A 57671-nucleotide genomic window follows, 5' to 3' on the forward strand; every position below is an offset into this window, starting at 1 on the left:
CGGACGATATTTATGAAGCCGCGAAGACGGTGTGTGAGGGAGCGCTCTGATGGCCATCAACATCACCATGCCCGCGCTGAGCCCGACGATGGAAGAGGGCACGCTGGCCAAATGGCTCGTCAAGGAAGGCGATGAGATCAAGTCCGGCATGGTCATTGCCGAGATCGAGACCGACAAGGCGACGATGGAAGTCGAGGCCGTGGACGAGGGCAAGGTCGCGAAAATCCTCGTCGCGGAAGGCTCCGAGGGCGTGAAGGTCAACGCCGTCATCGCCGTGCTCGCCGAAGAGGGCGAGGATGTGGCCTCGGTGAAGGCGCCCGCGGCGGGCGCTGCGCCGAAGGCGGAAGCGGCGCCGGAGCCAAAGCCATCTGCGCCTCCACCGCCTTCCGCTCCAAATCCTGCCACGCCGGCGAAAGCCAGGACCCCGTCTGGCGTGGCTGTTCTGGATGCCGGCGTTCGCCGGGATGACAAGAATGTGGGTGCACGGATCAAGGCCTCGCCGCTCGCCCGGCGCATCGCGGCCAGCAAGGGCATTGATCTCAAGGCCCTCAAGGGCTCTGGCCCGCATGGGCGGATTATCCGGCGCGATGTGGAGAGCGCGAAGCCGGGCGCGGCGACTGGCGCGCCGGCGGGCGGAGCATCTGCGCCGCTCACAGCGGACGGGCTGATCCTCCCTCAGGTGCTGGACGACCGCGTCTATGCTCCGGATACGTACGAATTGAAGCCACTGGACGGCATGCGCAAGACGGTGGCGAAACGGCTGACGCAGAGCTTCATGCAGGTGCCGCACTTCCCGCTGAATGTGGATATCCAGCTTGATAACCTGCTGGCGAGCCGCGCGGCGATCAATGCAGCGGCGCCGAAGGATGTGAAGATCTCGGTCAATGACCTGCTGATCAAGGCGGCTGCACTGGCCCTCATTGACGAGCCGGACTGTAATGCATCGTACACGGACAAAGGCATCGCCTATCACAAGCACGCCAACATCTCTGTTGCTGTTGCGATTGATGGCGGGCTGATCACGCCGGTGATCTTCAAGGCGGAAGCCAAGGGCCTCGCCGAGATCTCCGAGGAGATGAAGGATCTGGCGACGCGCGCGCGGGAGCGCAAGCTGAAGCCGCAGGAATATATGGGCGGCACGTTCTCGATCTCGAACCTTGGCATGTTCGGCATCAAATCCTTTGCCTCGATCATCAACCCGCCCGAAGGCATGATCCTCTCGGTCGGCGCCGGCGACAAGCGCGCGGTGGTGGACGAGAAGGGGAATGTCGTGGCCCGGACGGTCATGAGCGTCACGCTGACCTGCGATCACCGCGTAATCGGCGGGGCAGAAGGCGCGAAATGGCTCGCGGCGTTCAAGCGTTACGTTGAAACGCCCGAGGCGATGCTGCTTTAGCTGGTGAAATGGTAGGGTAGCTCATCCTGAGCGAAGTCGAAGGATGCGCGGGCGGCCCATGGTTCGACTTCGCTCACCATGAGCCGTCAGGCCAAGGAGAATTCAAATGTCCACCCAATACGATCTCATCGTCATCGGTTCCGGCCCCGGCGGCTATGTGGCGGCGATCCGGGCGAGCCAGCTTGGCATGAAGACGGCGATTGTCGAGCGCGAGAGCCTTGGCGGCATCTGTCTCAACTGGGGCTGCATTCCGACGAAGGCGCTGCTGCGTTCGGCTGAAGTGCTGCACCTGGCGAAGCATGCGAAATCCTTCGGGCTGAAAATCGAGAACCCGTCCTTTGATCTTGAGGCGGTGGTGAAGCGCTCGCGCGGGGTCGCGTCGCAGCTTTCGGGCGGCGTGAAATTCCTGATGAAGAAGAACAAGATCGACGTGATCGAAGGCACCGCGCGGCTGGAGAAGGGCTCGCCGGCGCCGAAGGTGATCGTGAAGGGCAAGGATGGCAAGGATACGCCGTACACGGCCAAACACGTGATGCTGGCGACCGGCGCGCGGGCGCGGGATATTCCGCAGGCGGGCCTGAAAGCCGACGGCAAGCTGATTTGGACCTACCGCGAAGCGATGACGCCGGATGTGATGCCCAAACGCTTGCTGGTGATCGGCTCCGGCGCCATCGGGATCGAGTTTGCGAGCTTCTACAATGAACTTGGCAGCGAAGTGACCGTGGCCGAAGTGATGGAGCGTATCCTGCCGGTGGAGGACGCGGAAATTTCCGCCTTCGCCGAGAAGGATTTCAAGAAGCAGGGCATGAACATCCTGACGGGCGCGAAGGTGGAGAATCTCAAGCCCGGCAAGGAGAGTGTGACGGCGGACATCACGGCGAAGGATGGCAAGAAGGAGACGAAGGAGTTCGACCGCGTCATCCTGGCTGTCGGCATTGTCGGGAATGTGGAGAATCTCGGGCTCGAAGCGCTCGGCGTGAAGGTCGAGAAGACGCATGTGGTGGTCGATGGGTTCGGCCGGACGGGCGTACCCGGACTATATGCGATTGGCGACCTGACCGGGCCGCCCTGGCTGGCGCACAAGGCAAGCCATGAGGGCGTTGTCTGTGTTGAGGGCATTGCCGGCAAGAACCATGCGGAGCCGTTTGATGCGTCCAATATTCCGGGCTGCACCTATTCGCATCCGCAGGTGGCGAGTGTCGGCCTGACAGAAGCTGCAGCGAGGGCGAAGGGGCATGACATCAAGGTTGGCCGTTTCCCCTTCATCGGCAATGGCAAGGCGATTGCGCTGGGTGCGGAGAACGGCCTTGTAAAGACGATCTTTGACAAGAAGACCGGCGAGCTTCTGGGGGCGCACATGATCGGCGCGGAAGTGACCGAGCTGATCCAGGGCTATGTCATCGCGCGGCAGGGCGAACTGACGGAAGCCGACCTGATCCACACGATCTTCCCGCATCCGACGCTGTCAGAGACGATGCATGAGGCGGTGTTGGATGCCGAGGGGCGTGTGATTCACGTTTAGGCGCGTGTCATCCCGGAAGCGGCGCAGCCGCTGTCCGGGACCTCATTTGAGTTGCAATCCGTCTAAAGAAGGTCCCGGATCGCCGCGTTGCGGCGTCCGGGATGACACCACTCTATCAGAAACTGACCCGGAGGCCGGCGCGGTAGTTGCGGCCTGGAAGCGGGACAGTGTCCTTCAGGACGGAAGTGGCGAGGCGCACATCCTCATCCGCCAGGTTGCGCACTTCGGCGAAGAGTTGCGTGCCTTCGCGGCCGATGCCGAATTCGGAAAGGTTCACCGCGCCGCGCAGGTTCACGAGGGTGTAGCCGCTGGTGCCAAGCTGGCCTTCGCCGAAGCGGGACTGGCTGTCCGCCCACTGAACATTCGCGCGGGCCTCGAACAGGCGCCAGCTGGCTTCCACGCCGCCATTGATCGTGAGCGGAGGAATGTAGGGCAGGCTGTTGCCGTTATCGAGCCGGGCATAGACATAGTCGAGGCTGGCGGTCAGCTTCCAGTCTGCGCCGAGGATACCTTGATCGAGGTAATACTCGCCATAGATCTCGCCGCCGCGCAGCATGGCGTCTTCCTGGGTGAAGAGGAAGACCGGCAGGCCATCCTCCACCATGACCAGTTCGCCGTCTTCCTCGATGGCGCCGGGCACCAGATAAATGAAGCCGTCGAATTTGGTGCGGAAGACGTTCACACCAAAGCTTGCCTTGTCGCCGCGCCAGCGGAGCGTGCCTTCAATGTTGAAGCCCTTCTCCTTGTCGAGCCCGGTATCGCCGACTTCGAACTGCTGGGTCGCGAGGTGGGGTCCGAAGGCGAAGAGCTCGCTCTCATTCGGGCCGCGCTCGGTATAGGCGAGCTGGGCGCCAGCGAACCAGCCATTGCCGAAATGCTGGTGCACGCCGGCAGACGCGCTGACGAGGTCGAAGGAAACCTTTCCGCTTTCCGAATTGGTGTGTTCGAGCTGCTCATAGCGCAGGCCGCCCTCAACGCCGAAGCCGCCATCCCATTCGCGCGTTTCATAGAGGAACACGGCCCAGGATTTTGTATCGGTCGGGGTGAGGAAGGCTTCGGCGCCGGACGCATCGAGGCTCCTGTCGAGAAACTGGAACCCGGCGGCGCCTTCAAAGCCTGCGATCGCGTGGTCCAGCTCGACGCGGCCTTCCCACCCCGTGGTCTCGAAGATGGAGGCGGCATCGCCCGGCTCCTCGAACTCGGTGTGTTTGTAGTCGGAGTAGGAGAGCGTTGCGGTGAGGGCCTTCAGCACCGGGCCGTCGAAGCGGATGCCGCCGCGGAAGTCGTAGCGGGTCTGCTCCAGGTCGATGAAGGGGTTTTCGTCTTCATCGTCGTGATCATGGTCATGATCGTCATCATCATGATCATGGCCTTCGTGCCCGTGCGAATGGCCGGGCAGGCCGTAGGTGGAGGTCTGGCGGCGGACGGCGATGCCGGCAAAGGCGCGCTCGCCAACCCATGAAATGCCGCCGCCTAAGGTTTCCGTTTTCAGGAAGGAGTTCGTCAGCGTGCCCCGCATTTCATCGTCATGATCATCGTCGTGATCATCATGGTCGTCATGATCGTGCTCCATCGCCTCGCGGAAGCGCAGCTGGCGGGAGTCGGCGAAGCCGGGGATGTCATAGTCGCCGAAATCGCGCGTCGAGGCGGAAAGGGCGAAGACCAGCGGGCCGGCCGCGAAGGCGGCGCGAGCGCCGAATTCGCTGCCATCATTGACGCTGTTATAGGCGCCGTAGGCGTCGCCGCTGACCGGGCGGTCCGGCAGGCTTTCGGCGATCAGGCCGTCGATAACGTTGACGACGCCGCCGATGGCCTGGCCGCCATAGGCGAGGGCAGCAGGGCCGCGCAGAATCTCGATCTTCTCCGCATCGATGCCGTCTGCGGTGACCTGGTGGTCGGGGCTTGCGGCGGAGACGTCAATGACGCCGAGGCCGTTGGTGAGCACCTGCACACGCTCCAGACCAAGGCCGCGCAGGACCGGGCGGCTGGCGCCCTGACCGAAATAGGTGGAGGAGACGCCGGGTTCTGCTGACAGCGTGTCGCCGAGCGTGCTGGCGAGGCGGCTCAGGATTTCGGCGCGGTCCAACGCGGTGGCATTGCCGATGAGTTCATCGCTGGAGCGTTCCGGGCCCGGCGCGGTAACGATGATCGGGGCTTCGACGCGGCGGGTGTCTTCTTCCTGGGCGATGGCAAGGCCCGCAAGGAGGGGGCCAGTCAGGGCGGAGGCAAGGAGTTTCGACTTCATGGGAGGCTCGCTTCGTAATGTAATAATGTTGCAATAGCGAGGCGCGTGAAGGATGGCAACCCGGCGCGGGGTGGAAAGGTCAGGAGTGTTGCAAATGCGCCGCGATCAGGCGGCGCTGCCGTCCACGCGCAGCAGCGAGCCGGTTGTAAAGCTGGAGGCGGGGCTGGCGAGGTAAAGCGCGGCGGTGACGATTTCCTCCGGATAGCCGGGGCGGCCGAGAGCGTTGTCGGCGCTCTGGCGCATTTCCTCCGGCCAGGCCTTGGCGATGTCGGTCAGGAAGGGGCCGGGGCAGATCGTGTTGACGCGGACCTTGGGCGCATACTCATGCGCGAGCGACAGGCTCATCGCATTGATGGCGGCCTTGGCGGACCCATAGGGCACGACATGCGGCAGGGGCACGAGGCTGCCCGAGGAGGAGATGTTGATGATCGAGCCGCCCTCGCCATCGGCCATGCGCTTTGCAACCTGGCTGGCGAGGCGGAAGGGGCCCTTGAAGTTGAGGTTCAGGACAGAGTCGAAGAGGTTTTCGGTCACTTCATGGCTGGCTATGCGCGGGCCGGAACCGGCATTGTTGACGAGGATGTCGACGCGGCCGAAGGCCTGGTAGCTCGCCTCGATCAGGGCGTCGATATCGTCCCAGCGCCCGCAATGGGCCGCGACAGCTAGCGCGCGGCGGCCCATGGCGCGGACTTCGTCTGCGGCGGCTTCGCAGGCGTCGATCTTGCGGCTGGCGATGATGACGTCGGCGCCGTTCTCCGCGAAGGCGCGCACCATCTGGAGGCCGAGGCCGCGGCTGCCGCCGGTGACGAGGGCGACCTTGCCGGTGAGATCGAACAGGTTGCGGGCCATGGTTTCCTCCGGTTTTTCCTTGTCTGGCCGGAGCATGTTTCAGGCCCCGGCGCGCTTCAACCGGGAATCGGGCGCGGTGCCGCGAGGTGAGGCGTCAGGCGAGGAGGCCGGCAGCGGCGTAAAGCACGGTTGCGGCGGCGCCGGCGAGCAGGGCGTAGGGCAACTGCGTGCGGACATGGTCGAGATGGTCGCAGCCGGAGGCGAGGGAGGCGATGATCGTGGTGTCGGAGATGGGCGAGCAATGGTCGCCGAAGACGCCGCCGCCCATCACAGCCGCGAGCGCGAGGGGCAGCGGAATGCCGGCGCCGACGGCGAGCGGGATCGCGACGGGGACGAGGATGCCGTAGGTGCCCCAGCTGGTGCCGGTGGTGAAGGAGGTGAGGCAGGCCGTGAGGAAGAGGACCGCCGGAAGCAGCCAGGGCATCGGCAGGTTCGAGGCAAGGCCGGACAGGAACACGCCGGTGCCGAGGGCGCGCAGGCTGTCGCCGAGGGCAAGGGCGAGGAAGATGACGGTGACGGCGGGCAGCAGCTTGCCCATGCCGTCAAAGCCGGTCTCGACGAGCTTGCCGCGCAGGGCAGGCACGCGGGCGGCGAACAGGAAGGCGGCGGCGGTTGCCAGGATCACCGACCAGAGGATGGCGCGGGAGCCGGACCCGCGCAGGATGTTGCCATCGCCGGTCCACCACATGAAGCCGATGGCGCCGCCGACGAGAATGAACATCGGGACGAGGAACGCGGCTAGGCTGCCGCCGGTTTCGGTGGCTGCCTCATCCTCGCGGGGCGCCGGGGCGGCGCGCGCGGCGTCATCGAAGGCGCGCATGGGGCCGAAGGTGCGCCCGGTGAGAATGGTGGCGGCGACGAGGGCGAGGGTCAGCAGGGCGTAGAAATTGAGGCTGATGGAGCCGAGCATGACGCCGAGCGGGGCCTCCACGCCATTGGCGGCGAGGAGGCCGAGAATGAACGCGCCCCAGCCATTCAGCAAGATCAGCACACTGACGGGCGCGCAGGTGGAATCGATGATATAGGCAAGGCGCGCGCGGCTGAGGCCGAGCCGGTCGAACAATGGCTTGCCGAGGAGGCCGGTGGCAAGCAGGCTGACATTCGTTTCGATGAACAGGACGACGCCGGAGGCCGCCGTGACACCGCTGGCGCGCTTTGGCCCGGCAGCGGTACCGGAGGTCGTCAGCCAGCGGACCATCGCCCGGAAACCGCCCGCGCGTTCGAGATAGGCGATCAGCGCGCCGATGATCAGGCAGAAGAGGAGGATTCGCGTATTGCCGGCATCGGTGAAGACGCCGGCGGCGCGGTCCACGCTGGCGAGGGCGCCGAGCGCGGGATTGAAGCCGGCGGCGAGCGTTTCGGCGAGCAGGATGGCGAAGCCGAGCGCCCAGTAAACGTTCCGTGTCCAGATCGCAATGGCGATCGCGGCGAGCGGCGGAAGGACGCTCAGCCAGTCCATCTATTTGAGGACATCCGGGGATGTGACGCTGGCCGTGCGCGCCGCTTCGGCGGCTTCCATCAGGCGCAGCATGTTGCCGGCCCAGATCTTTTTGATTTCGTCCTCGGAGTATCCTGCCTCGAGCAGGCCTTCGGTGATGCGGGGCAGGTAGGTCACATCCTTCATGCCATCGACACCGCCGCCGCCATCCCAGTCTGCGCCGATGCCGACATGGTCCGGCCCCACAAGGTCCAGCATGTAGAAGAGGTGTTCCATGAATTTCTCGAAGGTGGAGCGCGGGGGCGGGAAGTCGCGGTTGATGGCGCGCATCGCATCGCGGTAGGCGGTGAGGGTGGCTTCGTCCATGGCGGAGGTGTCCGAGCCATAGGTGGCCTGGAGTTCGGCGATGGCGGCCTGCCGCTCGGGGCTCGGCGTCAGGAGTTCGAGATACGCGCCAAAGGCGTTGACCTGGATCACCCCGCCATCGGCGGCGATGTCGAGGAGGAGATCGTCCGGCAGGTTGCGCGGATGGTTGTAGACGCCCTGCGGCCCGGAATGGGAGAGGATGATCGGGGTTGTGGAGAGGGCGAGCATGTCGCGCACGACATCATCGGAGGCGTGCGAGCCATCGAGGATCATGCCGAGGCGGTTGGCTTCGCGCACGAGGGCTTCCCCGAGCGGGCTGAGGCCGCCAAAGACGGGCGAGACATCGGTGGCACTGTCCGCAAACTGATTATTCCGGAAATGGACGGGCGCAACCATGCGCAGGCCGCCGGCATAGAAGGTTTCCAGCATCGAGATGTCCGTCCCCAGAGGATAGGAGTTCTCCATGCTCTGGAACACGATTTTCCGTCCCTCCGAATGAAGGCGTTCTGCATCGGCTGCTGTGAAGGCGAGGCCAACATGCTCGTGATAGCGCGCGGCAAGTTCACGGATCGACATCTGGCGCAGCAGCGCCATATTGCGCGCAGAGACATAGGAGGCCTCATCCAGCGGGCCCTGCGGCGTATAGATCACCCAGAAGCCACCATCGAGGCCTCCTTCGATCATGCGGGGCAGGTCGACATGCGTGCCATCGACATCGAAATCTCCGCGCACGGAGAAATTGTAGCGGTCAGTGTGGAAATAGGCCGGCGTATCAAGATGGCTGTCGAGCACCATGATGGAATGGTGGAAGGCTTCGGCGGGGGTGCGGTCCGGAGCGCCGGATGCGGCGGGGGAGCCTGTCTCGTCCGCGCCTGTGCAGGCTGCAAGCGCCAGCAGAATCGCAATTCCCAATGCCCGGATCATCTCCGCCCTCCCGTTGCCCGTTCCGCCCGCGATCTTGACCGGGCGGGGCATCAGGTCAACCGCCGAAACGGCGAGGCACTGCCAGAAATGAAAAGGGCGGCTCCGAAGAGCCGCCCTGATCGGAAATGCATCAACCGTGCCTGGATCAGAAGGCTTTCGACACCTGCACGAAGCCTGCGCGGCCGCGCAGGTCGTATTGCGTGCCGAAGATCGGCGAGATGCCGACCCGGGACGAACCGGCGCCCGACGAGATTGCCGGCGGTTCTTCGCCGAAGATGTTGCTCACGCCGAGAATGACCTGCCAGTCATCCGACCGGTAGCGCACCGAGGCACCGTGATAGATGGTCGTCTCGGCATAACGCTTCCGCCAGGTGTTCGGGCGGCCGTTATAGGTGAACGGGTTCGGACCGGTCAGGAACTTCTCGTTTGAAGACCGCGAGATCGCGTTCGAGAACCAGGAATAGGTCCAGTCGCCGCGGCGGAACTGGATATTCGAGTTGCCGACAAAGTTCGGGTCGCCGATCGTGCTGTTGAAGTCATCCGTGACGAAGCCGTCCAGGCCGCCGAAGACGTTGAGCCTGTCCTCGAATGTCCAGGTGCTCTGGAAGTCGACAGTCAGGCGGCCGATGTCGAACTCGTGCTCATAACGCGCCGTTGCATCGAGACCCCGGGTGCTCTGGCTGTTGATGTTTACATAGTTATTCTGGATGTCGATCAGCGTCAGGAACTGGCTGCTGTTCGGGTCGCGGTTGCGGCGGATCAGGTCGCAGAACTGGTTCGGGAACGTTTCCCGGCCATAGCAAGCGGCCAGAATATTCGACGCACCAAGCACGGCGATCTGGTCGTTCACTTCGATCTCGAAATAGTCGAGTGCGAGAGACAGGTTCACCGAAGAAGGGGTGAACACGAGGCCAGCCGTGAAGGACTCTGACGTTTCCGGCTCAAGGGTCGCGCCGCCGCCACGAATGACGGTGAGACTCGGGGCAGAGGTGTTGAAGTCTGCGGGGATTCCATCTGCTGCACAGTTGGCCCGAAGATTGTCGTTGGTGCTGAGACCCCAGTCACGGCACGGGTCGATGTTCTGAGCTGAGAAACCGGTCTGGTTGGCAAGGAAGCGTTCGAACAGCGCGGGGGCGCGGAACGACGTGCCGAAGGTCGACCGGGCCCGCAGCAACGGGTTGATCTGCCAGTTCAGGCCGAGCTTGTACACATAGTCAGAACCGAAGGCTTCATAGTCGAAATAGCGGATCGAGCCGTTGAAGGTCAGGTCCTCAAAGAAGGGCTGGCCACGGACGATCGGCACTTCGAGTTCTGCGAACGTCTCCCATACCTTGTCGCTGCCCTTGGTTTGCTGAGCAGAGGCGAGGCCCCAAGATTCGCCCGTCCGGCTGAGTTCGCCGGGAAGGTCGTCGATCGAGACTTCGCGGTATTGGACCCCGACAGCTGCGCCGATATTGCCGGCAGGAACTGCAAACAGCTCACCAGTCATCAGGGCATTGAACAGCTTCTGGTCGAAGACCGTCTTGCCTTTGTCCTGCGAGAAGAGGAAGTCAAACTCCTGGGGCGTGAACTGGCCACGGATGAAGTTCGGGGTCAGGTAATTGACCACGAAGCACGACTCGCCGGTCGAGATACGGGTACAGGTGAGGTTGCCGTTCGCGTCGCGCGAATGGAACACGTCGCCACCCGGCTGGAACTCATCCTCAATATTATTGTTATTGAGCGTCAGGATGTCATAGGTGCCGTCCGAACGCGAATAGCTGGCATGGACATCAAAGTCCCAGCCGGACAGGAAACTCGCATTTGGCCCGAAGTTTCCGCCATAGCCCACCACCCCGTGGTAGTAGTCAACGTTCACATCCGTGTTGAACGGAACGAGAGCGACAGGGGTGAATTCATTGGCAAAGATATTCGGGGCTATTTGGATTGCCGGGCCACCCGGTGCTGCCACCACTGGACCAAAGCCTGCTGCGAACGGGTGATCTGCGAAGATGGTCGGGAAGAACTGGCGATAGCTGCGCTGCTGCGTTTCACGGCGATTGTACAGAAGCTCGCCATAGGCCTGGCCATTTCCGATATCAAGCGCGGCAGTCGAGTAGAGGCTGAAGCGCTGCACCTGGGGAAGGATGTCCCGTTCGCGTGTCCGCGGGTCGTTGACGTCCTGCTCCCGGAAGCCCGTAAGGTCGCCCAGGACAGAGCGGCCGAGGAACTGGTTATCGTTGCCAATGAGGCGGAAGCCGCTGACGAGTTGGGAGCCGGGCTTTCCTGCGGCATTCGGATCTTCGACCAGGATGTGGTTGGCAAAGACGCCCGCACGGAAGTTCGGGCCGAACGCATCAAGGCGATTGCCGACGGGGTTGTTACACCGCGGATTGCCAATGTCGCTCGGACGAGAAGGCGTCAGAGCCGTGATGTCGACCCGCTCGTTCGAGTTCAGGTCGAACATGTAATCGGGGCTGCAGGCGGTGTAGCTGCGGTCGCCATACCGCATCCGCTCGTTCCGGTCGTACGAGGCCGAGAAATTGATGTTGCCGCGGTCGAAGTTGAATCCGAAGGCACCGTCGATGCTGAACGCTTCGGCGCCGCCTTCGAACGGGGCGTTGGCACGGATGGTGATTTCCGGCTTGTCGATCGCGCCGCGAGTGATGACGTTGATCACACCGGCAACGGCGTCAGAGCCGTAGATCGACGACGCGCCATCTTTCAGAATCTCGTAACGCTGGACAGCCGATTGCGGGATAACGTTCAGGTCGACGGCGCCGACCGAGCCTTGCACACCGGCCGGGCCGAGGCGGCGGCCGTTGAAGACAACCAGCGTCCGCTGGGCGCCAAGGCCGCGCAGCGACACAGTGTTCACGCCGGGGCCGCCCTCGACAACAAAGCCGCCAAACTGGGAGTTGATCTGAGTCGAACCGGCAGCAACCGAGGCGCCCTGAAGGACGTCTGCCGTATCAATCAGGCCTTCAAGGCTGGCGATTTCTGCCGTGATGACCTGGATTGGCGCAGCGGAAGTAAACTCGTCGCGGCGCAGCAGCGAACCCGTCACAACCACGCGTTCCTGCCGGGCTTCGCCCTCCACAGGCGCGCGCACCGGCGTGCCGACCGCTTCATCTTCTTCCTCGGTGACGGTCGTCTCCTCGGTATCGGCGGTCTGGGCGTAGGCGAGACCAGTGGCCGACAGCGCGCCGATGGCGACACTGCAGAATACGGCCCGGCGGAAATTCCGAAGCTTCATAATGTACTCCCCTGTGAGAATAGTCGGCAGCGTGCACTGACCACGCCACATGAACTGGGAGTAATGCATCTGAGAGAGGCCGAGACAAGTAAACTATGACGATTTTGATGCGTCATTGTGGCCGATGCGCCAAAATTGTTGCAAAAGAGGCACAATTGCGCGCTATGCAGGGTTTTCTGGTTGAATATGCCCCGGCCTGCAGCCTCATCACACAGGTTTTACCGCAATCGTGACAGCAACATGTGTTGATTTGCAGACCGAGGCTTGATTCCGCAGTCGCCTCTGCGACACAAAACACTATGGTTAGCCCGATCAGAGACGGCGAGAGCCTGAGGGGAAAGTTCATGAAGTTGAAAACACTGGTATCAGCCTGCTGTGCGCTTGTTCTTGGCGCGGCGGCTCCCGCGCTGGCGGAGCCGCTGAAAGTCGATGATTATGCACGCTATCCGCTGGTTTCCGGCATCTCGATGTCGCTCGAAGGCGACATGCTGGTCGGCCTCGTTGCCGACACCACGCGGGACGGCCGGGAACAGGCTGCTGCAATGTGGGATCTGAGCGGCGAGATCGACACAACACGCCCGCTCGTGGCCACCCGGATCACGCCTCATAATGGCCGCATGCGGTTTTTCGGCACTGTTGCCCTGAAACAAGGCCGGTCGCTCTGGTTTGCCCGGCAGGAATGGACCGGGCGCCTCGGCGGTTGCGGCGAAGGCCGGGTGACCGGTGCCACCCGCACCTTCGTGACCAAGGTCTATATGGGCGACCGCACGCTCAAGATCGACGACATGCCCGGTGGCAGCCGCGAGCGCGTCTCCGAGGAGACCCGCCGCTGCCTCGAAATGAACAACACCACCGGCCTCGTCTCGATCATGGCATCGGACCCGGAAAACATCATCATCAACCGGCTGTCGCTGCGCGATGGTGAGCGTTACTTCAAGCACAACCTGCGCACTGGCCGCGAGGAACTGCTGTTCACCGATTCCGGCTCCGTCCGCGTTGACCGGGTAGACCCGGTCACCGGCATGCCCATCAGCAAGACCGAGCTTGATCCGGCCGGCGGCGAGTATCGATTCTATGTCCACCTGATCGATCAGCGCACTGGCCAGTTCGTCCGGCAGGATCCGCTGACAAACCGGGCTGCTGACCGGTTCCAGGTCAGCGTCCTCAAGCGCGAGGAAGACGGCCGCTATTTCATCCTGACCGACAAGTTCAGCGACAAGGCAGCGATCTATCTCTATGATCCCGCTTCGCAGAGCTTTGAGTCCGAGCCGGTGTTCGCGCACCCGGAATTCAATGCAACGGGCCTCGTGACCTCGACGCGGACACGTGATTTCGGCGAGATCGTCGGCTTCCGCTACGCCGCTGCGCAGGAAATGGTCTACTGGATCGACGGCGAGCTGAGTTCCATCCAGCAAGGCCTGGCAGCCGCGTACCCCGGCCAGAACGTGTCGATCAACAGCTACAACAACGATATGACCCGGGTCCTGTTCACCGTGTCGAGCTCGACCATGCCGCCGGCCTACTTCCTGCTTGTGGACAAGTCGCGTGTGGCCGTGATCGGCGCATCTCGTCCCTGGATCCGCCCCGAGACGCTGCGTGAGACCGAGCTCGTCTATTATGACGCCCGCGACGGACTGAGCATTCCGGCCCTCATCACCAAGCCCCGTTCGCTCGAGCCGGGCCAGAAGGCTCGCGGCGCCGTGATCGTTCCGCATGGCGGGCCCTGGGCGCGCGACTATGCCAACTGGGACCCCACCGGCTGGACACAGTTCCTTGCCTCACGCGGCTTCATCGTGCTGCAGCCGCAATACCGTGGCAGCACCGGCTGGGGCCGGGAACTCTGGCTCGCAGGCGATGGCGAATGGGGCCAGAAGATGCAGGACGACAAGGATGACGGCGCCGCCTGGCTCGTGGAGCAGGGCCTGGTCGATGCCGACAAGATTGCGATCTTCGGCTACTCCTATGGCGGCTTTGCCGCGATGGCAGCCGTGGTACGTCCTGACAGCCCCTACCAGTGCGCCATTGCCGGCGCGGGCGTGTCGAACCTGACCCGGATCGGCAATAACTGGAGCGACAACCGCCTTCAGCGGGCGTTCCAGGGCCATACCGTGAAGGGCATGGATCCGGCGCGCAACACCGAGAAGGCCAACATCCCGATCCTCGTTTATCACGGCGACCGGGATGTGCGTGTGCCGCTGTTCCATGGCGTGGATTTCTACAACGCCGTGCGGGCGCACCAGCCGCAATCGGAGCTGCTCGTCGTGGCGGACATGCCCCACAGCATGCCCTGGTATCCCGAGCACCACACGGTCACGCTGAATGCGGTTGACCGCTTCCTGTCGACCACCTGCGGGCTCTGATCCCCGACGGGCAGACACTGAAGACCCGAACAAAAAGGGCGGCCCGCAAGGCCGCCCTTTCCTGTGTCCGGTTCAGGATCTGCCTGCCTCAGCCGCCGAACACGCGGGCGAAGATCGTGTCGACGTGTTTGAAGTGGTAGTCGAGGTCGAACAGGGCGTCGATTTCGCCGGCGCTGAGGCGGGCGGTGACGTCTGCGTCGGTTTTCAGGAGGTCCGCCAGCGGGCCTTCCTTCTTCCAGGTGCGCATCGCATTGCGCTGGACGAGGCGGTAGGCGTCCTCGCGGCTGACGCCCTTGTCCACGAGGGCGAGGAGAACGCGCTGGGAATTGTGCAGGCCGCCCATGGAGTTGATCGTGGCGAGCATGTTCTCAGGATAGACGACAAGGTTCTCGATCACGCCGGCCATCCGGTGCAGCGCGAAGTCGAGGTGCACGGTCGCGTCCGGCCCGATGCCGCGCTCGACCGAGGAGTGGGAGATGTCGCGCTCATGCCAGAGGGCGACATTCTCCAGCGCGGGCACCACGGCTGAGCGCACGAGGCGGGCGAGGCCGGTGAGGTTTTCCGTCAGCACCGGATTGCGTTTGTGCGGCATGGCGGAGGAGCCCTTCTGGCCGGCGGAGAAATACTCCTCGGCTTCCAGAACTTCCGTGCGCTGAAGATGGCGCACCTCGGTGGCAAGGCGCTCGATGGACGAGGCGATCACGCCGAGCACGGCGAAATACATCGCATGGCGGTCGCGCGGGATGACCTGCGTCGAGACCGGCTCGATCGCGAGGCCGAGCCTTGAGGCGACATGTTCCTCGATGCGCGGGTCGATATTGGCGAAGGTGCCGACCGCGCCGGAGATGGCGCAGGTCGCGACCTCTTCCCGTGCGATCAGCAGCCGCTGGCGGGCGCGCTGGAACTCGGCATGGAAGGTCGCGAGCTTGACGCCGAAGGTCGTCGGCTCGGCATGGATGCCATGGCTGCGTCCGATGGTGGGGGTGTAGCGGAATTCCTGCGCGCGCTTTTCCAGCGCGGCGAGCACACGGTCGATGCCGGTGAGGAGCAGGTCTGCGGCGCGCACGAGCTGAACATTGAGGCAGGTGTCGAGGACGTCCGAGGAGGTCATGCCCATGTGCAGGAAGCGGGCTTCCTCGCCGACATGTTCGGCCACATTGGTCAGAAAGGCGATGACATCATGCTTCACCTCGCGCTCGATCTCGTCGATCCGGTCGGGGTCGAACTGCGCGCGGGCCCGGACGGCGGCGGTGGTGCCCGCCGGGATCTGCCCCAGCGATTCCATCGCTTCGGCGGCGAGGGTCTCGATTTCCAGCCAGATGCCGAAGCGGGTTTCGGGCGACCAGATCGCAGCCATCTCGGCGCGGGTGTAACGGGGGATCATGCGGGGCCTCTTGGGTGTCAGTTCGGGCGTGAAGGTTCTGGCTGCCCTCTAGGCCGAACGGAGAGATTTCGCCACCCCCTGCGGCAAGCGGTTCGCGGCGATGCCGGTTGGCGTTAGGGTGGGTGAAGTGATTCCCCGGCGGAGAGACTATGGGCGAGCCTGCACGCAAGGACCTGGCCTGGCCGATGAGCGAGGCGCGCTCTGCCGGCGGGCGGCGCTGGCAGCTGGCCGAGCTGGACGACACTCTGGTGCGCCGTCTGTTGCCGTCGGTGCAGGGCGCGGACCTGCTGGCGAAGCTGCTGGCCGGCCGGGGCGTGACGCCGGAAACGGCCGGCAGCTATTTGCAGCCGACGCTGCGCGAGCTGTTCCCGGATCCGAGCGTTTTCGCCGATATGGACCGGGCAGCAGGGCTCGTGCTCGATGCGATCCTCGCGGGCAAGCGCGTCTGCGTGTTCGCGGACTATGACGTGGATGGCGGCACATCCTCCGCCATTCTCGCCCGCTATTTCCGGGGCTGGGGGCAGGAGATCGGGCTTTATGTGCCCGACCGGCTGGAGGAAGGTTACGGCCCCTCGCCGGAGGCGTTCCGCTGGCTGAAGGCGCAGGGCTATGACCTTGTGATCACGGTGGATTGCGGCGCGGCGGCCGTGCCGGCGCTGGCCGAGGCCGAGGCCATCGGCCTGCCTGTGGTTGTGATCGACCATCACCTGATGTCCGGCCATGTCCCGAAGGCGGCGGCCCTCGTCAATCCGAACCGGCCGGACTGCGCCTCCGGGCAGGGCCATCTGGCAGCGGCGGGGGTCGTGTTCGTGTTCGCCGCTGCGCTGAACCGGCTCGCCCGGGAGCGCAGCGTGGCGCCGGCAGGCGGCCTGCCGGACATCCTGCAATACCTGGACCTCTGCGCGTTGGGCACGTTGTGCGATATGGCGCCGCTGACGGGGGTGAACCGCGCCTTCGTCCGGCAGGGGCTGACTATTCTGGCGCGCGGGGGCAATGCGGGCCTGCGCGCGCTCGCCGATGTCAGCGGCATCGGCAATCCCGACAGCGTCTATCACGCGACCTTCATGCTGGGGCCGAGGCTGAATGCCGGCGGACGGCTGGGCGATCCGTGGCTCGCGGCGAAGCTGCTGGCGACCGACGACCGGGCCGAGGCGATTGACCTCGCCGAGCGGCTGCATGCGCTCAATGATGAGCGCCGCGCGGTGGAGGCAGCGATCCAGGAGGAAGCGGTTGCGCAGGCCGAGCGCGCGCTGGCGATGGATGCGTCGCGCGGCGTGATCGTGGCGGCGGGCGAGGGCTGGCATCCGGGCGTCATCGGCATCGTGGCCGGGCGGCTCAAGGAGCGGTTCCACCTGCCCAGCATCGTCATCGGCTGGGGCGAGGGGCTTGGCCCGGTTGCGAAAGGTTCAGGCCGGTCGGTGCCGGGGGTCAATCTGGGCGACGCGATTGCGCAGGCGGCGCGGGAGGGGATGATTCTCTCCGGCGGCGGACATGCGATGGCGGGCGGGCTCAGCCTGGAGCCGGGGCAGGTCGAGAGCTTTGATCGCTGGATGGTGGATCATATGTCCGCCTTCCGCAGTGAGCAGATTGCCGCGCGCGACCTGCACATTGACGCGCTGCTCTCGCCCGGCAGCGTGACGGTGGAGCTTGCCGATACGCTCGCCTCGCTCGGCCCCTTCGGGACGGGCGCGCCGGAGCCGGTCTTTGCGCTGACGGATGTGTCGGCCACGGGGCTGCGCCGGATCGGGGCCAATCACCTGCGCTTCGTGGCGGAGAACCAGACCGGACGCGTCGAATGCATCGCCTGGCGCGCGGCAGATACGCCGGTTGGAGACCTGCTGCGGCAGGGCCGGCGCGTCGGGCTGGCCGGGCGGCTGAAGGCGGAAACCTGGAACAACCGGCGCCGGGTGCAGCTTGAAATCATTGATGCGGCCGAGTTGTGAGCAAACTGCAGGTGATTGCCGGAAACGGCTTGCAGCCACCCAGCCAAGCCGCTATATCGCCGGTTCTCAAACCGGTGCGGTCCCTTCGTCTATCGGTTAGGACGTCAGGTTTTCAACCTGAAAAGAGGGGTTCGATTCCCCTAGGGACTGCCACCTGATTTCCGGGTTTTCATTACATTTATGTCAGGCATGTGCCGGGCCGCTATGATTCGCGGCTGACATCGCGTGACAAGCGCGCAAAGCCGCATTAACTTTCCCCTCTGGGGAATTTGGGTTGATGACAAAGACAGCGGCCATAACCGACTCTCAGGAGCCTGTCGCCGAACCGCGTGTGCGGGTGACCGGGCGTGTGAAGTGGTTCGACAGCACCAAGGGCTATGGATTCGTCGTGGCCGAGTCGGCCTCCGATGGCGGCCTGCATGGCGATGTCATGCTGCATATCTCCAGCCTGCGCGATTTCGGCGAGACCTACGCGGATGAGGGCGCCCGGATCGTGTGCGACGCCGTGCTGAAAACCCGCGGCTGGCAGACGGTGAACATCATCGAGATGGACCGGCCCCGCGCGGTGCTCGCCCAGGAAAAAGGCCTGCGCCCCAGCTATGAGACGGTCACCGTCAAATGGTTCAACCGCGCCAAGGGCTATGGCTTTGTTGTCCGCGATGAAGACCCCGCCGATATCTTCGTCCATGCCGTCGCGCTGAGGCGGGCGGGGTATGAGGAAATCGAGCCCGGAACCCGCATCGAGGTGACCATCGAGAGCGGGGCAAAGGGCCAGCATGTCGGCCAGGTGCGCACCCGGCGCTGACGCCGCAGGAGGGCGCTTGCCGCCGCCCGGCAGCCCCGGTAAACCAGCGGCATGATCCGCAGCATCCTGACTTTTACCGCCGCCCTTTTCTGTCTTGCAGGCGCCGCCTTCGCGCAGCGCGCCGTGACCCCGCTTGAAGTGCGTTCGGGCGAAACCTCCCACCGCTTCACGGTCGAGGTGGCGGACACGCCCGACGCCGTCCAGCAGGGCCTGATGTTCCGCGAGGAGCTCGCCCCGGATGCCGGGATGCTGTTCGATTTCGGCGTGACCCGGCCGGCAAGCATGTGGATGAAGAACACGCTGATCCCGCTCGACATGCTGTTCATCAAGGAGGACGGGCAGGTCGTGGCCATCGCGCGCAATGCGCAGCCGCATTCGCTGCGCTCGATCTCGCCGGGGGTGCCGGTGCGGGGCGTGCTGGAAATCCCCGGCGGGCGCGCGCAGGAGCTGGGCATTCAGCCGGGCGACCGGATCATCCATCCCGTCTTCGGCAATACCGGTGGCTGATGCTGCCCCGGCGCACCGCGCGCCCCCGGAAGGCTTCGCGCTGACCCCGTCGCGCGGCAAGTTCACGCTGCACAATGGGCCGACTTACCGCGCCACCGCAGATGGTGACCCTCGCACCGGCATGTGGGTGCTCGACCGGCACTGCAACGGCATGGGTTTCCTGCACGGCGGAATGCTGTCGGCCTTTGCAGACAGCGGCCTTGCCTGGGCTGTCTGGTCGGCGACGAACCGGATGTCGGTGACGATCAAGCTGACGCTGGAATTCATGGAGATCGCCCGCGAGGGCGACTGGATCGAATCGCACGCAGCCGTCACCTCGGTCGATGGCGAGTTCGTTCAGGTGTCTGCACGGATCGTGCGGCCAAATGGCGGGCTGATTGCGCTGGCGACGGCGACCTTCCGGACGGTGCGCCGGAAGGCCTGAGCCGTTTCAGGCGCCGAGGCCGAGTTCCTTAAGCGCAAAGGCGCGGATTGATTTGTAATCGGCCTTGCCATTGGGCGCGCGGCCAAGATCGTCCTTGAACAGGATGCGCTTGGGCGCCTTGTACCGGGCGATGCGGCTCTGCACGAAGGCGCGCAGCTCATCCTCTGATGCGCCGCCGCCGAGGGACACAACGGCTGTGACTGCCTGGCCCCATTTGTCATCCGGCACGCCGACGACGAGCGCGTCGCGCACCGAGGCGTGGGCCTTGAGCGCTTCCTCGACCTCCTCGGGATAGACTTTCTCGCCGGCCGTGTTGATGCAGTTGGAGCCGCGCCCGAGGAGCGTGATCGTGCCATCGGCCTCGACCATGCACCAGTCTCCGGGAATGGCGTAGCGCATACCGTTGATCGTCTTGTAGGTCTTCGCGGTTTTCTCCGGGTCCTTGTAATAGCCGAGCGGCACCGCGCCGCCGCGCGCGATAAAGCCGGGCTCGCCGCTGCCGGGCAGCACTTCGCGGTCATCCTCGGTGAAGACCTTGCAGCTCGGGCCGATCTCGAATTTGGAGGTCTGCGTGCCGCCCTCGGCGGTGGTGATGGAGGTGCCGAAGCCGACGGCTTCGGACGCGCCGAAACTGTCAGTCAGTGCAGTTTGCGGGATGTGGCGGAGCAGGCCCTGCTTGACCTCCGCGCTCCACATGACGCCGGAGGAGACGATGTTCAGCACGCTGGAGAGGTTCCAGCGGCCGGGGTTTTCATCGAGCGCCTGCAGCATCGGCTTGGCAAAGGCGTCGCCCACGATGGCCATGGAGGTGACGCCGTTTGCGTGCACGGTATCCCACAGGTTCACGGGGCTGAACTTCGCCTTCTCGGTCAGTGTCACCACGGCGCCGCCATTGAGCATCGCGCCCATTGCTGTGAACCAGCCGGTACCATGCATCAGCGGGCAGGCGGGCACCTGGCGGGAGAAGCGCCCGACGGTGAGCGCGTTCTGGACGTGCGCGTCGAGGTTCTCCGGCACCGGGCCGCCAAGCCGGCGCACGCCCTCCATGCTGGCCTCGCGCCAGATATTGTGCGTCCACATCACGCCCTTGGGCATACCGGTCGTGCCGCCGGTGTAGAGGAGGAACGGGTCATCGCCGGAGCGCTTGCCCTTGATGGGCGAGCCGTCGCCAGTGCTGGCGAGGGCTTCATAATCCTGCGCGAAGGGAGCGATGCCGCCGCCGCCGATCTGCACCCAGGCGACGACGCGCGGCAGGCGGGCGCGCACGCGCTCGACCTCGGCGCTGAACTCGGCATCGAAGAAGACGATCGTGGAGTCCGAATTGTCGATGATGTAGACGAGCTCGTCATCGAGATAGCGATAGTTGACGTTGACGGGAGAGAGGCTCGCTTTGAAGCAGGCGGCCATCGCCTCCATGTATTCCGGCTGGTTGCGCATGTAGAAGCCGGCCTTGTCGCCGCGCCGGGCGCCAAGGGCGATGAACGCGCGGGCGAGCCGGTTGGTGCGGGCAGTGAACTCCGGCCAGAATATTTTGCGGTCGCCATGGATCAGGGCGGGATCTTCAGGGCCTAGGGCGGCGCCCACGGCATCCAGCATGTCGCCGAAATTCCAGTCCATCCGTTTCCTCCGCATCAGTTTTGTTTTTTGCGGATGCTACGGAGGCGTCTGTGGGCCTGCAATGATGACCCGACGAAAACGGCCCCCCGGATCGCTCCGGGGGGCCGCCAGTAGAGTTCGCGTCTGAGCGAAGGGCGGGACTTAGAAGTCCATGCCGCCCATGCCGCCCATGCCGCCGGGCATACCGCCGCCGCCGCCCGAATCTTTCTTCGGCGCTTCGGCAATGCCGGCTTCCGTCGTGATCAGCAGGCTGGCCACCGAAGCGGCGTTCTGCAGGGCCGAGCGGACAACCTTGGCCGGGTCGATGACGCCCATGGCGACGAGGTCGCCATACTCTTCGGTCTGGGCGTTGAAGCCGTAGCTGCGCGACTTGTTGGACAGGATCGTGTTGACCACGACCGAGCCTTCCACGCCGGCATTCTCGGCGATCTGGCGGATCGGGGCTTCGAGCGCCTTGCGCACGATGTCGATGCCGGCCTTCTCGTCGTCATTGGCGCCGACCACATCGATGTTCTTGGAAGCGCGCAGCAGGGCCACGCCGCCGCCGGGAACGATGCCTTCTTCGACGGCCGCGCGGGTCGCGTTGAGGGCGTCGTCGACGCGGTCTTTCTTCTCTTTCACTTCGACTTCGGTTGCGCCGCCGACCTTGATGACGGCCACGCCGCCGGCCAGTTTCGCGAGGCGCTCCTGGAGCTTCTCGCGGTCATAGTCGGACGAGGTGTCGTCGATCTGCTTGCGGATCTGGCCGACGCGGGCTTCGATGTCTTTCTTCTTGCCAGCGCCGTCGACGATGGTCGTGTTGTCCTTGTCGATCGAGACGCGCTTGGCCTTGCCGAGCATGTCCATCGAGACGTTCTCGAGCTTGATGCCGAGGTCTTCGGAGATGACCTGGCCGCCGGTCAGGACAGCGATGTCCTGCAGCATGGCCTTGCGGCGATCGCCGAAGCCCGGAGCCTTGACGGCAGCGATCTTCAGGCCGCCACGCAGCTTGTTGACGACGAGGGTGGCGAGGGCTTCGCCATCGACGTCTTCAGCGATGATCAGCAGCGGCTTCTGCGACTGGACCACGGCTTCGAGGATCGGCAGCATCGGCTGCAGGCTCGACAGCTTGGACTCGTGCAGGAGGATCAGCGGATCGTCCAGCTCGACGGTCATCTTGTCGGCATTGGTGATGAAGTAGGGGCTGATATAGCCGCGGTCGAACTGCATGCCTTCGACGACATCGAGCTCGGTTTCGAGGGCCTTGGCTTCCTCGACCGTGATGACGCCTTCATTGCCGACTTTCGCCATCGCTTCAGCGATCATGCGGCCGATTTCGGTCTCGCCATTGGCGGAGATGGTGCCGACCTGGGCGATCTCTTCGTTCGTTTTCACCTTCTTGGAGTGGTGAGCGAGGTCGGAGATGACTTCGGCAACGGCCTTGTCGATGCCGCGCTTCAGGTCCATCGGGTTCATGCCGGCGGCCACGCGCTTCATGCCTTCGCGGACGATGGCCTGGGCGAGGACGGTGGCGGTGGTGGTGCCGTCGCCGGCGGTGTCGTTGGCCTTAGAAGCCACTTCACGCACCATCTGGGCGCCCATATTCTCGAGCTTGTCCTCGAGTTCGATTTCCTTCGCGACGGTCACGCCGTCTTTCGTGGTGCGCGGGGCGCCGAAGGATTTCTCGATCACCACGTTACGGCCTTTCGGGCCGAGCGTGACTTTCACAGCGTTGGAAAGGATGTCGACGCCGCGGAGCATTTTCTCGCGGGCTTCGGCGCCGAAAACAACATGTTTAGCAGCCATTGGAGTTACCTCTTGAAGTCGTCTGGGGGTTGGAAAAGCGTTTCAGGGCAGGGACTTACTTGTCCAGGACGCCCATGATGTCGCTTTCCTTCATGATCAGCAGGTCTTCACCGTCGATCTTAACTTCCGTGCCGGACCATTTGCCGAACAGGACGCGGTCGCCTTTCTTGACGTCGAGCGGGATGCGCTCATTGTCGTCGCCGATGGCGCCATTGCCGACAGCAACCACGATCCCTTCCTGCGGCTTTTCCTTGGCCGTATCGGGGATGATGATGCCGCCTTTGGATTTTTCTTCTTCCTTGACGCGGCGCACGACCACGCGGTCATGCAGGGGGCGAAGTTTCATTTTAACTGCCTCTTCGATCATTGCTTCCTCGGGTCTGAAATGGACATGGGATCGCCAGCGCGGCGCTCCGGGTCGCTGTTAGCACTCACCCGAGCCGACTGCTAACGACGCACCGGAAATAGGTCTTCGGCGCGCTGGCGTCAACCGGGGCAATGAAACCTTCATACTGATCGGAAATCTGGCAGCACTCGCGGCTGCATGATGCTAGATCATTGAAACTATTGCATATTCACATTTGCTTCATCACGATGGCCTCACCATCAGGCCCATCTGATGGACCGAAAGGAGACGTGCATGGCCACAGACAGCGATTTCATTCACCGGCTCAATGGCGGAGGCCTCCTGACCACCGAGATTCTGTACTACCTGCCCGATCACCGGGGCATCCTGCAAAGCTTTGTCTGGCAGACGATGGATACAGCGCCGCGCTTCCCGCGCCTGCACGCATTCCTGGATCACTGGCGCCGGGAAATCGAGGCGATGATCCATTCCATCCACATCGCCCATGCGGACTGGGTGGGGCCTGCGCAGCTGCGCCATGTGGATGGGCGATGGTCGCTGAACTGACCGGTGTAGTTAATGTCCGATTGCCACCGGCTGGGTAATCCAAGCGGCCGTGCAAGCGTGAAGTAAAAGCTCCTCCTGTAGGCTTTTCTTGAGTTTGGCAGGAGCGGGCCATGAAATTCTTGCGCCAGGATGTTTGGAGCGCGGTAAGCTTTTTCATGCTGGTGGCATGCACTGCGCTGTCGCTGTCGTTCACCGTGTCGCTGTTTTTCTACAAGATGGGCCTGCCGACAGATGCGGGCACCTATGTGCGGCTGAACCTGTTCATTTCCGCCTGTATTGCCGTGCCGACCGCGATCATTGCCTCGCTGCATGACTTTCACATGCGTCTGTACCAGCGCCGGCTGGAGGAGATGGCCTGGACCGATTCGCTGACCGGCCTCCTGAACCGCCGCTTCTTCATTCATGCCGCCGAGGAGGAGCGTTCGCGCATGCGGCGCACGCGCTTGACGGCTGCCGTTGTGCTGATCGATCTCGACCACTTCAAGGAGGTGAACGACCTCTACGGCCATTCGGGCGGGGATACCGTGCTGAAACAGGTTGCCGCGATTGCCCATTCGGAGCTGCGCGGTCCGTTCGACCGGCTGGGCCGCTGGGGCGGCGAGGAGTTCATCGTGCTCCTCAGCGGCGTGACCGAGGAACATGCGGTAATCGTCTGCGACCGGCTGCGGGCCCGGATCGAGGAAACGCCGATCGATGTGGGTGACCGCGAGGTCTCCCTGACTGCCAGTTTCGGGGTCTGCATGCTGGAAGCGCCAATCACGCTGGAGGCAGCCATCGAAGGGGCAGACCATGCGCTTTACGAAGCCAAGCGCGATGGCCGCAACCGGGTCCGGGTGGCCGCTGCCGGTCTGCCGTCTCCCAATGGTATTCCGGAGGCTGCCAGCACCTCCTTCGTCGACCGCCGCCTTGCAAAACTGCGGCGCGACATGATGCGGAAGGTGGCCGAGCCGGCCCGCCGCGCCGCCGGGGGCGGGCGCTAAACGCGCCTCTCCTGCGGCTTGCCGCAAGCCGGGTTTCCTGATTGGACAGGTCGATTGCCGCCACGTTCCGGAGACCTGCCATGCCGACGCCGCCCCGCACTGGTCCGCTGAGGGACCTTCGCGTCATCGAACTCGGCCAGCTGATCGCCGGGCCGTTCTGCGGCCAGATATTCGCCGATTTCGGTGCGGACGTGATCAAGGTCGAGCCGCCGGGACAGGGTGATCCCTTGCGCGACTGGGGCCGGGAGGGCTTTCCGCTCTGGTGGTCAGTCGTTGCGCGCGGTAAGCGCTGCATCACGGCGAACCTGCGCGAAGCTGAGGGACAGGAGCTTGTCCGCAGGCTCGTGGCCGAAGCCGATTTCCTGCTGGAGAATTTCCGCCCCGGCACGCTGGAGAAATGGGGGCTCGGTTATGAGGACCTTCGCAGGATCAACCCGCGCCTGATCATGATCCGCGTCTCAGGCTATGGCCAGACGGGGCCTTATTCCGGGCGCGCTGGCTATGCCTCGGTCGGCGAGGCGATGGGCGGGCTTCGCTATGTGATGGGCGAGGCAGACCGTCTGCCCTCCCGCGCGGGCATCTCGCTGGGCGACAGCCTCGCCGGCATGTTCGCCGCGCTCGGCGCGCTGGCGGCTTTGCATCACCGCGAGAAAACCGGCGAGGGGCAGGTGGTGGACGCGACGATTTACGAATCCGTTCTGGGCGTGATGGAAGGCCTCGTGCCAGAGTACCAGTTCGAGGGATACATCCGGGAACGGACGGGTTCCTACCTTCCGGGCATCGCGCCATCCAATATTTATCAGGGAACGGATGGCATGGTAATCATCGCCGCCAACCAGGACACGGTCTTCGCGCGCCTGTGCGAGGCCATCGGCCAGCCCTGGCTGAAAGACCATCCCGACTATAAGACGCACACCGCGCGCGGCCGCAACCAGCATGAACTGGACGCCATCATCCAGGCGTGGGCGGCGCCCCGCAGCATCGACGAGATCGAGCGCGTCATGACGGAGCAGGGCGTGCCCATCGGCAAGGTCTACCGCGCACCGGAGATGCTGGCCGACCCGCACTATGAGGCGCGCGAGAGCCTTGTCGAGGTGCCGAGCCAGCGCTGGCCCGGCATCCGGCAGCAGGGCGTGTTTCCGAAGCTCTCAGCCACACCGGGGCGCCCGCGATGGGCAGGCCCGGAGGCCATCGGTCAGCATACGGAAGAGGTGTTGACGGAGCTTCTGGATCTCACGCCGCAGCAGGTTCAGAAGCTGCGCGCCAGCGGCATCGTCTGAGCGCGCTCAAAACCGTCAGACGTCGAACAGGCGCACCTGTCCGCCCTCGAACGAAACGGCGAGCTTGCCGGAGAGCAGCGCGACCGCCTTTTTCCCGAACATCTCATACCGCCAGCCCGTCATCGCCGCGATGTCCTCGCTCGTCTCGCCGCGGGCGATCCGGTCGATATCGGCAGAGTTGGCGATCAGGCGGGGGACGACATTGTTCTCGTCCGAGACATGTTTCAGGAGCACCTTGAGCAGGTCCGGCGCGCCGGGCGGGATCTGCGCGTTCTGGGCCGGGCGGCCGAGGTCCGGGGCGTAGGTGTCCGGACTATCGAGTGCGGCGCGGATCGCCTCGACGAGGCCCTGACCATATTTCGAGCGGATGAAGCCCGAGGGCACCGCGCGCAGCTGGTTGAAATCATCCTCCGTGCGCGGCTTCTGGGCGGCGATCTCCTGGATGGCGTCATCCTTCAGGATCCGGCGGCGGGGCTTGTCGAGTTCCTGCGCCGTGCGCTCGCGCCAGGCGGCGACAGAGACGACGATGGCGGCATAGTCCTTCTTCGGCATGCGCAGCTTCAGGCGCTGCCAGGCGTTCATCGGGTCGGTGTCATAGGTGGCGGGGTCTTCAAGCTCCGACATCTCCTCTCGCACCCAGGTCAGGCGGCCGGTCTTGTCGAGTTCGTCGCGCATCCGCTGATAGGCGTCGCGCAGATGGGTCACATCGCCGAGGGCGTAGACCAGCTGCTTCTGGCTCAGCGGGCGGCGCATCCAGTCGGTAAACTGGCTGGACTTGTCGATATGCTTTCGCAGCACCCGCTGGACGAGATTGTCATAGGAGATCGAATCGCCAAATCCGAGCGCCATCGCGGCGACCTGAGTGTCGAACACCGGCCCCGGCGGGTGGCCGATCAGCCGGTTGAATATCTCGATATCCTGCCGCGCGGCATGGAACACCTTGGTCTGGCGGTCCGATGCGATCAGGTCGAGGAAGGGCTTGATGTCGAGATCCTCGGCCCTCGGGTCGATCAGGCCCTCAATGCCGGGGGCAGAGGCCTGGATCAGGCAGAGTTCCGGCCAATAGGTCGTCTCCCTGTGGAATTCGGTATCCACGCAGACGAATTCTGCTTCGGACAGGCGGCCGACGAGGTCTTCGAGGGCGGACTGCTCTGTAATGGGAGTCAGGGTGTTGTCAGTCATTGCCGGAGCGCTTATCGCACCCGCTTGACAAAGGCGAGGGGGTCTGTGCCCTACGCGCCTTCTTTCTGTTTGGCCGACACCCGGAGTAGCGCCCCATGCACGCCTATCGCACCCATACTTGCGGAGAGCTGCGCCCGTCGCATGTCGGCGAGACCGTGAAACTGTCGGGCTGGCTGCACCGCCGGCGCGACCATGGCGGGGTCATGTTCATCGACCTGCGCGACCATTACGGCCTGACCCAGATCGTCTTCAATCCGGGCAGCCCCGGCTTTGCCACCGTTGAGCGCCTGCGGGCTGAAAGCGTGCTGACGGTGGAAGGCAAGGTCGTCGCCCGCGACAAGGACCTTATCAACGCCAATCTCGCCACCGGCGAGATCGAGGTGGTCGGCGGGGCGGTGTCGGTCCAGTCCGAAGCCGCCGAGCTGCCCCTGCCGGTGTTCGGCGACCAGCCTTACCCCGAAGAGGTCCGCCTCAAGCACCGCTATCTGGACCTGCGCCGGGAGCAGCTGCACAAGAACATGATCCTGCGCAGCCAGGTCATCTCCAGCCTGCGCCGCCGGATGACCGAGCAGGGCTTCACAGAATACCAGACCCCGATCCTCACCGCTTCCAGCCCCGAAGGCGCGCGCGACTTCCTGGTGCCGAGCCGGCTGCATCCGGGTGAATTCTACGCCCTTCCGCAGGCGCCGCAGCAGTTCAAGCAGCTGCTGATGGTCTCCGGCTTCGACCGCTACTTCCAGATCGCCCCCTGTTTCCGCGATGAGGACGCCCGCGCCGACCGCTCGCCCGGCGAGTTCTACCAGCTCGATATCGAGATGAGCTTTGTGACGCAGGAAGACGTGTTCGGCGCCATCGAGCCGGTCATGCGCGGCGTGTTCGAGGAGTTTGCCGGCTGGGAAGGCAAGGGCCGCACCGTGCCGGCCGGACCCTTCCCGCATATTCCCTATGCCGAGGCGATGCTGAAATACGGCGTCGACAAGCCGGACCTTCGCAACCCCATCCTCTGCTCGGACGTCTCCGACATCATGATGCGGGAAGATGTGACCCTCGCCGTGTTCAAGAAGATCGTCGGCGGCGGCGGCATCGTCCGGGCTATTCCGGCGCCGAATTCCGGCGAGCAGCCGCGCAGCTTCTTCGACAAGATGGACGCCTGGGCGAAGAAGGACATGCAGGCCCCCGGCCTCGGCTATATGCGCTTCGTGGAAGAGAACGGCCAGCTGGCCGCCACCGGCCCCATCGCGAAATTCTTCGAGCCTGCGGCCCTTGCCGCGCTGGCTGAGCGCGCGGGCGTGAAGGCCGGTGACGCGCTGTTCTTCTCCGCCGGCGACAAGACCGCCGCGGTGAAGCTGCAGGGCCAGGCCCGTATCCGCATCGGCGAGGAGCTCGGCCTGATCGAGCCGGGCGTGTTCCGCTTCTGCTGGATTGTCGACTTCCCGATGTATGAGTGGGACGAGGACAACAAGAAGGTCGATTTCAGCCACAACCCCTTCTCCATGCCGCAGGGCGGGATGGAGGCGCTGCTCGCCGCCGATACGGCGGAGAAACAGCTCGCGCTGAAGGCCTATCAGTATGACATCGTCTGCAACGGCGTGGAGCTGTCCTCCGGCGCGATCCGGAACCACAAGCCTGAGGTGATGCTGAAGGCGTTCGAGATTGCCGGATATGGCCCGGAAGTGGTCGAGGCGAAGTTCGGCGGGATGCTGAACGCCTTCCGCTATGGCGCCCCGCCGCATGGCGGCATTGCGCCGGGCGTGGACCGGATCGTCATGCTGCTGGCCGAGACCGACAGCCTGCGCGACGTGATCCTGTTCCCGATGAACCAGCAGGCCCGCGACCTGCTGATGGGCGCGCCGAGCCCCGTGGACGAGCGCCAGCTGAAAGAGCTGAACATCCGCCTCGCCCCGGTGGTGAAGGCCGGGGGCTGATCAGGCGCAGCGCAGACAAGACGAAGCCGCCGGGACGGAAGTCGCGGCGGCTTTTGCATTCCGGATTGTGCGCCGAAGCGCGCTCAGTCCTCGCTGCTCATCACTTCGACAGCGGGATTGGAGCAGAGCGGCAGGCTGAAAGAGGCCGGCAGGAAGGTGCCGAGCGAGGCGCAGGCGCCTTCGAAGTTGGCTTCCGACAGGCCGGTCACGAGCGTCAGGTTCGCGCCCGGAAAGCGGGCATCGCGGAAGGACGCGCCGGTGACGTTCGCGCCGCTGAGGCGGGCATCGGTGAGGTTGGCACCATCAAAGATCGCGCCGCGCAGGTTCGCCCTTTCCAGGTTTGCTGCCGTAAGGTTGGCACCGGACAGCACCGTCTGGTCCAGTTCTGCATTGAACAGTTCAGCACCCTGCAGGTTGGCCCCGACGAGCTTTGCATTGCTGAGATTGACGCGGTGCATCAGCGCTCGCTGCAGGTCCGCGCCGGAGGCCTGCACGTCCTGCATCCGGGCGCCGATCAGCACCGAATCGGAGAGGCGCGCGGCGGTGAGGTCTGCATGGCGCATGTCCGCGCCCGTCGCGCTGATCCGCTCCATATTCACGCGGGCGGCCTGAATGCGCGGCATCGCGGCATTGTCGAAGCGCGCGCCGGAATAGTCCGCGCCATTGACGGTCCATCCGGTGAGATTGCCTCTCGTGAGATCACAGTCTGCGCAGCTGCCCGCAAAGCTCGGCGACCAGGCAATGGTCGCGCCTTTGGCCTGCGGTTGCTGCTGCAACTGGAATTGCGCTTCGGCCGGTGCTGCCAGGAAGGCGACCGCGACACCCGCGAAAGAAATCAGACGCATTTGTGGCGTGAACATGGGAGTCCAAATACGCGCTCTTGGGAAAAGCCTAAACTGAACAAACTGTAAGAACTGTAATACCGGGTAAACTGTGGCCGGTTTGCAATAACCATTACCGCACGGGAAAGGTTAAAATTCGCCTCGGGGGCGAGTCAGGCGGCGCGGGATTCGCGGCCTTGCGTTACCGGCTGAGCCGCACGCCTTCTCCGCAGGTGTCGCAGACGATCTCTCCGCCGGGGCCGGCCTGTGCGAGGGTAAAGCTGCCACAGGACGGGCAAGGGTCGGCGAGGTAGGTTTCCGCCTGCGCGGTTTCCGGCTCTGCCTGCGATTCGGTTTCGTCCGGATCGGGGCTGCGGCGCTTGCCGAGGATCACGATATTGTCCGGCAGCTGGCCGCGCGAGAAGCCGCGCGAGATCAGCTGCGCCGCTTCGCTGGTAAAGGCGGCGGCCGCCGGGCGGGTTGCATCGCCGGCGCCGCGGCCAAGCCCGTCATGGGTGACATCGGCTTCGGCGAGGTCTTCCCGGCCCAGATAGGACACGGCCAGTTCCCGGAAGATGTAGTCGAGGATCGAGGTCGCGCGCGTGATCCGGTCATTGCCCGTCACCTCGCCCGCCGGCTCGAACCGGGTGAAGACGAAGGCATCGACATACTCCTCCAGCGGTACGCCATATTGCAGGCCGAGCGAGACGGAGATCGCGAAATTGTTCATCAGGCTGCGGAAAGCCGCGCCTTCCTTGTGCATGTCGATGAAGATCTCGCCGAGGCTGCCATCATCGAACTCGCCGGTGTGCAGATAGACTTTGTGGCCGCCGACTGTGGCTTTCTGGATATAGCCCTTGCGCCGGTCCGGCAGGCGGATGCGGCGGACGGGACCGGCGGGCGCATCGGCGAGAGCCGGCAGGTCCGGAAGCTCATCGGCTGCTTCGGCAATCTCGTCTGCGAGCGACAGAATCTGCTGCATGCGCTCGCGCACATCGTCAGACGGCGGTGTCCGGTGGCCGCTGAGCAGCACGGACAGGCCCGCCGCCATCGCGGCTTCCGCCATGCCGAGGCCCTCGCTCGCCGGCACACGCAGCATCGCGGTTCCGGACAGGGCGCGGGCGGCGGCGGCGGTGAAGCGGATTTCTGCATCCATCGCGACGCTGAGCGGCAGGCCGGCGGCGCCGAGGCCCTTGCCGGCAATGTCCTCCACCGCGCCGTCGATTGCGGCTTCCGCAGCGGCGATGTCCTTCTTCGAGAAGCCGACCGCCGAGAGCAGCGCCCGGCCATCGGAATCGAAGCGCTCCGGCGGCAGGCGCAGGTCGCTCGCAATGATCTCATCCCCCAGCACCCAGCGGGAGAAGGCGGCGTTCAGTGGCAGGCCGTCGCCAATCGCGCGCGAGACACGTTCCAGCGCAAGATCGCTGAAGCCCCGGTCGCGCAGGCGCGTGCGTCCCAGGGCAGCGTCGAGGTCCTGTTCACCGGCCCGGGCGAGGCGGTCCAGCAGGGCGGGCAGGTGTTCCGGCGCGCAGCGGGCGAGGCCCAGCCGGGCGGCGCGCGACAGGCTCGGCGCCTCCTCGCCATAGGCCAGCACCGTGCGCACGGGCGCAGCGCCCTCGCTCTCGCACTCCGGCAGGATCGCGGCGAGATCGGATACCGGCAGGATGACAACCTGTGCGGCCCGGCGGCTGGTGGCCTTGACCGGCTCAAGCCCGAGGATGCGCGCCTGCGCTGCGGGGAAGGCAGAGCCCGTCACCGCTGAGCGCACGAGCGCGGTCAGAGCAGCGCCAGCTACCACGCCGGCTTCGGAGGCATAGTCGAACCCCAGCGACATGACGGCGGCGCCGAGGCCGGCAATAATGACATATCCGTCGCCGACCGACCGGCCTGCCGCTTCGGCGGAGACGGTCAGATAGTCGGCTTCCAGCCCGGCGGGGCCGATGGCGCGGGCGAGGTCGATGATCCGGCAGCGCGTCGCGGCCTCGGGCAGCGCCTCGCGGGTCAGGTGGATTTCGGCGCCTTCATCCAGGGCGGCCTGCAGCGCATGGGCCAGCGGGCCATCAAGATGGCCGGTCTCGAACACGCTGGGGCGGGGCGACGGCGTGCTGACAGCCGCCGCGCGCAGGGCAGCCGCCGTGCGCTGGATGCCGCCCGGCTGGCGCAGCGCTTCTTCCAGCACATCCTGCGGCAGTCCGGCAGCGATGGCTTCGGCAAGCTCTGCATTCTTCGGCGCATCGCCGAGGCGTTCCAGCATCTCGGCGGTGGCGAGCTGGGACACCCCGAGGAGATTGGCGGCTGACCAGGCTGCGCGCACTTGCTCAAGGCCCGCTGGCGTCAGGGCCAGCGGTGTCCGCCCGGCGGGGCGTGCCACATCGCGCATCCGTACTTCGCGGGAGATCAGCCCGTCGCCTTCGGCTGCTTCGAGGATCTCTGCCTGGGAACCGGCCGCCATGGATCGCCCTCCTGCCCGAATCAATGGCAATGAGGGTGCCGCCTCGGGCCCGGAGGCGCAACCGGTTTTGCGGGTCCCACAACCCCGCAGGTTGCCTGCCTGCCGGGTCTGGTTTAATCGCCCGCAGACCGCCATATTGCGGCCATCAAACCCGGTCAGGAACAGCACCCATGCTGAAGCAGATTTTCACCTGGTGGAGCGGTCATACCGTCGGCACGATGTTCGACGTGAAGCGCCGGTCGGCATTCGTCGGCACCGACGAGTACGGCAACCGCTATTTCGAGGAGCGCAAGCCATCCATCGAAGGGCGCCGCCGCCGCTATGTGGTCTATCAGGGCCTCGCCGAGCCATCGAAAGTGCCGGCAGACTGGCATGGCTGGCTGCACTACACGCTGGAAGCCCCGCCGACGAAGCTGCCTCTGGAGCGGCGCGACTGGGAAACCGACCATACGCCCAACATGACCGGCACACCGTTTGCCGTGCGGCCGAAGGGCGCCCTGTCCGGCAACCGCCAGCGGCAGAAATCTGATTCCGACTACGAGGCCTGGAATCCGGATGCGTGAATCGCACCTCGAAACAGCGATTGGCGCAGTCGTCGTGGCTGTCGCGGTATTTTTTCTGTGGTTTGCGCTGGCCCGCGGCGGGGACAGCCAGCCGGTGCGCGGCCAGTATGAAGTGACCGCCCGGTTCAACAATGTCGGCGGCCTGCCGCGGGGGGCGGATGTCCGGATTGCAGGTGTGAAGGCCGGCGTTGTGCGCACCATTGATGGCGACCCGGAGCGGTTCGAAGCGGTCGTGCGCCTGTCGCTGGACCCTAAATGGTCGCTGCCGGATGATTCCGATGCGCGGATCGTCACCGATGGCCTGCTCGGCGGCGCCTATGTCGCGATTGAACCCGGCGGCAGCTTTGACGACATCGCCAAGGATGGCTCGGGCGAGATCCGGTTCACACGCGGCAGCGTCGACCTTCTGACGCTGTTTGCATCTTTCGCGACAGGCGGTGGCGGTTCAGGCGGAAGCTCAACGCCCGCGACAACCGCCGATGAAGATGATTTTGTGGATCCGTTCGGAGACTGACGCATGACCCGTTTTGCCCGCCTGGCCACTGCCGCAGCGCTCTCGGCCCTTGCCTTGTCCGGGGCGGCCTCTGCCAACAGCATGTCTCGGCAGAACGAGGTGACACTCCGGGCGCTCGACAAGATCACGGGCCGGGCGACTGATATTGTCGTGAAGACGGATGCGCCGGTCACCTTCGGCGCGCTGCGGATCGACCTGCGCGCCTGCTTCCAGGCGCCGCCGGAAGAAGTGCCCGAAAGCGCGGCCTTCCTGCGGATCACCTCCACTCAGCCTGTTGCCGCAGAGATCATGGACGCTGCCGCCGCTGCAGGGAATGCAAGGCCGCAGGCGAACGCCGCAGACCCGGTGCTGTTCTCCGGCTGGATGTATGCCTCCTCGCCCGGCCTCAATGCCCTCGAGCATCCGGTCTATGATGTCTGGGTAATCCGCTGCACGGCGCCTTCGCCGGTCAGCACCGCGCGCAATCCGGTTGCGTCCAGCTCGGAGCCGTTCATCGACGACATCCCGGTCGGCGTCACCGAATCGGAAGCGCCGATCGAAGACCTGCCCACATTCGACTGACCCGGCGCGCCAAAGCTCGTCTCGATCTTCAGGGCGGCTTTCAGGCGTGCCTTGAACTCATCGCGGCTGATCTCGATCAGGCCGAACTGTTCGAGATGGGGATTGTGGAACTGCGCGTCGAGCAGCTGATAGCCCCGCCCGATCAGATGCGCAGCAAGGTGCACCAGCGCGATCTTGGACGCATCGGTGCGGCGCGAGAACATGCTCTCGCCAAAGAACGCCCCGCCGAGCGCCACGCCATAGAGTCCGCCCACCAGCTCATCGCCTTCCCAGCATTCGACGGAATGGGCATGGCCCTGCCGGTGCAGCGCGCTGTAAAGGTTCAGGATCGTCGAATTGATCCAGGTGTTCGGCCGGCCATCATGCGGCTCGGCGCAGGCTTCGACAACGCGGGCAAAGGCGGTATCGAACGACACCCGGAACGGATCCTGCCGCACACGGCGCTTCAGCTTCTTCGGGATATGGAAAGTGTCCAGCGGAAGGATGCCGCGCGTATCGGGATCGACCAGAAAGATGCGCGGATCATCCCGCGAATCCGCCATGGGGAACACGCCGCGCCGGTAACAGGCGAGCAATTCATCCGGGCCGAAACGCGACGACATGCCATAAGGTATGATCTGCGCCGTGGCGGGAGTAAATCCCGGAAAAAACGGGGCCGGAGAGGGGCTTACCCCTTCGCCTCTGCCGCGTCTTCTGCTGCTTTTGCCTCTGCGAGAAATTTTTCCAGCCAGTGGATGTTATAGTCCCCGGCCTTCACATCCTCGTTATCGACAAGGCGGCGGTGCAGGTCGAGCGTCGTGTGGACGCCGCCAACGACCATCTCCTGCAGCGCGCGGCGCAGGCGCATCAGGCATTCGCGGCGCGTGCGGCCATGCACGATCAGCTTGCCGATCAGCGAGTCATAATGCGGCGGGATGCGGTATCCGGCATAGGCCGCGCTGTCGAGGCGCACATCCGGGCCGCCCGGCGCATGGAAATCTGTAATCAGGCCCGGCGACGGCACGAAGGTTTCCGGGTGCTCGGCATTCACCCGGCACTCGATGGCATGGCCGACCAGCATCACATCTTCCTGCGAGAAGGAGAGCGGCTTGCCTTCGGCGATGCGGATCTGTTCGCGCACAAGGTCGATGCCGGTGATCATCTCGGTCACCGGATGCTCGACCTGAAGCCGGGTGTTCATTTCGATGAAGTAGAACTTGCCGTCCTCATACAGGAACTCGATCGTGCCGGCGCCGCGATAGCCGATCTTCTGCATCGCGCGGGCGCAGATGCTGCCGATCTCTTCGCGCTGCAGCTGGTTGAGGGCAGGCGAAGGGGCTTCCTCGAAGACTTTCTGGTTGCGCCGCTGCAGCGAGCAGTCCCGCTCCCAGAGATGGGCGACATTGCCATGCGTATCGGCGATCACCTGGATCTCGATATGGCGCGGGCCCTGCAGGTATTTCTCGAGATAGACGGCGTCGTCGCCGAAGGCGGCTTTCGATTCGGTCTTGGCGGTCTTTACCGCATTCTCGAGGTCGGCCTCGGTCATGGCGAGTTTCATGCCGCGCCCGCCGCCGCCAGCGGAGGCTTTCACGAGCACCGGGAAGCCGATCTTCTTGGCGGCCTTCTTGGCGTCCGCGATGGACTCCACCGCGCCGTCAGAGCCCGGCACGCAGGGCACGCCGGCTTCTATCATCGCCTGCTTGGCGGCGATCTTGTCGCCCATGATGCGGATATGCTCGGCCGTCGGCCCGATGAAGGCGAGGCCGTGGGCCTCAACCATCTCGGCAAACTGCGCATTCTCCGAGAGGAAGCCATAACCGGGATGGATCGCATCAGCGCCGGTGATCTCGGCGGCGGCGAGGATACGCGACTTTTTCAGGTAGCTCTCGGACGAGGGCGCCGGGCCGATGCAGACGCTCTCATCGGCAAGGCGCACGGCCATGGCGTCGCGGTCTGCCTCGGAATGGACGACCACGGTCGACAGGCCCATTTCCTTGCACGCGCGGTGGATGCGCAGCGCGATCTCGCCGCGATTGGCGATCAGGACCTTGTTGATGGTGCGGGGCGCGGGTGCAGACATACTATTCGATCAGGACCAGGGCTTCGCCGAACTCGACCGGCTGGGCGTTCTCGACATAAATCGCCTTGACGGTGCCGGCCCGGTCGGCCTCGACGGGATTGAAGGTTTTCATTGCCTCGATCAGCATGAGCGTGTCGCCCTTCTTCACCTTGTCGCCGACCGCGATGTAGGCCTTCGAATTCGGATCGGGCGAGAGATAGACCGTGCCGACCATCGGGGATTTGACGGCATTGTCAGCAGCCGCTGCAGCGGGCGCGGCGGCGGCTGCAGGCGCTGCGGCCGGGGCAGGCGCCGGGGCCGCAGCCATCGCCGGGGCGGCCATGGCGGCCTGCATGACCGGAGCAGGGGCGGGCTTGGTCACCTTGACGCGCAGGCCCTCATACTCGACCTCAAGCTCGCCGAGATCGGCTTCGCGCAGGATTGCCGCGAGTTCCCGGATTAGGCCGGTGTCCAGCTTGTTCTTGGATGTGCTCATTTTTTCAGCTCCTCGCCTCGCCCGAGAGCCTCAGGGCGGCGCTCAGCGCGAGTTCATATCCATAGGCGCCGAGCCCGGCAATCGTTGCGGCTGCAACAGGCGCGACATAGTTCACATGGCGGAAGGCCTCGCGCGCGGCGGGGTTCGACAGGTGGACCTCCACGACAGGAATCTTCAGCGATTTCAAGGCGTCATGCAGGGCAATCGAGGTATGGGTATAGGCCGCCCCGTTAAGGATTAGAGCCCGGCCCTCGCGGCCGGCCTCCTGCACCCAGGTGACGAGTTCGCCTTCGGAGTTCGTCTGGCGCGTCACGAGCGGCACATCCTCCGCCAGCGCGCGCAGGCGGGCGTGGATGTCCTCGAGCGTGTCGCGCCCGTAGATTTCCGGCTCCCGCGTGCCAAGCAGGTTGAGGTTCGGTCCGCCGAGGACATATACCGGTTTCGACATGTTGCCCCGTTTGCGCTGTAACGGCGGGCGTGGCAAGAGGGCAACACTTTGAGGATTGCCGCGAAATGAACATCACGCTCAATGGCGAGGCATGCGAGATTGCTCCCGGCACGACCGTGGCGCAGCTGGTGGCGCGCCTGTCGGGCGAGACGGGGCAGGACCCGCGGGGAATCGCCGTCGAGCGCAACCGCGAGATTGTGCCGAAATCCGAACATGCCCTCACCGTGCTCGAGGACGGCGACCGGCTGGAGATCGTCCAGTTCGTCGGCGGTGGCTGAGCCCGGCCCCCGCACGCGCGCCCTGAGCCTCACACCTGCTTTGCCCTGACTGGACCTGACGATCATGCCTGACACTGCCACCCCGCCGCCCGAGGCTGCTGCCGACGACGCCCTTGTGATTGCCGGTAAGCGCTACACATCGCGCCTGATCGTGGGCACGGGCAAGTATGCCTCCTTTGCCCAGAATGCCGAGGCTGCCCGCGCCGCCGGGGCCGAGATTGTCACGGTGGCGCTGCGCCGGGTGAACCTGTCGAACCCGGACGAGCCGCGCCTGACCGATCATGTGAAGCCCGACGAGTTCACCTACCTGCCCAACACGGCCGGCTGCTACACGGCGGACGATGCTGTGCGCACCTTGCGTCTGGCTCGGGAGGCCGGCGGCTGGAATCTCGTGAAGCTGGAAGTGCTCGCCGACCAGAAGACGCTCTATCCCAACATGCCGGAAACGCTGAAAGCCGCCGAAGCGCTGATCGCGGACGGGTTCGAGGTGATGGTCTATTGCTCGGATGATCCGGTCTATGCGCGCCTGCTGGAAGAGGCCGGCTGCGTGGCGATCATGCCGCTCGGCAGCCTCATCGGCTCCGGCCTCGGCATCATGAACCCCGTGAACATCCGCCTGATCATCGAGGCCGCGCGCGTGCCCGTCATCGTCGATGCGGGCGTGGGCACGGCGTCTGATGCAGCGATTGCGATGGAACTCGGCTGTGACGGGGTCCTGATGAACACCGCCATCGCCGAAGCAAAAGACCCCATCCGCATGGCCCGCGCGATGAAACACGCCGTCATCGCCGGGCGGCACGCTTATCTGGCAGGGCGTATGCCGAAAAAACGCTACGCCGATCCGAGTTCGCCACTGGCGGGGCTGATATAGTCGCAGTTGTGACGGAAGCGTGGGGGATTTGAATGCTTTTGGCTTTTCGTAACTGCGCTTTTGACCCTTGGAGGCGTTTGCGCCCCCTCACCCCCAACCCCCTCTCCCTCTGGAGAGGGGGCTTTGAAGGGGGCTTCTGATGCCCCCCCAACTCGTCATCTTCGATTTCGACGGGACGCTGGCGGACAGCATGACGTTTTTCCGGGGCCTGTTGCCGGAGCTGGCGCAGAAGTTCCGGTTCCGCCAGCCGGAGGGGGAAGAGCTGGAGGCCATGAGAGGCCATCCGCCGCGCGATGTGATGCGCACGCTGGGCATCCCGGGCTGGAAACTGCCGCTGATCGCCGTCCATGCCCGCAAGCGCGCGAAGGCGGCCGAGGCCTTCCCGCTGTTCGAGGGCACCCAAGCGCTGATCGAGGCGCTCGCCGCACGCGGCATTGCGGTGGCCATCGTCTCGTCGAATTCCGAAGCCGTCGTGCGCCGCGCGCTCGGCCCGGAAACCTGCGCGCGCATATCTGCCTGGAGCTGCGGCGCCGCAATGTTCGGCAAGGCGAAGCATTTCCGCGATGTGATCAGGGCCGTGAAAGCCGACCCCGCGCGCACGATTGCCGTGGGCGACGAGATCCGCGACATCGAGGCGGCACGGGAAGTCGGTATACGGAGCGTCGCGGTCAGCTGGGGCTTCGCCCCGCGCGCCGCCCTGACCGCCGCCGCACCGGACCACACCTTCGACGATGGCGAGGCGCTGAAAGCCTTTCTGGCAGGATAACGGGGGCTGGGCCTGTTCCTCTGTCATGCTTCCGGCATAATTAGCGCTATAGTGGGCGCGGGCCGGGGTGGCTGCGAGGAGGGGATGATATGGGCAACATCGTCAGCATTGCCGGGGTCGGCGACATTGACCTCAACAAGATTGCGAAGCTCCTGCCCGGGCACAACACCTGGAGTGTGCTGCGCCTGAACATGCAGGGGCGCTACATCAAGGCCATCCTCGATTCGTTCGAGACCTTTGAAAAATATGAGATGAACACGCCGCTGCGGCTCGCCCATTTTGTCGGGCAGGGGCTCGTCGAGACCGGGTGGCTGCAGCACGCAGAAGAAAACCTGCGCTATTCCGAGCAGGGCCTGATCGCCACTTTCTCGGTCTACCGCAACAATCCGGCACTGGCCCGCCAGCATGCCCGCCAGCCCCAGAAAATCGCCGAGACGGCCTATGGTCACCAGACGGCGCTCGGCCGCCGCCTCGGCAATACCGAGCCCGGCGATGGCTGGAAGTTCCGTGGGCGCGGTTTCATCCAGCTGACTGGCCGGGACAATTACACCCGCTATGGCGAGGTTGCCGGGATCGACCTTGCCAGCGATCCGGACCAGATCGTGCGCGACCTGAAGAAATCCGTCGAAGTCGCCTGCGCGTTCTGGAAGGCAAACGGCCTCAATCGCTGGGCCGACGAGAATGACGCGCCGAAAGTCTCGCGCGGGGTCAACCGGGGCAATCCGCTGGCCACCGCTGCCGCCCATGCAGAAGACCTGCGTATCCACTGGACCAATATCGTCCTCGGCGTGACGCAGTCGCCGGAGAAGGTTGCGCCGGAGCCGGCGCCGGCAGCGGCTTCACTGAAGCCGCTGGCCGTCGGCAGCCGCGGGGAGGCTGTGCTGAAGCTGCAGCAGGACCTCGAAACGCTCGGCTACGCGACTGGCGGCGCCGATGGCATCTTCGGGCAGGGCACGCGGCGCGCGCTGGTGGCCTTCCAGAACGAGGCCGGCGTTGCCGTCACCGGTATGCTGGACGATGCGACCCGCGATGCCTTCGCGGCTGAGTTTGCGGCCCGCGAACGCGGCAGCGTGGAGATCGACCGGTCCGATCCGCGCACCTTCGGGCCCACGATTTTCTGATGTGGCCGGCCGGCGGCCCGCACTCGTCTCGTGGCACCTGTCGTTGCGTGAGGCTTGCCGCAGGCGGCGGGGCAGATAGTTTCCGGTTCAGAACCCACCCTCTGAGGAGTCCCCGTCCCATGGCCCTGCCGCCCGTGCTTCAGAATCTGCGCATTCCGGTGATCGCCTCGCCGCTGTTCATCATCTCCAATCCCGACCTCGTGATCGCCCAGTGCAAGGCGGGCATCGTCGGCAGCTTCCCGTCGCTGAACGCCCGCCCCGGTCCGCTGCTGCATGACTGGCTGGACCGGATCACGACGGAGCTCGCCGAGCATACCGCCAAGAACCCCGACCGGCCGGCCGCGCCCTTCGCGGTCAACCAGATCGTCCACAAGACCAATAACCGGCTCGAGCATGACATCGAGGCCTGCGTGAAGTTCAAGGTGCCGGTGATCATCACCTCGCTCGGCGCGCGGCAGGATGTGAATGATGCGATCCATTCCTATGGCGGCGTCGTGCTGCATGATGTGATCGACACCTGGTTTGCCCGCAAGGCGCTGGAGAAGGGCGCGGACGGGCTGATCGCGGTCGCGGCCGGTGCAGGCGGCCATGCCGGCAAGCTGTCGCCGCTGGCGCTGATCCAGGAGATCCGCGAATTCTTCGATGGCCCGCTCGCGCTGTCAGGCTCCATTGCGACCGGCGGGGCGGTGGCGGCCTCGCTCGCGATGGGCGCAGACCTCGCCTATATCGGCTCGGCCTTCATCGCCTGTGACGAGGCCAATGCGGTGGAAGGCTACAAGGACGCCATCGTGAAGTATGGCGCGGAGGACATTGTCTATTCCAACCTCTTCACCGGCGTGCACGGCAACTATCTGAAGCCCTCCATCATCGCCGCCGGGCTCGACCCGGATAACCTGCCCGAGAGCGACCCGTCGAAGATGAATTTCGGCTCCGGCGGCAATACCGATGCGAAAGCCTGGAAAGACATCTGGGGCTGCGGGCAGGGCATCGGGGCGGTGAAGTCCCGCGGGCCGGTGAAGGACTATGTCGACCTGCTGGAGCGCGAGTATAACGACGCGCGCACGGCTCTGGCCAAGGGGCTCGCCTTCTCGCGCTCGGCGGCGGTTCCGGCGGAGTAAGCCGACCTGGATTTCTGCCGGGTTCGGGCGCGTCTGTCCCCCGGTGTAGGTCTTGTGCTGATAGGTAATCTGGCGGCCCGGTGAAAATTTTTCGCCGGGCGGTTTCCTTTGGAATTTCATACAAATCAAAGCTCTGAATGCCGCCCGCCCCGCCAGCCCGGCACGGGCACGGCCCTGCACAGCCAGAAAAGTGCACTTGTCCAATCCGACCGGGTCTGAGGCGGGGTTAGCTTCTCAGGCATGACGAAGCCCCGCCTGACATGCTCCTTTCCAATTCCCCCCGGCGACGCCGGAGGCGCCCATGAGTGAACTCATCGGCCTTGCCGCCAGCGCAGCCGGGGGCGGCGTGTTCGGCCTGATCGGGACGCTGATCGGCCGGGCCGCCGGCTATGCCGAGCGCCGGCAGGACCAGGCGCAGGAGCGGGCCCGCTGGGCGCATGACGCCGCCCTCGCCGCGCTGCACATGCAGGCGGCAGAGCGTCACGCAGACGGCCAGTTCCGCCTGGCCGAAGCCGCCGGCGCCTGGCGCGGCCTTGCCGCCTCGATCGAAGCGGAGGCGGGCATCGCGGCGAGCTATCGCTGGGTGGACGCCGTGCGCGGCATCACCCGGCCTGCGCTGACGCTGCTGCTCTGGCTGATCACGTGCCTCGTCTTCCTCGGGGCGGATCCCGCCGCCCGCAGCGCCATCATCGAGACGACCACTTTTGCCGCCACTGCGGCGACGCTCTGGTGGTTCGGAGACCGGGGGCAGAAACGGGAGGTGCGTTGACGCGGGGCGCCGGCCCCGTCCATCCTGCCGGAAAAGCCGGAGGATTCATGACCGACCTTATTCTTGTGATCGATGAGGGCACGACCTCGACCCGCGCCATCGTGTTCGACCGGCAGTTCCGGCAGGTCGCGCTCGCCCAGCAGGAAGTGGCGCTGTCCTATCCCGCCGATGGTTGGGTGGAGCAGGACGGAGATGAGATTCTCGTCAGCACACGGGACATGTGCCGCGCGGCTATCCGGGACGCCGGCGGGCCGGAGCGGATCGCGGCGATCGGCATCACCAATCAGCGCGAGACAACCCTGGTCTGGGACCGGGCGACCGGCGCGCCCATCGCCCCGGCGATCATCTGGCAGGACCGGCGCACGGCAGCGGCCTGCGAGGCGCTGAAGACGGCGGGCCATGAAGCGCAGGTTCAGGGCGAGACGGGATTGCTGCTCGACCCTTACTTCTCCGGCACGAAGATCGGCTGGGTACTGAACAATGTACCCGGCGCACGGGCGCGGGCCGAAGCAGGCGAGCTTGCCTTCGGCACGGTCGATTCCTTCCTGCTCTGGCACCTGACCGGCGGGCGGGTCCATGCAACCGATGTGACGAATGCATCGCGCACGATGCTCTACCGGCTCGGCCTCGGCGCCGAGGGCGGCTGGAGCGCTGAGATGGCGGCGCTGCTGCGTATTCCGGCGGCGATGCTGCCGGAGGTGAAGCCGAGCGCGGCAGATTTTGGCGTGGCGGATGCGGCGCTGCTGGGCATGGAAATCCCGGTCGCGGCCATGATCGGCGACCAGCAGGCCGCGCTTGTCGGGCAAGGATGCCTGAAGCCGGGGCAGGCGAAGGTGACCTTCGGGACCGGTGCCTTCCTCGTGGCGAATACGGGGCAGAAACGTCCGGCCTCGGAGCACCGGCTTCTCGGTACGGCGGGATATGAATTGCCCGGCGCCGGCGCAATGGCGCTGGAGGGGTCCATCTTCAATGCGGGCACCGTCATCAAATGGCTGCGCGATGATTTGAAACTCATTCAGCGGGCGGATGAAAGCGAGCGCGCTGCTGCCAGCCTGCCGGATAATGGCGGCGTTTATATGGTGCCCGCCTTCACAGGCCTTGGCGCGCCGCACTGGGATGCCGAGGCGCGCGGGCTTATCAGCGGCCTCACGCGCGCAGCCACGGCGGCGCACCTTGTGCGCGCGGGCCTGGAATCCGTGGCTTACCAGACGCATGACCTGCTCGCCGCCTTCGCCGCCGATGGCGCGCCGATTGCGGAGCTGCGGGTCGATGGCGGGATGGTAGCGAATGACTGGCTGATGCAGTTCCTCGCCGATATCTGCGCCCTGCCGGTGTTCCGGCCCGATTATCGCGAGATGACGGCGCTCGGCGCAGCGGCGGCCGCCGCCATGCAGATCGGCTGGATCTCGGCAGAGGAATGGGCCGCGCGCGATGTGCCCGGCAGCCGGTTCACCCCGCGCATGGACGCAGGTGCGCGCGCCGCGCTGCTCAGCGGCTGGCAGGCAGCGCTGGGCCGGGCCTTGTCCTGAGGTTTACTCGACTGCCAGTTCAAAGGGCGTGACAGGCCGGCCTTCCGGCGTCATCAGGTTGCAGAAGGGCGTATCGCCCCAGCAATAGCGCAGCGTTGTATGCTCCGCCTCCGGAGCTTCGACGCGGATCTCTGCGCCGCTGCGCTGCGCAGCCGCGAACACACAATCCGTCCCGTCCACCTTACACAGCATGAAGCCGGCAGGCTCGTTCGTGCCCGGATGAGTGTAGTCACCTGAAGCATCCGGCAGGCTGACGCGGATCATGCTGCCCTCCCGGATCGCGGTGCTGGGGCTGTGCCCGGTGCGGACGGGGCTCACCGGATCGGTGAGGACCGCTGCCCAGACATCCCGCATCCGGCGGGCCACTTCCTGCTTGTTCGGCGGGTGGATGTCCCAGGCGTCGCCTGCGCCAAGCGCCACAATGAGGCCGGCGCGGTCATCGCTCAACGCAAAGCGCCGCTGCGCCTCCCGAAGCGAGGACCAGCCGGAATTTCCGGGGGCTGACATCCGCGCCCCGAACTCCGGCAGCTGCACGATCAGCACCGGCAACGCCTCGCCGAACTGACGCCGGAAATCAGCCGTCAGCAGGCGGAGCATCAGCTCATAGGTCTCTGCATCGCCGGTATTCGATTCGCCCTGATACCAGAGAGCGCCTTTCATCGGCAGGCCGGCCAGCGGCGCGATCATGCCTTGATAGAGGCCGGAGAGGCCGGACACGCTCATCCACGGCATCTGCGGTGCGGGCGGCAGGCCGGGCGGCACTTTCTGATAGGCCCATCCGCCGGAGAGCGGCACAGGCGCGCCATTGACAGGGCGGATGAACAGGGCGTCTTCCGGGCCGGTCATCCCGCCTTCGGCCCAGCCATTATGGACATTGACGAGGATATGGTTCTCGCCTGCCTTCAGCGTACCGGCGGGCAATGTGTAGGTGCGCGGCGTGCCCCATCCGAAGGTCGAGCCAATGAAGCGGCCATTGACCCAGACCGCGTCGATCTCGTCGATACCGCCCAGTGAAAGTTCTGCGGCGCCGGCTGCCTGCGCGGGCGTCAGGCTCACACGCCGCTCATGCCAGACCATACCGAGGAAGCCGGAAAGCTCCGGATCGCCGAACTCTTTCCAGTCCCTCAGCGGGCCCGGCACGGGCTTCGGCGCATCGAGACCGTCCGTCCACGGCGCCGTGCCGGCAGCATCGCGCCACCAGGCCTCCCAGCTTTCGCCATAAGCGGTCATGCCGGCAGCAGGGTCCTGTGCATAGGCGGCCAGCAGGCGGAGGCGATCTGCAAGGTGCGGCGCGCCCGCGAGCATCTCCGGGCTGATCCAGGGCTCGATGCGGGAGCCGCCCCAGCTTGCATTGATCAGCCCGACCGGCACATTTTCCTTCGCCTGCCAGTCACGCCCGAAGAAATAGCACAGCGCCGAGAAGTCCGCTGCGCGCTCGCGGCTCGCAACCTGCCAGGCCGTGCCCGGGGGCAGCGCTGCCTGCGGCCGGATGGCGGAGGTCTGCGGCACCTGGAGGAGGCGCATGTCCGCGCGGTAGGGGCCCTGCAGCTCCCGGTCCGGATTGAGGGCGAGGCGCACGGGCCAGGCCATGTTCGACTGGCCGGAACAGAGAAACACGTCGCCGGCCGCAATATCCACGCGCTGCACGCTGGCGCCTGCGCCTGAGGCCCTGAGGGTGAGGCCGGTGGCGGCGTCCAGCGGCGGCAGGATGGCTTCCCAGCGCCCGTCTGCGCCTGCCCGTGTGCGCGCCTCGGCGGCCCCGAGGGTGACCGTCACCTCGCCTTGCGGCGCAGCATATCCGCTCACCGGCAGGGCCGCGCCCCGCTGCACGACCATGCCGTCCATGAACCGAGGATCAAGGCCGATCCGGGGCTCTGCGCAGGCCCCGAGGGCAAAGCCCGCCAGAATGCAGGCCAACAGGGACGATTTCCGAAGAAGCCACATCCAATTTCCCCCAAGACGCTATTTTTATGTTGATAGCGCTATCATCTCGCCCTTAAAGTGCAAGCCACAAAGGACTGGCGGGCAAAGGGCGCGCTGGCAAGATGGCACGCAACCGGAGCAGCCGATCCCCCGTCGAGGAGGTCTGGCTGCGCCACCGGTTCCGTGCTGGGGAGACACGGGATGCGGTTTCAAGGCGCCTGGCTAAGTTTGGCAGCCATGTTGTTTGCAGCGATCGCTGCGGCTTGCGCGTCGTCTCCGGACTCCCAGGTTCAGACGCAGGCTCAGGCCTGCGACATCCGGATGACCCAGCATGGCGTTTCGCCGGGCGGGTTGCTCCGCGCAATCGCGATCACGCCCGCGCGCGATCCTGTGCCCTTCCTGCTGCGCGATGCGGATGGGGCGGTGCTGGCAGAGGGCATGACTGATCCATTCGGCCCGGATGAAGCCTCCGGGGCAGGGGTTCATGTCATCAGCCTGACCGCGCCGGAGGCAGAGGCAGACGGCCTCGTCCTCGAAGCCTGCGGCGGGGCGAGCCGTCCTTTCCGCGTTAAATCAGGGCTTTATGCAGAGCTCTCGGAAGATGCCCTGCGCTATTTCTATCACAACCGTATCGGCATCCCAATCGAGGAGCGCTTCGTGCAGGGCCCCGAATGGGCCCGCCCGGAATCCCTCAATCCCGTCATCGCCAGCTGTTTCAGCGGCACGGATACGTTGGGCAATAGCTGGCCGGGCTGTGATTACAGCCTCGATGTCACCGGCAGCTGGTTCGATGCGGGCGATTTCGGCGTCTATGCGGTCAACATGGGCATCACGATCTGGACGCTGCAGTCCGCCTATGAGCGCCTCGCCGTGAAGGGGCTTGTCGAGGAAGCTGGCTGGGCTGATGGCCGGATGCAGCTGCCGGAGACCGGCAATGGCGTCAGCGAACTGCTCGATGAAGCGCGCTGGGGCATGGAGAGCCTCCTGCGCCTGCAGGTGCCGGAGGGCGGCCAGACGGTCGTTGCGCGCGGCCTGCTGACTGGCAGCGGCCAGCCGGCGATCCTCACAAGGATCGCGGCCGGCGGCCTCGTCCATCACAAGCTCGCAGGCCGCAACTGGCCACCCCTCCCGATCTGGCCCTGGGATGATGCGCAGGAACGTTACCTCTACCCGCCCTCAACCTCGGCCACGCTGGCCCTCGCCGCAACCGGGGCGCAATGTGCGCGCCTCTGGGCGGGGCTCGATGATGCCTTTGCGGGCCGGTGTTTCGACGCCGCCCGGCGCGCGTATGATGCGGCAAAACGCCATCCGGAAATCTATGCGAGCAATAATTTCGATGGCAGCGGCGGCTATGGCGACAACCGGCTGCAGGATGAATTCGCCTGGGCCGCTGCCGAACTGTTCATCACCTCCGGCGATCCTGCCTATCTCTCAGACCTTGCCGCAACCCCGGCCTTTGCCGCGCCAAAGGACAGTTTCGGCTGGGCGGATGTGGACCTGCTTCCGGCGCTGAGCCTCGCCGTGCAGGCGGACGATCGCCACCGCGACACCTCCGCCCGAGCGCGGCGCACGGTGGTCAATGCCGCTGACAGCGTGCTGAACATCCGCGACCGCGAGGGCTTCCGAACCCTCCTCGCCCCCGGTGACTATCACTGGGGCTCCAACAGCATGCTGATCAATCGCGGGCTGATCCTCGCCGCCGCCTATGACCTGACGGGCGAGGCGCGATACCGCGAGGGCGCCGTTGATGCCATGGATTATATCCTTGGGCGGAACATCCTCGACCAGAGCTATGTCTCTGGCTATGGCGCCCGCCCGATGCGCGCGCCGCACCACCGTATCTGGGCCGGCGCGATTGATCCGGCCTTCCCGTTGCCGCCGCCGGGCGCGCTCAGCGGCGGGCCGAACAACCGCAACATGTCCGATCCTGTGGCGCAGGAGATGCGCGGCACCTGCGCGCCAATGGCCTGCTGGGCCGATGATGTTGCCTCCTATGCGCTGAACGAGGTGGCGATCAACTGGAACGCGCCGCTGGCCGCGCTGGCGATTTTTCTGGACCAGACCGAACGGGCTGGCCGCACAAGACAAGAAACCGAAACCGGGGAGTGATTCGTGATGCGTCTGTCTAAAGCCTTGAAGCCGGGCCTTGCGGCCTCCGTGCTGGCCCTTGCCATGCTGGGCGCCTGCGAAACGCGCCCTGATGCGGCCGGTACAGCAAGCCCATCGCCCGCTGAAGCAACAGAATGGCCGTATGCTGACGTGACTGTTGACCCGGCAAGCTGGCCGAAGCTGACGCCGCCGCCGCTCGACCCGGCCATCGAGGCGCAGATTGACGCCATCCTGCCGCGCCTGACGCTGGAACAGAAGGTCGGCCAGATCATCCAGGCTGACAGCAGCTCTGTCACGCCCGAGCAGGTAAAAAAATACCGGCTGGGTTCCGTCCTCAGCGGGGGCAATTCCGCGCCGGGCGAAGAGCCCTATGCCGATGCGGCCACCTGGCTGGCTGCGGCGGACGCCTATTTCCTTGCCTCACTCGATCCGGAAGGCGTGGAGATCCCTGTCCCGGTGATCTGGGGAATTGACGCCGTACACGGACATACGAACCTGCTGGGCGGCACGGTCTTTCCGCACAATATCGGCCTCGGCGCGGCGAATGATCCGGGCCTGATCCGCGAGATTGCGGAAGCCACCGCCCGCGAGCTGATCGTGTCCGGCCATGACTGGACCTTTGCGCCGACCCTTGCTGTGCCGCGCGACGATCGCTGGGGCCGCAGCTATGAGGGCTTCTCCGAAGGCCCGGACATTGTCGCAAGCTATGCCGCCGGCATCGTCGAGGGGCTGCAGGGCCGCCGGGGCGAGGCGGGATGGATGGGCGAGGGACGCGTGATCTCCAGCGCCAAGCATTTCGTCGCCGATGGCGGCACGCTGAACGGGCGCGACCAGGGCGATGCCGTGATCAGCGAGGCAGAGCTGCGCGACATCCACGCCGCCGGCTATTTTCCGGCGATCAGCGCCGATGTGCAGACGATCATGGCGTCCTTCTCCAGCTGGAATGGCATCAAGATCCATGGCAGCCGCGCGCTGCTGAACGACATCATGAAGGAACGTCTCGGCTTCCAGGGTTTCATCATCGGTGACTGGAACGCCCATGGCCAGATCCCAGGTTGTACGAATACGGATTGCCCGCAATCCCTGCTCGCCGGGCTCGACATGTATATGGCGCCTGACAGCTGGCAGGGGCTTTACTATTCGACGCTGGGTCATGTGAAGTCCGGCGCCATCCCGATGGAAAGGCTGGATGATGCCGTGCGCCGTATCCTCCGTGTCAAGATTGCCTATGGCCTGTTCGACCGCCCGGTGCCGAGCGCACGCCCCGGCGCGGGCGATGTCTCCATCCTGTCTTCGGAGGCGCACAAGGGCCTCGCGCGGCGCGCCGTGCGCCAGTCGCTCGTGCTGCTGAAGAATGATGGCGGCGTGCTGCCCCTTTCCGCTGGCCAGACGGTGCTCGTCATCGGCGACGGCGCCGACAGCATCACCAAGGCGGCCGGTGGCTGGACGCTTTCCTGGCAGGGCGGCGGCTATGACAATTCCTATTTCCCGAACGGCCAGTCGATCCTTTCCGGTATCCGCGACGTGGTCGAGGCCGCCGGCGGCACCGTGATCCATGATCCCGAAGGCATGACAGACGTGCACGCAGATGTCGTCATCGCGGTCTATGGCGAAGATCCCTATGCGGAATTTCAGGGCGACGTTGATCACCTTGCCTTTACCACGGACAAGTTCGACACATCCGTGCTTGCCGCGCGCCGCGCGGGCGGGGCGAAGGTCGTCTCGGTCTTCCTCTCCGGCCGGCCGATGTGGGTGAACCGCGAACTCAATGCGTCCGATGCGTTCGTCGCGGCCTGGCTGCCGGGCTCCGAAGGCGGCGGCGTCGCCGATGTCCTGTTCCGCACTGATCCTGCCTATGACTTTACCGGCCGGCTTTCCTTCTCATGGCCGGCGACCGCCATCCAGTCGCCGCTGAACAAGGGCGATCCGGATTATGCGCCGCTCTTCCCCTATGGCTATGGCCTTTCCTATGCGTCGCCTGCGGAGGCTCTCGGCGCTGTGCCTGAAGTCTCCGGCCTCGCCGAAGAAGCTGGTGGCGGGCGCGGAACCGTGTTCGTTCGCGGGCAGGCTTCTGTCCCGTGGAGCCTGCGCCACACTGGCATGGCCGCCGGCCCCGCGCGCACCGATCACCGCGCGCAGGAAGACGCGCTGATTCTCTCTGCGCCTGAAGGCGCTGCATCCCTCGCCTTCTTCGCGGGCGGGGACGGGGTGGACTGGTCGCGCGAATCCAACGGCGCGCTGGAGCTCAGTTTCTTTGCGCGGTCCGTGGGCGGAGCAAATGTTGCTTCAGAAGTCGCCATGGGCTGCGCCGCCGATGGCGCCTGTGCCCGCTGGATCGGTTTCGAAGCTGGCCCGGATTGGACCGAGCACCGCGTCTCGCTGAGCTGTTTTGCCGATGCCGGCGTCGACATGCGCGTTCTGCGCAATGCGGCGAGCTTCCGCATTGCGGAAGGCGCCGTTGCGCTCGCTGCCATTCAACTCGCCGAGGACAAGGACGGCCGCCCGGATTGCGGCAGCTGATCAATCACTGGGGAGGAAGTTCCCCAGCCTGAAGGGAAGGAGACCGGCGCATGTTCCGCCTGCAACACCTGAACCGAGCAGTGGCCGCGTGCGCCGTGCTGTTGATCCTGCCGCTTGCAGCGCTGGCGGACGCGCCGCCTTGCAGCCAACCGGTGGATGTCTGTGAGGGGCAGGTAAAAGGCGCTTTTCCGCTGATCCGGGACGGTGCCGCCGTCCGTATCCTGATGGACGAGGCAGACTGGCCGGGCGCCCTGCGCGCGGGCCGCACGGTGCAGGAAGACTTCGCCCGTCTCGCGCGGTCTGAAACGGTGCAGGACGAAGCCGCCGGCGTGATCATCGCCGGCACGATCGGGCGCTCCGGGCGCATTGATGCGCTCATCGCCGCCGGAAAGCTCGATGTCTCCGCGATTGACGGCGTGTGGGAAGGCTTTGTGCAGGCCGTCATCGAGGCGCCGGAGGCGGGCATTGACCGGGCGCTGGTGATCGCCGGCGCCGATCAGCGCGGCACGATTTTCGGCCTCTATGAACTCTCGGAGCGCGCGGGTGTCTCGCCCTGGTTCTGGTGGGCGGATGTGCCCGTGCCGCACCGGCCGGACCTGTCCGTTCTGCCCGGCCAGCGGGCGGACTGGCCGCGCGTGAAGTATCGCGGCATTTTCATCAATGATGAAAAGCCGGCTCTCTATGGCTGGGTCAATCACTGGTATGGCGGTTTCACGAGCCCTTTCTATGAAAAGGTCTTTGAACTGATACTCCGGATGCGGGGGAATTATCTCTGGCCCGCGATGTGGGGCGAGGCGATCTTTGACGATGACCCTCTGACCGGCCCGCTGGCCATCGAGATGGGCTTCGTGCTGGGCACGTCGCACCATGAACCGCTCGGCCGCGCGCATGTCGAATGGGCGCGATATGGCGAGGGCGAATGGGACTATACGGTGAATGCAGAGGTGCTGCGAGAATTCTGGCGCGGCGGGATGGAGCGGCAGAAACATAATGAAACCCTCGTCACGCTCGGTATGCGCGGCGACGGCGATGAGGCGATGACCGAAGGCACCGCCATTGCCCTGCTCGAGCAGATCGTTTCGGACCAGCGCCAGATCATCGAGGAAGTGACCGGGCGCCCGGCCTCGGAACAACCTTCCATCTGGGCGCTCTACAAGGAAGTGCAGGACTATTACGACCAGGGCATGCAGGTGCCGGAGGATATCACCCTTCTGTTTGCGGATGATAATTGGGGAAATATCCGCCGCCTGCCGCAGCCGGGGTCTGAGCGTGCCGGCGGCTACGGGGTCTATTACCATTTCGATTATGTCGGCGGCCCCCGGAACTACAAATGGCTCAATACCAGCCAGATTTCGCGTGTCTGGGAGCAGATGAACCTGGCCTGGGAATATGGCGCGCGGCAGATCTGGATCGTCAATGTCGGCGACATCAAGCCGATGGAGTTCCCGATTTCCTTCTTCCTGCAGCAGGCATGGGACCCGGAGCGGATGCCGCAGGCCGCGATGGAGGCGTATGCCGCAGACTGGGCCGCGCGGACTTTCCCGCCGGAGCATGCCGCAGAGATTGGCGACATCCTGACGCGGTACGCCAATTATGCATCCCGCCGGAAGCCGGAACTCGTCGATTGGACGACGTTCAGTCCTGTGAATTTCGGCGAATTGGAGTGGGTGACGGTTGAGTGGCTCGAGCTTGCGGAACGCGCGGACGCCGTACGTGCTGCACTTACGCCGGAGTATGACGATGCGTATGTGCAACTCGTCTGGTGGCCCGTGCACGGGATGGCGAACCTCTACCAGCTTTATCATGCGACAGCCCTCAATCATCTGTATGCCGAGCAGGGGCGCGCCGTCGAGGCGCATGGGATGGCTATCCGCGCCGAGGAATTCTTTGCGCGTGATCACGCGCTGACCCGCATGTTCCACGAGGACATTGCGGCCGGGAAATGGGTGCACATGATGTCCCAGACCCGGATCGGCTACACTTACTGGCAGCAGCCGGAGGAACAGGCGATGCCGTCAGTGCAGCGCCCGGCGGTTCCTAGGGGCAGCGCGCTTGGCGTAGCGGTCGAAGGCAGCCGCCGGGGCTGGCGCACAGGCGAAGCCGGCGCGAGCCTTCCGCGCACGGATGTCTTCACAGATCCTGAGGTCAGCATCGAACTGTTTCCGGCGGGAGACCGGCCCGTGACCGCGCGCCTATCAGCACGCGAGGACTGGATCGTGATTCCCGAAGCGCGCGTGACGCTGGATGCGTCCCGGCGCGTTACCCTCCTGATCGATTGGACACGGGTGCCGCCCGGGCGCCATACCGGCCGCGTGACTGTGCGCAGCGGTCTCACGGGCCGTATCGACATTGCGGTGCCGGTGTTCAAGCCGGATGGCTGGCAGACCGTCACCGGATACCCGCTCGGCGCGGGCTATGCGGCGATCGAGGCGTCCCGGGCAAGCCGCGTAGTCAACGGGCAGGGGCTCGACTGGCAGGTCATCCCCGATCTCGGACGCGCGGGCGACAGTATCACGCTCTTGCCCGTCACCGCGCCTCCCGCCGAGCCCGGACGACATGACAGCCCCCGGCTGGAATTCGATCTCACCCTGTTCGAGCCCGGCGATCTCACTGTGCAGGTCGAACTCGCCCCCACGCTCGACTTCAAGGGGCAGGGCGGCTTGCGCTATGCTGTGTCGCTGGATGACGGCGAGCCCGTCATCGTCAACATCCACCGCAATATGACGCCGCAAGACTGGAACGAAAATGTCTGGGAAGCGATGGTGGCGCGCAATGCGCACCAGCATCGCACGGTGTTGCCAGTCGCTGCGCCTGGGCCGCGCGTCCTGAAGCTCTGGGCGATCGATGCGCCGCTGCTGTTCCAGAAAGTGACCGTAAGCCAGGTTCCGGTGCCCGAGAGCTATCTCGGCCCGCCGCCCGCCCAGGCGCGCTGACTGAACTCAGTCAGCAGGCGGAGGGGCGAGGCCGAGGCCAGCGGCCAGCGATGCGAGCAAGGCATGCCGGAGGCGGCGCTGCTGCGCCGGCGTATGGGCCCCGAGCGCGCCCTGAACCTCCGTAGGCAGATGGGCGACAGGATCACCGTTCATGCCGAACACATAGTGGTCGAAGAAGCCTTTCCACACGGCGCGCTGGCGCGGGGGCAGGCTGCGCAGGGCAAGCAGCCCGTGCAGCATCGCATCGAACGGGGAGCCGCCGATGGCCTCTGTCTCGCTCCACCAGTAATTCACGAGCACATTGAAACGCGCCAGAGATTCCACATGATGCCACCAGGCATAGGGAATGAAGACTGCATCGCCGGGGCCGAGCTCCGCACTGCGTCCTGCGCCCAGCGCCTCGGCAAAGCGCGGAAAGGCGTCCCTGTCCCAGGCTTCCGGGCGCACCAGGCTCACCGGGGGGCCGGACAGTGTGAATTCAAACGGCCCGGGATACAGATTGGCCAGCTGGTCTGGCGGAAACAACGTGAAACGCCGCCGGCCGGCGACGACGCAGGCGATGTTTTCAAACAGGTCGAAATGCGTCTGCACGCTCAGCCGGTTGCCGATCCAGATACGCGGCTGGACGCCCTCCGGCACATGCGGCAGCGGATGGCCTGCAAGGAAACCGGGCAGGTGGTCTGCAATCGGCAGGGATTGTAAATAGACAGAGGGCGGACGATCATCCGCCTCCAGCGCGGCGAGGCCGCCCAGCACATCGCGTATACGCTCTGGCTGCCGCACGAAGTTCAGACCCTTCAGGTCATCGGTATAAAAAAACCGTCCGTCTACCTCGGGCGGGGCAAAGATCGTCTCTGCAGGACGCCCGGAATCGAAGCTCGCGAGATAGGCGGCAAGGCTGCGCGTTCCTTCCCGCGCGGCGGCAACGGCCGGCCAGTCTGCCACGACGCCTTCCAGAACCACGGGTTCGCCGGCGGGCAGGATCTCGGCGCGGAAGATCTCTCTTGTCACGCCCCGGCGGCGCGGAAGAGGTGGAAGGCTGCGGAACAGCGCGGCCCCTGCATCGCCGGTTTCCATTTTTGTCAGTTCGGTCATCCGTTGGTCCTAGCGTAACCGGCGCCTGAATGCGATGTGCCGCGGCCCCGAGGGAGGACCGCGGCACATGCCGGGAGGACTGACGGTGGTGTCAGAAGCTGTAGCGGGCCGAAACCGTGACCCGCCGGTCGTTGCGGAACCAGGACCGGCCGCCGCGGCGCCCGTTCGAGTCCGGAATGAACGAGGTTGTTTTCGTTACCTCATCCAGGAGGTTCGCGCCTTGCACCCCGATCTTCAGGTTGTCATTCACCGTGAAGAAGAACGAGCCGTCGAGTTGCCCCGTGCTTTCCTGGAAGATCGGGTAGAAGGGGGTGATGACATCCCGCGGCGTCACCAGATAGTCGCTGCGCCAGTTATAGGCGAGGCGGGCCGAAATCCGCCCTTTCTCATAAATGGCCGCGATATTGTATGACACGTCCGAGAGGCCGGCGAGGGGAAGATCGCCGAGATCAACGAGCGCGTCGTTGGCAGCCGGGGTCGTCGTGGTATTGTTCACGCCGCCCGATTGCACGCCATCGCTGTCCAGCAGTGTCAGGGCTGCCTGCAGGCCGAGACCGTCAAACGGCCCGGGCAGGAAGTCGTAGAATTGCTGGTAGGCGATCTCAAGTCCGCGAACCTTCCCGGTTTCAGTTGAATTGGTGGGCTGGCGCGTGAACACGTCGGTGGCCGTGGCCCCCGTCTGCGGGTTGGTGAAGGTCAGGTCGCCCTGGCCGGTCACAACGATATCCTTGATCTCCTTGTAGAAGACCGAAGCAGTGAACGAGCCGGCCTGCGCGAAGTACCATTCGAAGGACAGGTCGTAATTGTCCGCTGTTGTCGGCTTGAGGAACGGGTTACCGCCATTTGCATCGAAGCCATACCAGCCACCCTGGAAGCCCGGAGGCGGCTCATCTCCGCCTGCCGTGCGCGGATCATCCTGCGTCAGAGGATTGATCGTGAAGTAGTTGCGCATCAGGCCGAGATCTGGCCGCGACATGCCTTTCGAATAGGCCGCCCGGATAATCATCTCATCTGTCAGGCCGAGCCGGAAATTGATGCTCGGGAGCCAGTTATCATACTTGTTGCGCGAGACGACATCGATGTTGGCGCCGGTTGCAAAGGCGCGGATCCGGTCCCGGTCGGCCTGTGACAGGGCGCAGAAGGCTGGCGGACGGAAGACTTGACCTTCCTCCAGGTCTGTCGGCGCAAGGCAGCGATTCTGGCCGGCGGGCGAGGGCAGGCCGCTATCGATCGGGATGTCGCCCGGCTGCGGGAAGGTCCAGCCGCCATCGGACGAGAACTTCGTCTCGACGTAACGCAGGCCGATATTGCCATCCAGCGTCATGCCATTGCCGAACGGGTTGTCATGCCCGAAGCGCAGCATTGCATAGGCGGCCCGTGTTTCCTCGAGCGTCTTGTTGATTTCGCCCGGAAGGTAGGGAGTCCCCGCAACGACACCCGGCCTGTCGGCCAACCGCCGCCAGCCGCCGCCGCCACCTTGCGGGCCAGCTGCAATTGCGTCAGCGTTCCCGCCATTGAGGAGCCATTGGCGCACGACAGAGTCCGCAAACGCCGCTCCGGCGCCATAATTCTGGGCCAGATTGAAGGCATAGTACGGGAAGTTCGGCGGCGCCGTTACTTCACCACGCTGGAAGTTCTCCCAGTTGAAGTTGGCAACCTGGCCTTGTGGCGCGCCTACCTCATCCATCCAGACGGGACCGCCATTGCCCCAGATTTCGGACAGCGCGCCCCAGTTATAGGTCGAGAAGCGGGTTGTCTGGTCGCGTTCAGACCAGCGCACGCCGGCCCGCACGGATTTCAGCCAGCTGCTGTCATCGGTGAACTTGTATTCTGAGTCTGCGCGGAACGCATTCTCGGTGCCTTCACTGTCTTCGAGGTGGTCCATGGCCGCGCGCCAGAAGCTGTAACGCGGATCGGCGAACAAGGCCTCATTACCCGGGCGGACATAATCCGGGCAGCCGCCGGTTGCACCGAAGCCTTCCGAGCAGTCAAGCGCCGGGTTCGCGCCGAAGCCGGTGACGTTCGGACCGAGGAGGCGCACTTCCGGGATCGACTTCCGCAAGTCGATAAATGCGTCCTGGAAGGTGGTGCCCCACAGGCCGAAGTCGACATTGGTCACCGTTGAGTCGACATTCTGGAAGTCAAAATTGAACGCCCAGTTTTCATTCGGCGTCCATTTGAAGTTAAGGGAGAGGTCACGCGTGACCTGTTCCTGTTCGACATCCCTGCGGATGTTGTTCGATTGAAGGCCATACACCGGGGTGCGGCGGCCTCCTGCAGAGGCGGGTGTATTCTGGTCATCCCGCCAGCCAACCGGGGCGGAAATTGTGCCGAAGGCGAACAGGTCATCGGAGCCGAAGCCGAACTCCGTACCCGGAAGGAAGCCGAAGGCATCATCGCCGACATTGTCTGTCGCGATTTCAACCACATTCTCCGTCCACGAAGTGGAGGCTTCCGAACGCAGAAGCTCCAGCGTTGCGATCATCGTGCGGTCAGGATTTTCCCATTGCAGCGAGCCGCCATAGCCGAACCGTTCCCGGCCATATTCCTGCGACCGCAGAGCCGCGCCTTCCGGCGCCCATACACGGCGGCCGGGGACAAGGTCGTCACGCGCCTGGAAGCTTGAAACCTGCGTGCCGTCCGAGCGTGTCTTCAGCTCCGAATAAACGCCGTTCAGCAGCAGGCCGACATCGCCGATGCCCGTCTCCCAGCGATTGCTGTAAAGGACCGAGGCCGTCGGCGCCCACTCTTCGCGGAAGTCAGCATAATTGTATTCGAGCGTACCAGCGAGCACCTGGCCGGCCGAATCGAATGGCTTGCGGGTCACGAGGTTGACCGTGCCGGCGACGCCGCCTTCGATGAGGTCGGCAGTCTGGTTCTTGAAAACCTGCACGGAGCCGAGCAGTTCCGGCGCAACATCCGAGAAGCTCAGTGCCCGGCCATTATTTGCAGAGAACGTGTCGCGGCCGTTGATCTCGGAACGGACATAAGTCAGGCCGCGGACGATCACGCCCGTGCCTTCGATCGAGAAGTGGTCCGGGTCATCGGCCGCAGCAAAACGGCTGATCGTGATGCCGGGCACGCGCTGCAGCGCTTCGGTCACCGACCGGTCGGGCAGGGCGCCGATGTCTTCCGCCGTGACAGCGTCGACGAATGTCTCCGCGTTACGCTTGATCGCCTGCGCGCTCTGGATCGAGGAGCGGATACCCAGAACGGTGACCGTATCCTGACGGGCTTCATCTGTATCGGCCGCAGTCGTCGCCGGGCTGTCCTCGGCCTGGGCAATGGCCGGCGCAGCTGTCAGGAGTGACAGCGCCGACACGCCCGAGGCGAGTACGGACCAGGACGCCAGACGGCGATTCGACAAGTATGCGAACTTAGTTGCCACGATGGGCCCTCCCTATGAACCTTTCCCACCGCCCTCTCGCGGGGCGGGCCGGACTTGCGGCCGGTTATTTATAGCGCTAACGAAACACATAATGTTTGCGCTATCAAGACGGAAATCAAAAAACTGTTTTGGTCCTCGTCAAGCATGGCAAAAATGTTACGGTTACCCGAAGAGGCGCGACCGTTTGCAGTAAGAGGCCGATCAGGCCCGGAGGGAGGAAGGCGTCCATGGCGCCGCGAATCGAGCGAATTGTCATCCTGGGAGGTGGCACCGCG

General features: G+C 64.9%; 43 protein-coding genes, 1 tRNA gene and 1 pseudogene (1 of these 45 running past the window's edge). 26 read left to right on the forward strand and 19 right to left on the reverse strand.

Annotated features, from left to right (window positions below):
• Positions 1 to 49 precede the first annotated feature (49 nt).
• Complete coding sequence (locus ACK4SV_RS04995; protein WP_409916705.1) at positions 50 to 1396, forward strand: pyruvate dehydrogenase complex dihydrolipoamide acetyltransferase; 1347 nt, start codon at positions 50 to 52, stop codon at positions 1394 to 1396.
• A gap of 106 nt (positions 1397 to 1502) precedes the next feature.
• A complete protein-coding gene (lpdA, locus tag ACK4SV_RS05000; RefSeq protein WP_409916706.1) occupies positions 1503 to 2918 on the forward strand; it encodes a dihydrolipoyl dehydrogenase in 1416 nt (471 codons plus the stop codon).
• 115 nt (positions 2919 to 3033) lie between these two features.
• Here lpdA and ACK4SV_RS05005 read toward each other — a convergent pair whose 3' ends face one another.
• From ACK4SV_RS05005 to ACK4SV_RS05025, 5 genes are all read right to left on the reverse strand, one after another.
• A complete protein-coding gene (locus tag ACK4SV_RS05005; protein ID WP_409916707.1) occupies positions 3034 to 5163 on the reverse strand; it encodes a TonB-dependent receptor in 2130 nt (709 codons plus the stop codon).
• 105 nt (positions 5164 to 5268) lie between these two features.
• The gene (locus tag ACK4SV_RS05010) at positions 5269 to 6012 is read right to left on the reverse strand and encodes an SDR family NAD(P)-dependent oxidoreductase (RefSeq protein ID WP_409916790.1); all 744 of its coding nucleotides are present in this window, start codon (positions 6010 to 6012) and stop codon (positions 5269 to 5271) included.
• A gap of 94 nt (positions 6013 to 6106) precedes the next feature.
• Entirely contained in the window at positions 6107 to 7471 is a 1365-nt protein-coding gene (locus ACK4SV_RS05015; protein ID WP_409916708.1) for a Na+/H+ antiporter NhaC family protein, read from the reverse strand.
• On the reverse strand, positions 7472 to 8740 hold the full coding sequence (locus tag ACK4SV_RS05020) for a dipeptidase (protein ID WP_409916709.1): 1269 nt from the start codon (positions 8738 to 8740) through the stop codon (positions 7472 to 7474).
• Positions 8741 to 8885: 145 nt separating this feature from the next.
• Positions 8886 to 11975, reverse strand: a complete 3090-nt coding sequence (locus tag ACK4SV_RS05025) for a TonB-dependent receptor domain-containing protein (protein WP_409916710.1) — start codon at positions 11973 to 11975, stop codon at positions 8886 to 8888.
• 344 nt (positions 11976 to 12319) lie between these two features.
• Here ACK4SV_RS05025 and ACK4SV_RS05030 point away from each other — a divergent pair, with 344 nt between their 5' ends.
• Entirely contained in the window at positions 12320 to 14335 is a 2016-nt protein-coding gene (locus ACK4SV_RS05030) for an alpha/beta hydrolase family protein (RefSeq protein WP_409916711.1), read from the forward strand.
• 88 nt (positions 14336 to 14423) lie between these two features.
• Here the strand turns inward: ACK4SV_RS05030 and purB are convergent, their stop codons facing one another.
• Entirely contained in the window at positions 14424 to 15719 is a 1296-nt protein-coding gene (gene purB, locus ACK4SV_RS05035) for an adenylosuccinate lyase (protein ID WP_409916712.1), read from the reverse strand.
• Between the two features lie 149 nt (positions 15720 to 15868).
• Between purB and recJ the strand changes: the two genes are divergently transcribed.
• From recJ to ACK4SV_RS05060, 5 genes are all read left to right on the forward strand, one after another.
• Positions 15869 to 17662 carry a single-stranded-DNA-specific exonuclease RecJ gene (gene recJ / locus ACK4SV_RS05040; protein WP_409916713.1) on the forward strand — a complete coding sequence of 598 codons (1794 nt, stop codon included), beginning with the start codon at positions 15869 to 15871 and terminating at the stop codon, positions 17660 to 17662.
• A 78-nt stretch (positions 17663 to 17740) separates the two neighbouring features.
• Positions 17741 to 17815, forward strand: a tRNA-Glu gene (locus ACK4SV_RS05045).
• 124 nt (positions 17816 to 17939) lie between these two features.
• Positions 17940 to 18467: a cold-shock protein gene (locus tag ACK4SV_RS05050; protein ID WP_409916714.1), complete on the forward strand. Its 528-nt coding sequence runs from the start codon at positions 17940 to 17942 to the stop codon at positions 18465 to 18467.
• A gap of 51 nt (positions 18468 to 18518) precedes the next feature.
• Positions 18519 to 18974 carry a DUF192 domain-containing protein gene (locus ACK4SV_RS05055; RefSeq protein ID WP_409916715.1) on the forward strand — a complete coding sequence of 152 codons (456 nt, stop codon included), beginning with the start codon at positions 18519 to 18521 and terminating at the stop codon, positions 18972 to 18974.
• Positions 18967 to 19398, forward strand: coding sequence for a PaaI family thioesterase (locus tag ACK4SV_RS05060; protein ID WP_409916716.1), 432 nt, complete (start codon positions 18967 to 18969; stop codon positions 19396 to 19398). Before ACK4SV_RS05055 ends, ACK4SV_RS05060 begins: the two co-directional genes overlap by 8 nt.
• A 6-nt stretch (positions 19399 to 19404) precedes the next feature.
• On the opposite strand, the gene ACK4SV_RS05065 is transcribed toward ACK4SV_RS05060, so the two are convergent.
• From ACK4SV_RS05065 to groES, 3 genes are all read right to left on the reverse strand, one after another.
• Positions 19405 to 21015, reverse strand: coding sequence for an acyl-CoA synthetase (locus ACK4SV_RS05065; protein ID WP_409916717.1), 1611 nt, complete (start codon positions 21013 to 21015; stop codon positions 19405 to 19407).
• Positions 21016 to 21156: 141 nt separating this feature from the next.
• The gene (gene groL / locus ACK4SV_RS05070; protein ID WP_409916718.1) at positions 21157 to 22800 is read right to left on the reverse strand and encodes a chaperonin GroEL; all 1644 of its coding nucleotides are present in this window, start codon (positions 22798 to 22800) and stop codon (positions 21157 to 21159) included.
• Between the two features lie 55 nt (positions 22801 to 22855).
• Complete coding sequence (gene groES, locus ACK4SV_RS05075; protein WP_409916719.1) at positions 22856 to 23146, reverse strand: co-chaperone GroES; 291 nt, start codon at positions 23144 to 23146, stop codon at positions 22856 to 22858.
• Positions 23147 to 23440: 294 nt separating this feature from the next.
• Between groES and ACK4SV_RS05080 the strand changes: the two genes are divergently transcribed.
• The 3 genes from ACK4SV_RS05080 (at position 23441) to ACK4SV_RS05090 (ending at position 25973) form a co-directional block, all read left to right on the forward strand.
• The gene (locus tag ACK4SV_RS05080; RefSeq protein WP_409916720.1) at positions 23441 to 23713 is read left to right on the forward strand and encodes a hypothetical protein; all 273 of its coding nucleotides are present in this window, start codon (positions 23441 to 23443) and stop codon (positions 23711 to 23713) included.
• A 110-nt stretch (positions 23714 to 23823) separates the two neighbouring features.
• Complete coding sequence (locus ACK4SV_RS05085; protein WP_409916721.1) at positions 23824 to 24693, forward strand: GGDEF domain-containing protein; 870 nt, start codon at positions 23824 to 23826, stop codon at positions 24691 to 24693.
• Between the two features lie 80 nt (positions 24694 to 24773).
• The gene (locus tag ACK4SV_RS05090; protein ID WP_409916722.1) at positions 24774 to 25973 is read left to right on the forward strand and encodes a CaiB/BaiF CoA transferase family protein; all 1200 of its coding nucleotides are present in this window, start codon (positions 24774 to 24776) and stop codon (positions 25971 to 25973) included.
• Between the two features lie 15 nt (positions 25974 to 25988).
• On the opposite strand, the gene rnd is transcribed toward ACK4SV_RS05090, so the two are convergent.
• A complete protein-coding gene (rnd, locus tag ACK4SV_RS05095) occupies positions 25989 to 27155 on the reverse strand; it encodes a ribonuclease D (protein WP_409916723.1) in 1167 nt (388 codons plus the stop codon).
• A gap of 95 nt (positions 27156 to 27250) precedes the next feature.
• Here rnd and aspS point away from each other — a divergent pair, with 95 nt between their 5' ends.
• A complete protein-coding gene (gene aspS / locus ACK4SV_RS05100; protein WP_409916724.1) occupies positions 27251 to 29080 on the forward strand; it encodes an aspartate--tRNA ligase in 1830 nt (609 codons plus the stop codon).
• 83 nt (positions 29081 to 29163) lie between these two features.
• Here the strand turns inward: aspS and ACK4SV_RS05105 are convergent, their stop codons facing one another.
• Together ACK4SV_RS05105 and ACK4SV_RS05110 are read right to left on the reverse strand one after the other, a co-directional pair.
• Positions 29164 to 29925 carry a pentapeptide repeat-containing protein gene (locus ACK4SV_RS05105; protein WP_409916725.1) on the reverse strand — a complete coding sequence of 254 codons (762 nt, stop codon included), beginning with the start codon at positions 29923 to 29925 and terminating at the stop codon, positions 29164 to 29166.
• Positions 29926 to 30103: 178 nt separating this feature from the next.
• On the reverse strand, positions 30104 to 32353 hold the full coding sequence (locus tag ACK4SV_RS05110) for a hypothetical protein (RefSeq protein WP_409916726.1): 2250 nt from the start codon (positions 32351 to 32353) through the stop codon (positions 30104 to 30106).
• A 170-nt stretch (positions 32354 to 32523) separates the two neighbouring features.
• Between ACK4SV_RS05110 and ACK4SV_RS05115 the strand changes: the two genes are divergently transcribed.
• From ACK4SV_RS05115 to ACK4SV_RS05125, 3 genes and pseudogenes are all read left to right on the forward strand, one after another.
• Positions 32524 to 32916 carry an NADH:ubiquinone oxidoreductase subunit NDUFA12 gene (locus ACK4SV_RS05115; RefSeq protein WP_409916727.1) on the forward strand — a complete coding sequence of 131 codons (393 nt, stop codon included), beginning with the start codon at positions 32524 to 32526 and terminating at the stop codon, positions 32914 to 32916.
• On the forward strand, positions 32909 to 33430 hold the full coding sequence (mlaD, locus tag ACK4SV_RS05120; protein ID WP_409916728.1) for an outer membrane lipid asymmetry maintenance protein MlaD: 522 nt from the start codon (positions 32909 to 32911) through the stop codon (positions 33428 to 33430). Before ACK4SV_RS05115 ends, mlaD begins: the two co-directional genes overlap by 8 nt.
• 81 nt (positions 33431 to 33511) lie before the next feature.
• Positions 33512 to 33802, forward strand: a pseudogene (locus ACK4SV_RS05125) (DUF2155 domain-containing protein); the annotation flags it as partial.
• A gap of 35 nt (positions 33803 to 33837) precedes the next feature.
• Here ACK4SV_RS05125 and aat read toward each other — a convergent pair.
• The 4 genes from aat to ACK4SV_RS05145 form a co-directional block, all read right to left on the reverse strand.
• Positions 33838 to 34593, reverse strand: a complete 756-nt coding sequence (gene aat, locus ACK4SV_RS05130; RefSeq protein ID WP_409916729.1) for a leucyl/phenylalanyl-tRNA--protein transferase — start codon at positions 34591 to 34593, stop codon at positions 33838 to 33840.
• A 65-nt stretch (positions 34594 to 34658) separates the two neighbouring features.
• A complete protein-coding gene (accC, locus tag ACK4SV_RS05135) occupies positions 34659 to 36053 on the reverse strand; it encodes an acetyl-CoA carboxylase biotin carboxylase subunit (protein WP_409916730.1) in 1395 nt (464 codons plus the stop codon).
• A 1-nt stretch (position 36054) separates the two neighbouring features.
• Entirely contained in the window at positions 36055 to 36528 is a 474-nt protein-coding gene (accB, locus tag ACK4SV_RS05140; RefSeq protein WP_409916731.1) for an acetyl-CoA carboxylase biotin carboxyl carrier protein, read from the reverse strand.
• Between the two features lie 4 nt (positions 36529 to 36532).
• Positions 36533 to 36976: a type II 3-dehydroquinate dehydratase gene (locus ACK4SV_RS05145; RefSeq protein WP_409916732.1), complete on the reverse strand. Its 444-nt coding sequence runs from the start codon at positions 36974 to 36976 to the stop codon at positions 36533 to 36535.
• Positions 36977 to 37041: 65 nt separating this feature from the next.
• Here ACK4SV_RS05145 and thiS point away from each other — a divergent pair, with 65 nt between their 5' ends.
• From thiS to glpK, 7 genes are all read left to right on the forward strand, one after another.
• Positions 37042 to 37254, forward strand: a complete 213-nt coding sequence (gene thiS / locus ACK4SV_RS05150) for a sulfur carrier protein ThiS (RefSeq protein ID WP_409916733.1) — start codon at positions 37042 to 37044, stop codon at positions 37252 to 37254.
• A gap of 64 nt (positions 37255 to 37318) precedes the next feature.
• Positions 37319 to 38125: a thiazole synthase gene (locus tag ACK4SV_RS05155; RefSeq protein WP_409916734.1), complete on the forward strand. Its 807-nt coding sequence runs from the start codon at positions 37319 to 37321 to the stop codon at positions 38123 to 38125.
• A 139-nt stretch (positions 38126 to 38264) separates the two neighbouring features.
• A complete protein-coding gene (locus ACK4SV_RS05160) occupies positions 38265 to 38891 on the forward strand; it encodes an HAD hydrolase-like protein (RefSeq protein WP_409916735.1) in 627 nt (208 codons plus the stop codon).
• Positions 38892 to 38980: 89 nt separating this feature from the next.
• A complete protein-coding gene (locus ACK4SV_RS05165; RefSeq protein ID WP_409916736.1) occupies positions 38981 to 40012 on the forward strand; it encodes a peptidoglycan-binding protein in 1032 nt (343 codons plus the stop codon).
• A 119-nt stretch (positions 40013 to 40131) separates the two neighbouring features.
• The gene (locus tag ACK4SV_RS05170) at positions 40132 to 41130 is read left to right on the forward strand and encodes an NAD(P)H-dependent flavin oxidoreductase (RefSeq protein WP_409916737.1); all 999 of its coding nucleotides are present in this window, start codon (positions 40132 to 40134) and stop codon (positions 41128 to 41130) included.
• 301 nt (positions 41131 to 41431) lie between these two features.
• Positions 41432 to 41899 carry a hypothetical protein gene (locus ACK4SV_RS05175; protein ID WP_409916738.1) on the forward strand — a complete coding sequence of 156 codons (468 nt, stop codon included), beginning with the start codon at positions 41432 to 41434 and terminating at the stop codon, positions 41897 to 41899.
• A 47-nt stretch (positions 41900 to 41946) separates the two neighbouring features.
• Positions 41947 to 43428: a glycerol kinase GlpK gene (gene glpK, locus ACK4SV_RS05180; protein ID WP_409916739.1), complete on the forward strand. Its 1482-nt coding sequence runs from the start codon at positions 41947 to 41949 to the stop codon at positions 43426 to 43428.
• Positions 43429 to 43431: 3 nt separating this feature from the next.
• Here glpK and ACK4SV_RS05185 read toward each other — a convergent pair whose 3' ends face one another.
• Complete coding sequence (locus tag ACK4SV_RS05185) at positions 43432 to 45345, reverse strand: sialate O-acetylesterase (RefSeq protein WP_409916740.1); 1914 nt, start codon at positions 45343 to 45345, stop codon at positions 43432 to 43434.
• Between the two features lie 327 nt (positions 45346 to 45672).
• Here ACK4SV_RS05185 and ACK4SV_RS05190 point away from each other — a divergent pair, with 327 nt between their 5' ends.
• From ACK4SV_RS05190 to ACK4SV_RS05200, 3 genes are read left to right on the forward strand one after another with little or no spacing between them, the layout of a single operon-like run.
• Entirely contained in the window at positions 45673 to 47460 is a 1788-nt protein-coding gene (locus ACK4SV_RS05190) for a glycoside hydrolase family 9 protein (protein ID WP_409916741.1), read from the forward strand.
• 6 nt (positions 47461 to 47466) lie between these two features.
• Positions 47467 to 49980 (forward strand): glycoside hydrolase family 3 N-terminal domain-containing protein, encoded by a 2514-nt coding sequence (locus tag ACK4SV_RS05195; protein WP_409916791.1) that lies wholly within the window; start codon positions 47467 to 47469, stop codon positions 49978 to 49980.
• Positions 49981 to 50030: 50 nt separating this feature from the next.
• Positions 50031 to 52913 (forward strand): glycosyl hydrolase 115 family protein, encoded by a 2883-nt coding sequence (locus tag ACK4SV_RS05200; RefSeq protein WP_409916742.1) that lies wholly within the window; start codon positions 50031 to 50033, stop codon positions 52911 to 52913.
• Positions 52914 to 52919: 6 nt separating this feature from the next.
• On the opposite strand, the gene ACK4SV_RS05205 is transcribed toward ACK4SV_RS05200, so the two are convergent.
• Positions 52920 to 54008 carry a cupin-like domain-containing protein gene (locus tag ACK4SV_RS05205; protein ID WP_409916743.1) on the reverse strand — a complete coding sequence of 363 codons (1089 nt, stop codon included), beginning with the start codon at positions 54006 to 54008 and terminating at the stop codon, positions 52920 to 52922.
• A gap of 91 nt (positions 54009 to 54099) precedes the next feature.
• Positions 54100 to 57396 (reverse strand): TonB-dependent receptor, encoded by a 3297-nt coding sequence (locus tag ACK4SV_RS05210; RefSeq protein ID WP_409916744.1) that lies wholly within the window; start codon positions 57394 to 57396, stop codon positions 54100 to 54102.
• Positions 57397 to 57623: 227 nt separating this feature from the next.
• On the opposite strand from ACK4SV_RS05210, the gene ACK4SV_RS05215 reads away from it, so the two are divergent.
• A protein-coding gene (locus tag ACK4SV_RS05215) for a tryptophan halogenase family protein (RefSeq protein WP_409916745.1) crosses the window boundary here: on the forward strand, positions 57624 to 57671 show its start. It continues 1464 nt past the right edge of the window; only the first 48 of its 1512 coding nucleotides appear in the window; the start codon lies at positions 57624 to 57626; its stop codon lies beyond the right edge, outside the window.

It is taken from the genome of Hyphomonas sp. (assembly GCF_046313735.1).
In the GTDB taxonomy this organism is placed as follows: domain Bacteria; phylum Pseudomonadota; class Alphaproteobacteria; order Caulobacterales; family Hyphomonadaceae; genus Hyphomonas.

Excerpts from the sequence above, each read along its gene's own strand:
- ACK4SV_RS05055 (WP_409916715.1), top strand. The coding sequence starts at position 18,519 with ATGATCCGCAGCATCCTGACTTTTACCGCCGCCCTTTTCTGTCTTGCA.
- ACK4SV_RS05110 (WP_409916726.1), bottom strand. The coding sequence starts at position 32,353 with ATGGCGGCCGGTTCCCAGGCAGAGATCCTCGAAGCAGCCGAAGGCGAC.
- ACK4SV_RS05205 (WP_409916743.1), bottom strand. The coding sequence starts at position 54,008 with ATGACCGAACTGACAAAAATGGAAACCGGCGATGCAGGGGCCGCGCTG.
- ACK4SV_RS05200 (WP_409916742.1), top strand. The coding sequence starts at position 50,031 with ATGTTCCGCCTGCAACACCTGAACCGAGCAGTGGCCGCGTGCGCCGTG.
- aat (WP_409916729.1), bottom strand. The coding sequence starts at position 34,593 with ATGTCGTCGCGTTTCGGCCCGGATGAATTGCTCGCCTGTTACCGGCGC.
- rnd (WP_409916723.1), bottom strand. The coding sequence starts at position 27,155 with ATGACTGACAACACCCTGACTCCCATTACAGAGCAGTCCGCCCTCGAA.
- ACK4SV_RS05025 (WP_409916710.1), bottom strand. The coding sequence starts at position 11,975 with ATGAAGCTTCGGAATTTCCGCCGGGCCGTATTCTGCAGTGTCGCCATC.
- groL (WP_409916718.1), bottom strand. The coding sequence starts at position 22,800 with ATGGCTGCTAAACATGTTGTTTTCGGCGCCGAAGCCCGCGAGAAAATG.
- ACK4SV_RS04995 (WP_409916705.1), top strand. The coding sequence starts at position 50 with ATGGCCATCAACATCACCATGCCCGCGCTGAGCCCGACGATGGAAGAG.
- glpK (WP_409916739.1), top strand. The coding sequence starts at position 41,947 with ATGACCGACCTTATTCTTGTGATCGATGAGGGCACGACCTCGACCCGC.
- ACK4SV_RS05105 (WP_409916725.1), bottom strand. The coding sequence starts at position 29,925 with ATGCGTCTGATTTCTTTCGCGGGTGTCGCGGTCGCCTTCCTGGCAGCA.
- ACK4SV_RS05190 (WP_409916741.1), top strand. The coding sequence starts at position 45,673 with ATGACCCAGCATGGCGTTTCGCCGGGCGGGTTGCTCCGCGCAATCGCG.
- ACK4SV_RS05065 (WP_409916717.1), bottom strand. The coding sequence starts at position 21,015 with ATGGACTGGAATTTCGGCGACATGCTGGATGCCGTGGGCGCCGCCCTA.
- lpdA (WP_409916706.1), top strand. The coding sequence starts at position 1,503 with ATGTCCACCCAATACGATCTCATCGTCATCGGTTCCGGCCCCGGCGGC.
- accC (WP_409916730.1), bottom strand. The coding sequence starts at position 36,053 with ATGTCTGCACCCGCGCCCCGCACCATCAACAAGGTCCTGATCGCCAAT.
- ACK4SV_RS05030 (WP_409916711.1), top strand. The coding sequence starts at position 12,320 with ATGAAGTTGAAAACACTGGTATCAGCCTGCTGTGCGCTTGTTCTTGGC.
- ACK4SV_RS05090 (WP_409916722.1), top strand. The coding sequence starts at position 24,774 with ATGCCGACGCCGCCCCGCACTGGTCCGCTGAGGGACCTTCGCGTCATC.
- ACK4SV_RS05115 (WP_409916727.1), top strand. The coding sequence starts at position 32,524 with ATGCTGAAGCAGATTTTCACCTGGTGGAGCGGTCATACCGTCGGCACG.
- mlaD (WP_409916728.1), top strand. The coding sequence starts at position 32,909 with ATGCGTGAATCGCACCTCGAAACAGCGATTGGCGCAGTCGTCGTGGCT.
- ACK4SV_RS05160 (WP_409916735.1), top strand. The coding sequence starts at position 38,265 with ATGCCCCCCCAACTCGTCATCTTCGATTTCGACGGGACGCTGGCGGAC.
- ACK4SV_RS05145 (WP_409916732.1), bottom strand. The coding sequence starts at position 36,976 with ATGTCGAAACCGGTATATGTCCTCGGCGGACCGAACCTCAACCTGCTT.
- ACK4SV_RS05010 (WP_409916790.1), bottom strand. The coding sequence starts at position 6,012 with ATGGCCCGCAACCTGTTCGATCTCACCGGCAAGGTCGCCCTCGTCACC.
- ACK4SV_RS05155 (WP_409916734.1), top strand. The coding sequence starts at position 37,319 with ATGCCTGACACTGCCACCCCGCCGCCCGAGGCTGCTGCCGACGACGCC.
- ACK4SV_RS05085 (WP_409916721.1), top strand. The coding sequence starts at position 23,824 with ATGAAATTCTTGCGCCAGGATGTTTGGAGCGCGGTAAGCTTTTTCATG.
- purB (WP_409916712.1), bottom strand. The coding sequence starts at position 15,719 with ATGATCCCCCGTTACACCCGCGCCGAGATGGCTGCGATCTGGTCGCCC.
- recJ (WP_409916713.1), top strand. The coding sequence starts at position 15,869 with ATGGGCGAGCCTGCACGCAAGGACCTGGCCTGGCCGATGAGCGAGGCG.
- accB (WP_409916731.1), bottom strand. The coding sequence starts at position 36,528 with ATGAGCACATCCAAGAACAAGCTGGACACCGGCCTAATCCGGGAACTC.
- ACK4SV_RS05170 (WP_409916737.1), top strand. The coding sequence starts at position 40,132 with ATGGCCCTGCCGCCCGTGCTTCAGAATCTGCGCATTCCGGTGATCGCC.
- ACK4SV_RS05015 (WP_409916708.1), bottom strand. The coding sequence starts at position 7,471 with ATGGACTGGCTGAGCGTCCTTCCGCCGCTCGCCGCGATCGCCATTGCG.
- ACK4SV_RS05005 (WP_409916707.1), bottom strand. The coding sequence starts at position 5,163 with ATGAAGTCGAAACTCCTTGCCTCCGCCCTGACTGGCCCCCTCCTTGCG.
- ACK4SV_RS05020 (WP_409916709.1), bottom strand. The coding sequence starts at position 8,740 with ATGATCCGGGCATTGGGAATTGCGATTCTGCTGGCGCTTGCAGCCTGC.
- ACK4SV_RS05080 (WP_409916720.1), top strand. The coding sequence starts at position 23,441 with ATGGCCACAGACAGCGATTTCATTCACCGGCTCAATGGCGGAGGCCTC.
- ACK4SV_RS05195 (WP_409916791.1), top strand. The coding sequence starts at position 47,467 with ATGCGTCTGTCTAAAGCCTTGAAGCCGGGCCTTGCGGCCTCCGTGCTG.
- thiS (WP_409916733.1), top strand. The coding sequence starts at position 37,042 with ATGAACATCACGCTCAATGGCGAGGCATGCGAGATTGCTCCCGGCACG.
- ACK4SV_RS05165 (WP_409916736.1), top strand. The coding sequence starts at position 38,981 with ATGGGCAACATCGTCAGCATTGCCGGGGTCGGCGACATTGACCTCAAC.
- ACK4SV_RS05050 (WP_409916714.1), top strand. The coding sequence starts at position 17,940 with ATGACAAAGACAGCGGCCATAACCGACTCTCAGGAGCCTGTCGCCGAA.
- groES (WP_409916719.1), bottom strand. The coding sequence starts at position 23,146 with ATGAAACTTCGCCCCCTGCATGACCGCGTGGTCGTGCGCCGCGTCAAG.
- aspS (WP_409916724.1), top strand. The coding sequence starts at position 27,251 with ATGCACGCCTATCGCACCCATACTTGCGGAGAGCTGCGCCCGTCGCAT.
- ACK4SV_RS05175 (WP_409916738.1), top strand. The coding sequence starts at position 41,432 with ATGAGTGAACTCATCGGCCTTGCCGCCAGCGCAGCCGGGGGCGGCGTG.